Annotated in this window: 39 protein-coding genes and 1 pseudogene; 25 read left to right on the top strand and 15 right to left on the bottom strand. The window is 42.3% G+C overall.

All coding sequences use genetic code 11. The annotated features are described in order from the left end of the window. Positions 1-200: 200 nt before the first annotated feature. Positions 201-452 carry a GDYXXLXY domain-containing protein gene (locus AAEY93_RS17115; protein ID WP_351078557.1) on the bottom strand — a complete coding sequence of 84 codons (252 nt, stop codon included), beginning with the start codon at positions 450-452 and terminating at the stop codon, positions 201-203. Positions 453-851: 399 nt separating this feature from the next. Between AAEY93_RS17115 and AAEY93_RS17110 the strand changes: the two genes are divergently transcribed. Both AAEY93_RS17110 and AAEY93_RS17105 read left to right on the top strand, forming a co-directional pair. Next, positions 852-1,100, top strand: coding sequence for a DUF3297 family protein (locus tag AAEY93_RS17110; protein ID WP_101032751.1), 249 nt, complete (start codon positions 852-854; stop codon positions 1,098-1,100). A gap of 292 nt (positions 1,101-1,392) precedes the next feature. Then, positions 1,393-2,037, top strand: coding sequence for a LysE family translocator (locus tag AAEY93_RS17105; protein ID WP_101032750.1), 645 nt, complete (start codon positions 1,393-1,395; stop codon positions 2,035-2,037). A 466-nt stretch (positions 2,038-2,503) separates the two neighbouring features. Here the strand turns inward: AAEY93_RS17105 and AAEY93_RS17100 are convergent, their stop codons facing one another. The 3 genes from AAEY93_RS17100 to trmH form a co-directional block, all read right to left on the bottom strand. Then, a complete protein-coding gene (locus AAEY93_RS17100; RefSeq protein ID WP_157822211.1) occupies positions 2,504-3,553 on the bottom strand; it encodes a potassium channel family protein in 1,050 nt (349 codons plus the stop codon). Between the two features lie 768 nt (positions 3,554-4,321). Next, positions 4,322-4,930 carry a DsbA family protein gene (locus AAEY93_RS17095; RefSeq protein ID WP_124013809.1) on the bottom strand — a complete coding sequence of 203 codons (609 nt, stop codon included), beginning with the start codon at positions 4,928-4,930 and terminating at the stop codon, positions 4,322-4,324. Positions 4,931-4,992: 62 nt separating this feature from the next. Continuing rightward, entirely contained in the window at positions 4,993-5,739 is a 747-nt protein-coding gene (gene trmH, locus AAEY93_RS17090) for a tRNA (guanosine(18)-2'-O)-methyltransferase TrmH (RefSeq protein WP_351078547.1), read from the bottom strand. A 300-nt stretch (positions 5,740-6,039) separates the two neighbouring features. Here trmH and AAEY93_RS17085 point away from each other — a divergent pair, with 300 nt between their 5' ends. The 8 genes and pseudogenes from AAEY93_RS17085 (at position 6,040) to AAEY93_RS17050 (ending at position 15,609) form a co-directional block, all read left to right on the top strand. Further along, complete coding sequence (locus AAEY93_RS17085; protein WP_124013811.1) at positions 6,040-6,426, top strand: ribosome recycling factor family protein; 387 nt, start codon at positions 6,040-6,042, stop codon at positions 6,424-6,426. A 286-nt stretch (positions 6,427-6,712) separates the two neighbouring features. After that, complete coding sequence (locus AAEY93_RS17080) at positions 6,713-7,807, top strand: zinc-binding metallopeptidase family protein (RefSeq protein WP_351078544.1); 1,095 nt, start codon at positions 6,713-6,715, stop codon at positions 7,805-7,807. A 151-nt stretch (positions 7,808-7,958) separates the two neighbouring features. After that, positions 7,959-9,412 (top strand): annotated as a pseudogene (locus AAEY93_RS17075) (circularly permuted type 2 ATP-grasp protein). Next, positions 9,409-10,335: an alpha-E domain-containing protein gene (locus tag AAEY93_RS17070; RefSeq protein ID WP_233768573.1), complete on the top strand. Its 927-nt coding sequence runs from the start codon at positions 9,409-9,411 to the stop codon at positions 10,333-10,335. Before AAEY93_RS17075 ends, AAEY93_RS17070 begins: the two are co-directional and overlap by 4 nt. Before the next feature lie 590 nt (positions 10,336-10,925). Then, positions 10,926-11,138, top strand: coding sequence for a transcription antiterminator/RNA stability regulator CspE (gene cspE / locus AAEY93_RS17065; protein ID WP_101032744.1), 213 nt, complete (start codon positions 10,926-10,928; stop codon positions 11,136-11,138). A 525-nt stretch (positions 11,139-11,663) separates the two neighbouring features. Then, positions 11,664-11,894, top strand: coding sequence for a hypothetical protein (locus AAEY93_RS17060; protein WP_101032743.1), 231 nt, complete (start codon positions 11,664-11,666; stop codon positions 11,892-11,894). A 331-nt stretch (positions 11,895-12,225) separates the two neighbouring features. Then, positions 12,226-14,412 (top strand): OsmC domain/YcaO domain-containing protein, encoded by a 2,187-nt coding sequence (locus AAEY93_RS17055; RefSeq protein WP_124013814.1) that lies wholly within the window; start codon positions 12,226-12,228, stop codon positions 14,410-14,412. Between the two features lie 288 nt (positions 14,413-14,700). Beyond that, a complete protein-coding gene (locus AAEY93_RS17050; RefSeq protein ID WP_101032741.1) occupies positions 14,701-15,609 on the top strand; it encodes a LysR family transcriptional regulator in 909 nt (302 codons plus the stop codon). Positions 15,610-15,678: 69 nt separating this feature from the next. Here AAEY93_RS17050 and AAEY93_RS17045 read toward each other — a convergent pair whose 3' ends face one another. Continuing rightward, entirely contained in the window at positions 15,679-16,800 is a 1,122-nt protein-coding gene (locus AAEY93_RS17045) for a DcaP family trimeric outer membrane transporter (protein WP_124013815.1), read from the bottom strand. 770 nt (positions 16,801-17,570) lie between these two features. Then, entirely contained in the window at positions 17,571-17,750 is a 180-nt protein-coding gene (locus AAEY93_RS17035) for a hypothetical protein (RefSeq protein WP_101032739.1), read from the bottom strand. A gap of 499 nt (positions 17,751-18,249) precedes the next feature. Here AAEY93_RS17035 and AAEY93_RS17030 point away from each other — a divergent pair, with 499 nt between their 5' ends. Continuing rightward, a complete protein-coding gene (locus AAEY93_RS17030) occupies positions 18,250-18,498 on the top strand; it encodes a hypothetical protein (RefSeq protein WP_335687374.1) in 249 nt (82 codons plus the stop codon). A gap of 80 nt (positions 18,499-18,578) precedes the next feature. Here the strand turns inward: AAEY93_RS17030 and AAEY93_RS17025 are convergent, their stop codons facing one another. After that, positions 18,579-19,781, bottom strand: a complete 1,203-nt coding sequence (locus tag AAEY93_RS17025; RefSeq protein ID WP_101032737.1) for an ammonium transporter — start codon at positions 19,779-19,781, stop codon at positions 18,579-18,581. Positions 19,782-20,185: 404 nt separating this feature from the next. Here AAEY93_RS17025 and AAEY93_RS17020 point away from each other — a divergent pair, with 404 nt between their 5' ends. The 3 genes from AAEY93_RS17020 (at position 20,186) to AAEY93_RS17010 (ending at position 22,067) form a co-directional block, all read left to right on the top strand. After that, entirely contained in the window at positions 20,186-20,323 is a 138-nt protein-coding gene (locus AAEY93_RS17020) for a hypothetical protein (RefSeq protein WP_157822210.1), read from the top strand. A 403-nt stretch (positions 20,324-20,726) separates the two neighbouring features. Then, complete coding sequence (locus tag AAEY93_RS17015) at positions 20,727-21,269, top strand: carboxymuconolactone decarboxylase family protein (protein ID WP_101032736.1); 543 nt, start codon at positions 20,727-20,729, stop codon at positions 21,267-21,269. 150 nt (positions 21,270-21,419) lie between these two features. Continuing rightward, positions 21,420-22,067 carry a DsbA family oxidoreductase gene (locus tag AAEY93_RS17010; protein WP_101032735.1) on the top strand — a complete coding sequence of 216 codons (648 nt, stop codon included), beginning with the start codon at positions 21,420-21,422 and terminating at the stop codon, positions 22,065-22,067. A gap of 57 nt (positions 22,068-22,124) precedes the next feature. On the opposite strand, the gene AAEY93_RS17005 is transcribed toward AAEY93_RS17010, so the two are convergent. Beyond that, positions 22,125-24,482 carry an FdhF/YdeP family oxidoreductase gene (locus AAEY93_RS17005; protein WP_351078537.1) on the bottom strand — a complete coding sequence of 786 codons (2,358 nt, stop codon included), beginning with the start codon at positions 24,480-24,482 and terminating at the stop codon, positions 22,125-22,127. After that, a complete protein-coding gene (gene fdhD / locus AAEY93_RS17000) occupies positions 24,475-25,290 on the bottom strand; it encodes a formate dehydrogenase accessory sulfurtransferase FdhD (protein ID WP_101032733.1) in 816 nt (271 codons plus the stop codon). Before fdhD ends, AAEY93_RS17005 begins: the two co-directional genes overlap by 8 nt. A 133-nt stretch (positions 25,291-25,423) precedes the next feature. On the opposite strand from fdhD, the gene AAEY93_RS16995 reads away from it, so the two are divergent. The 6 genes from AAEY93_RS16995 to AAEY93_RS16970 all read left to right on the top strand — a co-directional run bounded on the left by AAEY93_RS16995 (position 25,424) and on the right by AAEY93_RS16970 (position 31,111). Continuing rightward, positions 25,424-26,320, top strand: a complete 897-nt coding sequence (locus AAEY93_RS16995; RefSeq protein ID WP_101032732.1) for a LysR family transcriptional regulator — start codon at positions 25,424-25,426, stop codon at positions 26,318-26,320. A gap of 302 nt (positions 26,321-26,622) precedes the next feature. Continuing rightward, positions 26,623-26,907 (top strand): cold adaptation protein ActJcold adaptation protein ActJ, encoded by a 285-nt coding sequence (gene atcJ / locus AAEY93_RS16990; protein ID WP_101032731.1) that lies wholly within the window; start codon positions 26,623-26,625, stop codon positions 26,905-26,907. 7 nt (positions 26,908-26,914) lie between these two features. After that, positions 26,915-27,457: a cold adaptation protein AtcA gene (atcA, locus tag AAEY93_RS16985; RefSeq protein ID WP_101032730.1), complete on the top strand. Its 543-nt coding sequence runs from the start codon at positions 26,915-26,917 to the stop codon at positions 27,455-27,457. Further along, positions 27,454-28,209, top strand: a complete 756-nt coding sequence (atcB, locus tag AAEY93_RS16980) for a cold adaptation protein AtcB (RefSeq protein ID WP_101032729.1) — start codon at positions 27,454-27,456, stop codon at positions 28,207-28,209. Before atcA ends, atcB begins: the two co-directional genes overlap by 4 nt. 11 nt (positions 28,210-28,220) lie before the next feature. Beyond that, complete coding sequence (atcC, locus tag AAEY93_RS16975; RefSeq protein ID WP_101032728.1) at positions 28,221-29,114, top strand: cold adaptation protein AtcC; 894 nt, start codon at positions 28,221-28,223, stop codon at positions 29,112-29,114. 767 nt (positions 29,115-29,881) lie between these two features. Beyond that, on the top strand, positions 29,882-31,111 hold the full coding sequence (locus AAEY93_RS16970) for a dicarboxylate/amino acid:cation symporter (RefSeq protein WP_101032727.1): 1,230 nt from the start codon (positions 29,882-29,884) through the stop codon (positions 31,109-31,111). 65 nt (positions 31,112-31,176) lie between these two features. Here AAEY93_RS16970 and AAEY93_RS16965 read toward each other — a convergent pair whose 3' ends face one another. Beyond that, the gene (locus tag AAEY93_RS16965) at positions 31,177-32,364 is read right to left on the bottom strand and encodes a GGDEF domain-containing protein (protein ID WP_351078531.1); all 1,188 of its coding nucleotides are present in this window, start codon (positions 32,362-32,364) and stop codon (positions 31,177-31,179) included. Between the two features lie 413 nt (positions 32,365-32,777). On the opposite strand from AAEY93_RS16965, the gene AAEY93_RS16960 reads away from it, so the two are divergent. Together AAEY93_RS16960 and AAEY93_RS16955 are read left to right on the top strand one after the other, a co-directional pair. Then, positions 32,778-32,906: a hypothetical protein gene (locus tag AAEY93_RS16960; RefSeq protein WP_351078528.1), complete on the top strand. Its 129-nt coding sequence runs from the start codon at positions 32,778-32,780 to the stop codon at positions 32,904-32,906. Between the two features lie 13 nt (positions 32,907-32,919). Beyond that, entirely contained in the window at positions 32,920-33,459 is a 540-nt protein-coding gene (locus tag AAEY93_RS16955) for an NUDIX hydrolase (protein ID WP_101032725.1), read from the top strand. An 87-nt stretch (positions 33,460-33,546) separates the two neighbouring features. Here the strand turns inward: AAEY93_RS16955 and proC are convergent, their stop codons facing one another. The 5 genes from proC to AAEY93_RS16930 form a co-directional block, all read right to left on the bottom strand. Continuing rightward, entirely contained in the window at positions 33,547-34,386 is an 840-nt protein-coding gene (proC, locus tag AAEY93_RS16950; protein ID WP_269801273.1) for a pyrroline-5-carboxylate reductase, read from the bottom strand. Between the two features lie 75 nt (positions 34,387-34,461). Beyond that, positions 34,462-35,709, bottom strand: coding sequence for a glutamate-5-semialdehyde dehydrogenase (locus tag AAEY93_RS16945; RefSeq protein ID WP_351078524.1), 1,248 nt, complete (start codon positions 35,707-35,709; stop codon positions 34,462-34,464). After that, positions 35,706-36,812, bottom strand: coding sequence for a glutamate 5-kinase (proB, locus tag AAEY93_RS16940; protein ID WP_101034738.1), 1,107 nt, complete (start codon positions 36,810-36,812; stop codon positions 35,706-35,708). Before proB ends, AAEY93_RS16945 begins: the two co-directional genes overlap by 4 nt. 20 nt (positions 36,813-36,832) lie before the next feature. After that, positions 36,833-38,329 (bottom strand): sodium/proline symporter PutP, encoded by a 1,497-nt coding sequence (putP, locus tag AAEY93_RS16935; protein ID WP_101032722.1) that lies wholly within the window; start codon positions 38,327-38,329, stop codon positions 36,833-36,835. Between the two features lie 3 nt (positions 38,330-38,332). Continuing rightward, the gene (locus AAEY93_RS16930) at positions 38,333-38,509 is read right to left on the bottom strand and encodes a hypothetical protein (RefSeq protein WP_198554751.1); all 177 of its coding nucleotides are present in this window, start codon (positions 38,507-38,509) and stop codon (positions 38,333-38,335) included. Positions 38,510-39,326: 817 nt separating this feature from the next. Between AAEY93_RS16930 and acuR the strand changes: the two genes are divergently transcribed. The 3 genes from acuR to AAEY93_RS16915 all read left to right on the top strand — a co-directional run bounded on the left by acuR (position 39,327) and on the right by AAEY93_RS16915 (position 42,024). Next, on the top strand, positions 39,327-39,995 hold the full coding sequence (gene acuR / locus AAEY93_RS16925; RefSeq protein ID WP_101032721.1) for an acrylate utilization transcriptional regulator AcuR: 669 nt from the start codon (positions 39,327-39,329) through the stop codon (positions 39,993-39,995). Between the two features lie 92 nt (positions 39,996-40,087). Further along, positions 40,088-41,071, top strand: a complete 984-nt coding sequence (acuI, locus tag AAEY93_RS16920; RefSeq protein ID WP_351078552.1) for an acrylyl-CoA reductase (NADPH) — start codon at positions 40,088-40,090, stop codon at positions 41,069-41,071. Positions 41,072-41,502: 431 nt separating this feature from the next. Then, on the top strand, positions 41,503-42,024 hold the full coding sequence (locus AAEY93_RS16915) for a VF530 family protein (RefSeq protein WP_101032719.1): 522 nt from the start codon (positions 41,503-41,505) through the stop codon (positions 42,022-42,024). Positions 42,025-42,234 lie beyond the last annotated feature (210 nt).

Here is a 42,234-nt window from a genome sequence, read left to right as displayed (position 1 = left end):
TTGAGCTCTCATTGACCGCCCCCTCTATTTAATTATTGGATGATTTTAAGGGGTGACAACAATCCTGACACAGGGGGATACACTCAATTTGTTCATAAAACGTTCGCGATCTCGCCCTGGTTGATTTTAGTCTCATTAGTTCAGTGTTAACTTGTAACGTCTTTCATTATTAAGCTATTTTTTCAATAATTCGCTGTCGCTTAAATCCGCTTAAAATCTTTGTCTATCATGTTACTCAGCAGTATTTGTCCTGCTTGGTTAACTCTAAACTCGCCATATCTAGCCTCTTCAAACTCTTCAGCTCGACCTTCTTGGAAGAAAAAAGCGTTGCTGGCCAGTTTGACCCTGCCGTCACGAACACGGTATTGGATCAGTCGCTGTGCTGGTGTTAACGCTGCGCCGTGGTAGATGCCATCGAACTGAGCGATGCGGTTATTGTCGAGTGTGACAATGATAAATTGGGGTCAGGGTAAGCTTTATGCTATCGGCCTAAACGGCCGGTTCATGCCGTTGGCTGAGCTGTGTTAGTGGAACTGTGTTAGTGGAACTGTGTTGGTGTAAGGCGTGGCGATGCAATGACAGGTAAATTGACAGGTAAATTGAAGATAAATTGGGTCAGGGTAAGCTTTATGCTTAAACGGCCGGATCATCCAGTTGACTGAGCTGTGATGGCGTAAGACGTGGCGATGCAATGGGGTTGCTATCAATGGGGTCGCGATAAAATGTCTCGCTATTGTGTCGCTATTGTCCAAAGAAGTGGGGCTCGTCACTCACATTTATGACTGCCGCTATTGAGCATCAGGCCAGTATTGCCTACAATGGCGCACGCTTTATTCACTGCAGACCAGACCATGAACGACACTACATCGAAACCAGCTTTACCGGATCGCCTTTCTTCAAATCCACGTAGCCCACATCATGTGGCAGCGATTTTTGAGCACGAGATTGGTATTTTGTTCAACGGCAAAGAGCGTGCTGATGTCGAGGAATATTGTATCAGTGAAGGCTGGCTAAAAGTCGCGGCGCATAAAGCGTTGGATCGTCGTGGGCAACCACTTATGACAACGGTTAAAGGCAAGGTTGAAGCATTTTATAAGTAGGAGGAGAGTCACATTCTCTTACCGTTAAAAATGAAAGGCTAGCCGTCAGGGCTGGCCTTTACTCTTTGGGCGCCAAAAATCACTGGGCTCAGAGTCAAGGTCATTCTATTGTTTGCTATTGTTTTAGCTTGTTTTTATACTGCTTTGGTTTATCCCTACTTAATATTCTTCCCGTAAACAAACCCTGCCAACTGTCGTGCTCATTTAAATACAATATGACTTTCATTCATGTTGAATAGCTGTAAGATCCGCGCCTTATTTTCCCGTCTTAATAGTGGTTGTTTGTGTTTTTATGATGATTGATCTGGCTTTGCTTCCTTTATATTTAACCACTGTGGTCGCGTTATTGTTAATTCCTGGACCTGACATGCTGTTGATTGCTAGTTCTAGTTTGAGCTATGGCCGCAAAGTGGGGGTTTATGCCAGCTTTGGTAATGCCACCTCAGGACTTATTTTAACCTTACTTGCTGCAATGGGCGTGTCTGCATTAGTGGCAATGAATCCAATGGCGTTAGAGCTATTACGGGTATTGGGCGGCGCTTATTTACTTAAAATGGGCTGGGATTGCATGCGCAGTAGCGCGAGCGATGCGCCGGAAATTAAGTCGCAGAATAACATCGCTAAATTACTCTATCGCCGCGCGGTGATGAGCAATCTACTAAACCCTAAAGCGTTGATATTTTTTGTGTTATTTTTGCCGCAGTTTGTTTCTACTCAGATCAGTGCCAGTTCAGGTGAACAAATGCTGGCATTAGGCCTGCTGCTTAATGTTATTGGGTTGTCGTTCAATTTGTTGCTGGTGGCTCTAGTGGGAAGTTTGGGTCAACCATTGCTGAAAAACGAAAAATTCCGCACATATCAAAATAAGTTTATGGGGATGATATTTTTTGCTTTGGCGATCTGGTTACTGGCGTCGCAAGTGCAGAGTATCGGTTAACTGTGTTTTCAGATGGTTACGTACCATTTGAAAATAAGTGCGACCAGTCAATAAGTGAGGCTAGAGCACTTTTTTGAGCTCTTATTTAAAAGCTGGATTACGCTGTGGGTGCATTAAGCTGTCGACATACAAATTAGGGATGATGACAGCTTAATAAACCAACCTGCTTATGCCGATCTCAGGTTAATGTGTAAAGTCTTTAAAAATAACTGACATCAGCCACCAACATTACAAACAGCTCCTTTCAACGCGTATATTTCGCTGATTGCATCGATTGATCCCGTTCTTAATCGAACATCATTTTCAGACTTTCTCTTACCAAGCTTTACTCGCCGAGGTGGCCATTTGTTGATGTAAAAAGACAATATCGACTATGGCGATGAGATATTGATCAAAAAGTTAATTTAGCGCCCCAACGTGTCCTAGCAAAATATATTTCACTAGCCAATTGAAGGCGCTTTTTTGCTTAAAATCCGTTTTGGTCGAAGGTTATTCGGTCTAACGCAATATAGTAAAGGAAAGTGCTTTTCCCCACTGGGAGTACTTCATCGTCGTCTGGATTAATCGCCAGCGTTTTGCCAAGCTTATCATTGGCTACCCCAATGAAAATCGCGTTGTGATTACCTTTGATGAAGGCCGCGACATCGGCCACAGTGCGCGGCTTTGACAATACCACTTCTTGTGCATGCATTGTTTGGCCAGAATTGGTTAGCAAGCTTTGGAACGCCAGGTCTGAGCCGCTATCTTGAAGTGACCGCACCAGCTTTTCATTTTTGTTGGAGCTGAGCACCTCGATAGGTTTATTTAGCTGTCGCAGGGCTTGTGCTTGGTCTTCGTTATCGATAAAAGTAGCGATAAAACTGTTTTCACTCACCTTGGTTGAATAGTGAACCGCCAAGCTGAAGTTGCGGTCATCATTCTCTAAGTCGATAGCAATTTTGTCGGCGCTACTAATGCAGACTTTGTTAAGTACGTCTTGATCATGCAAATTGTCGACTGACAAGTATTTGATTTTTTCGTTATCAGGGAACGGGTGAGCAAAGTCGCCATTGGTAAGCAATACAATGGTTCTGTCGGGTCGGTTATGATCATCAAGGATAAGTTGGATGAGCTTTCTCGACTTCTCAGCAGTGCTACAAATCAGAATAATGTGACCTTGCAGTGCGGTGATATTTGATTTTCCCGTCATGTGTAAATTCCAACCGTTAAAGATAAATTTGCCCATTTTGCCGATCAGTATACTGAACAACACAAAATTAACGGGTAAGTAGTAAAATGTTAAAAGCATTTTGCCAGCAAGTGTTTCGGGGTAAATGTCGCCATACCCAAGCGAACTTGCGGTAACTACGCTCCAGTAAATGAAGTTAAGTGGAGATGAGACGATGTTGCTTTCACCCGCAAGTGAGAAGCCGAAATAACCAAGCACTCCGCAAGCCAACAGCAAGATAAATAACGAGCTGTTACGTGTTCGGGTGATCTCAAGTCCAAATCGCCGGATAAAATTAAAGATGAGCATGAACCACTCCCTTATGTGCAGTTTGTCGATGACGCGAGTAAAAAAAGCTGTATCGATACCGTTTTTTTCGGCCCAGACGCTCAGAGATATCGCAATAGTCGGAGTCATTATCCAGACACCAAGAACATGAATATACGGCATTTGGGCTTATGGGGTAACCGCTGACACGAAATACAAGACAGGCATATGAAACAAGTAAAGCCCGAAGGTGTACATTGATATGTTTCTAGTGCATTTTTTAGCACCCAGATTAAACACGTTATGTGTGTTCGCAAGGCTGTGAATGCTAATAATTGGCATAGCCGCGAAAAACATCAACATGTAGTCGCAAAGAATCTGCTTGGTGGGGAATAACTGACAAATGATAAGGTCGTGACCCATTATCTTTGCTGCAGTTAGGTTTATAGTGTCCTGAACGCACAGAATCGTGAAAAACCCAAACCCAAACCCAAACCCAAACCCAAACCCAAACCCAAAAAATGAGCGTGACTAAAGCAGCAAACTTAGCGAGCAAAGAGGGGTGGGATAAAGTAATCAACATTATCCCGTTGTGAACATCATCAAGAGACAAGCCAACGACAAAGCCTATTGAACACTCTGTAGACTTTAGAGGTCGAATTTTATCAACATAGTAGTGGCGCTATCTTTAATAACGCTCTAAAGAGGATAAAAAACCCGAGCTGGATCCGACATTGGCACAAACGGACACTGAGTCATGTCCATATCCTAGTTAATGGCGGTGATAGATAAAGCTAGTTAACTCTTTATTTACTTAATGGCGGCGATCTCTTTTTCAACCGCAGCGACTACGGCTTGAGGGTCGCTAAGATATTGTGAGTGATCGATAAAGATGGCGTTATCATTAACTGTCATTACCATTACGGGGAAGCCCGTGGTGCCGATGATTTGTTGGATTTCTTCTATATCTTCTAGTACGTATTCTGCATCCGTACTGAGCTCATCTTTAAACACTTTATTTGATGGTGACAGTTTAAACTTCTCTACGATGTCAGTGAAGTCGTGTTTATTATCCAGCGGATTGCCTTCAATGAAGTGTGCTCTTTGTATCGCATTGAGCACGGGCAATTGCTTGTCAGCTTGCTTACTCTGCACCCATCCCATCAAGTTTGCGGTCTTGATTGAGTTTTTAGGACTGTTTACATAGCGAAGATGATCTCTACCAAATTTAAGCCCACTAATTTTTGCCGCGGCTTGCATCTGCTCTTCGCCAGCACTGTCTTTGCCGATGTAATGCGCGCTATGTAGCAAGTGTACATTCATGTCTGGATAGGCTTGTTGCAATGCGTTGACCAAAGGTGTGGCTGCGTAGCTCCAAGGGCAATGTGAGTCGTAGATAAAATAAAGCTCAGTAGTCATTAAGTTAATTCTTGTTTGCGATCAGATAAGCTGATCCTAAATAGTTTGTTGGCATTATACAATCATTGAATCTGCGGGGTTTCGTCAGGGGTTGAATCAATCTCGCTCTTGGCTAGCAGCGCTTGCGGATCGGGGGCGCGCATTCGCTGCCACCATGCACTGTCGGCGACAATTTGCCCTTGCTGATCGATAGCGGGGTAGGGGATTTGTTTACGGCGACAGGCATTGGCGTAGATGGGATGACCTTGTTCAAACAGCATAGTTTGGCAGTAAACGTGATCAAGTTTACGAGTGCCGTACATATTGGCCTGTTCGCGTTGGCGCTGGGCTTCATACATTACTAATGCGGCAGCCACTGACACATTGAGTGATTGCACCATGCCTCTCATGGGGATGATGATGTGTTGGTCGGCCGCTTCAATCGCTTCTGCGCTGACGCCATCACGCTCATTACCCATTACGATGACGGTTGGCTGGGTATAATCTATCTCGCGAAAATCCACTGCAGCATCTGAAAAAGTGGTGGTTAACACCTGCATTTTTTGTGCTTTAAATGCGTGATTAGCTTGAGCAAATGTGTCGTGTTTGACTGTGTTAACCCACTGTTGGCTTCCAGAGGCGGTATTACCAGATACCCGCATATCAATATCGGGCCACACGGCATGAATTTCATAAATTCCCACACAGTCAGCAGAGCGAAGAACCGCCGCAATATTATTAGTCATATGCACTTTATCAAGGCAAACCGTTAAGTCGACTTGTCGATTATCAAGCATCTGATTTATTCGGGCAAAACGTTCTGGGCTCATGGGGCAATTCTACTTAATGTTATTCAACACATTTTAACCTTTGCTTTCAACAAAAAAGCGCCCAATACGTCTGAAAATCGATTAATATTGATAGCAAGGTGATCATTCGTGCGCCATTATAACGTTAAAATGCTGACCCTAAAACGCCATTGATCTCAGCAAGCGCATTTTTAGATGATCTGTGTTGCCAGAAATCACAATATCTCTTTTTAAATTGATGCTGATAAGTGATAGAGAATAACTATTTTTTTAGCTAATCAAGCTAGCAAATTCCAACCCAATAGATTTTCACCGTAGGCCATGACCGAAGATATTACTATCCGATTACCTTCTCTGATCCACCGAATAGGCGGCGAGAAAACCAAGCAAGCTAAAACGATAGCGCTGCAATATGACTGCGAGGTTAAGCGTGTGCGTCGATCTCGACATTGGGGGGTATCAGGTGAGGCTATTAAGATTCAGTCGTTTACAGAGCGATTAAAATTAGAAAGTGATGTTAGTTTTGGTTACCTTATCCACAAGATTGAAACCGCATTGCTTGGTCATGCCGACAAGTTAGAACCTTTAGAGGCAAAGCTTATGCGTTTGATTAATGACCAGCCAAATATCACCTTGGGCGAACTGACTCACCTTACTCAATGCACCATGGCAGAAGCCCGGATCGCACGTTTTAATATCGAATTATGAGCTTAAGTTGACTATTTTTATTATAATACACTAATGATTGCCCCTAATATCTATTGGATTATGGATACTCATCAGTTACCCATTCGTTATCAATAATCTTGAGATTATTGTTTAAATAGTTTAATGGTAAGCAAGTTGAAGCGCTTGTTCGATAGGTTTTTTTACTCAAAAAAACAGTCTTTTTTGAGGTTGTAAATGGTGCTGAATGGTCATTGCGCTAACGTTTAAATTAGCCCATGATGCTGAGTTATGTTCAGTTTGAGTTTGTTCATTAAGGAATTCACGTTTGAAGACGTTTTCTTGTCAATGTGGAAGCACTTTACACTTTGCTAATAGCAAGTGCGTATCATGCAGTTTGCTATTGGGGTTTATCCCCGAAGAACAGCAACTCAGTGCATTTACTAAAAACCGTAACGGGCAACTGCAAGCATCCAGTAATGGTTTGTTATATAGGCAGTGTAAAAACTATTCCCAATATGATGTATGTAATTGGATGGTCCCGATTCAAGATAGTCATGAGCTATGTGTGTCTTGTCGTCTGACAGAAACCATACCCAATCTTGCTGATGAAAATAACATCAAGTTGTGGTTTCGTATGGAGCAAGCTAAAAGACGTTTGCTGTATACTTTGCTTAAGCTTAATTTGCCGGTGATTAACCGATTTACTGACCCTATTTCTGGTTTAGGTTTTGCGTTTTTAAAAGATCAGGTCGAGGATGAATTTGGCAATGAATTAACGGTTAAGAACTATGTCTCTACCGGGCATAATTCTGGGTTGATCACCATTAATTTAGATGAGGCTGATTCGGCTTCTCGCATTCAGATGCGGGAAATGATGCAAGAGCGCTATCGCACTTTGGTCGGTCATTTTAGACACGAGTCGGGTCATTATTTTTGGGATCGCTTGATAAAAAACTCTCCTCGCTTGGATGAGTTCAGAGCGTTGTTCGGCGACGAACGCTTAGATTACGCCGATGCCATGCGCCAGTATTATCAAAACGGACCTTCTAATAATTGGCAAAATGTGTGGATAAGTGCTTATGCCAGTATGCACCCATGGGAAGATTGGGCTGAAACGTGGGCGCATTATTTACACATGGTCGATACGCTTGAAACCGCCAATGACTTCCAATTTAGTGTATCGGGCAACCTAGTTGCTAACCCGTTAGTGAATTCGGCTGATTATAGCCAAACCTATACATCGACTAGCTTCACCCATTTGTTTAATGATTGGTGCCGGTTAACCGCAGTGCTAAATGCTTTGAATCGCAGTATGGGGATGGACGACGCCTATCCATTTGTTATTTCAATTACCGCGCTAGATAAACTGCGTTTTGTTCATGAAATTATTACCGGCGATAACGGTGATATCTCAGCTTAAATCAAGCAAATTGTTAACGAGAGAAGGCTATGTTTTTGCCAATAAAGTGTAAAATATATTTTATACTTTGTAAAAAAAAATGAATTAATCCGATAAAAATTCTAAATTATGCCTATAATGGTTGTTTGAAAAGCAACCAATGAGGGTATATATGACTATTGAATGGAATGATTACAATGTCGTCAACTATCACGACGAACTCGTTAATAATCATGGGGTTCCAAGACCCTACGCTATTGATTTGTGTCATTACTTAAGCTCTCTTTCTGACTCCGAAATCATTGAATATAAAGCGGCTGCAGATTCAGCTATTCACGTCATGGGTATTACTTTTCGGGTATACAATGATGAAGAAGGTTCAATCGATCGCGCATGGCCGTTTGATATTATCCCGAGATTAATCGATAAAAAAGAATGGCAACAAATTGAGATAGGACTGAAGCAGCGAGTGAAAGCGCTGAATATGTTTATCAATGACTTATACAATGAGCAAAATATTATTAAAGATGGGGTTTTCCCCGCTGATTTGCTGAATAAATCCAAGAACTTCTTACCGCAATGTAAAGGATTCACCCCGCCACTTGGCATTTGGGCACACATTTGCGGCTCTGATTTGGTCAGGGATAATGAAGGTACCGTGTATGTGCTGGAAGATAACTTAAGAGTGCCTTCTGGTGTGTCTTACATGTTGGAAAATCGTTTAGTGATGAAGCGAGTTTTTCCAGAAATGTTCGAAAATACAGCATTTTACCCATTGATGATTATCCATCTCAGCTTTACGACATGTTAGCCGAAATGTCCCCCAGAGAAATTGAAGAACCTGAAATAGTGGTTCTTACCCCAGGTATTTATAACTCAGCCTATTTTGAACACGCCTACCTTGCCCAGCAAATGGGAGCCGAACTCGTTGAAGGCAGTGATTTGGTGGTTGAGGACGATAATGTTGTCTATATGCGTACTATTGAAGGCTTATCTCGAGTGGATGTTATTTATCGTCGAATTGATGATGAGTTTCTTGATCCTGAAGTCTTTAACCCTGAGTCTACCTTAGGCGTGCCGGGTCTTATGCGTGCTTGGAAAGCTGGCAATGTTGCATTAGCCAATGCGCCGGGGTCTGGCGTAGCCGATGATAAAGTCGTGTACGCCTATGTGCCTGAAATTATTAAATACTACTTAAATGAAGATGCACTGATAGCCAACGTGCCCACATACAAGTGTTTTAATGATGAAGAGCGTGAATACGTGCTCAACAACATTGACAAAATGGTGGTTAAACCTGCCAATGAATCCGGTGGCTATGGCATGTTAATTGGACCTCATGCTTCAGTAGCAGAACATGAAGAATTTAGAGCGTTAATTACTGAAGACCCCAGGAATTATGTCGCTCAACCTATGCTGATTTTATCTACTGCTCCAACGTTGTTTGATACTAAAGTAGAGCCTCGTCATCTGGATTTGCGCCCCTTCATTCTTAGTGGCAAGAATGTCACGGTCACCGCAGGTGGTTTGACGCGAGTCGCAATGCGCAAGGGGTCTACCGTGGTGAACTCGTCACAAGGTGGTGGCAGTAAAGATACTTGGATTGTCGATATGGAGTCATTATGAGCATGCTTTCAAGGGTTGCCAGTACCCTATACTGGCAGGCACGTTATTTAGAGCGAGCCGAAAACACCGCGCGCTTAATCAATGTTAACTCTCATATGCTATTGGATTTGCCCAAAAGTGTGGTGTTAGGTTGGGAGCCGATTGTCGATATTTTGTCTGATCGTGAGTTGTTTTATTCCTTACATGATGACGCAACCGAGCATGCGGTTATTAGCTTTATGGTTACTGACAAAGCAAACCCAAGCTCTATTATTAGCTCTATTAGCGCCGCGCGTGAAAATGCTCGTACTATTAGAGAGATTATTCCACGGGAAGCTTGGGAACAAATTAATGCGTTATACCTATATGCTATGGAAAGTCAGCATGAAGTGTTCTCTCGACACAAACGTTATAACTATTTAAGCAAAATTATTTTAGGTAACCAAACTATCACCGGTATGTTGTCTGGAACCATGACACATGATGATTGTTATGAGTTTCTTTGCATCGGTAGCAACATTGAACGTGCAGACATGACTACTCGGATCATCGATGTGCGCTCCGCTTCTTTGTTGCCTGATATCGAGCATGAGCAATCGGCTTTTGACAATATTCAGTGGATGAGTGTCTTAAAATCGTTAACGGGCTATCAAATGTATCGCCGAGAAGTGCGTTTACGTATTAATCGAGCCGATGTGTTGAAGTTTTTGCTGCAAGAAGAACACTTCCCTCGTTCATTAAGGCATGCATTACAACAGATTGAAGCCAGATTAGAACGCTTACCTCGTAATCATGATATTACTAAGGCGTTGCAAGGCGCGAATCAACAGTTGATGTCTGCCAAGCCGGAAAAGCTTAAACAGGACAAGCTTCATGATTTTATCGATCTAATGCAGATTGAGTTAGATAATTTGCATGACAGCATCAATCAAACCTATTTTTAGTCACATAGAGATAGTCTGCAGTATCGTTTCATAGGAAACGGGTAAATTTATCCTAGTCGTCTTATCCCACCTTTTTTGGCTTTATAATTAAAATGTGGGGTAAGGCTGATATTTTTATTCAGAACAAAAACATTAGCAAAGTGATTTTTTGTGACCGTTAATCAAATGCGTTTATAAATAAACCTAACTATCCGCCTCTAAGTTACTGTAATAAATAAGTTATTGGTGGTTATTTTGCTTAACTGCTGCTGAGGTACTTGGCCTTTTTGTTGCGTTTTATCGTGGTAAGTTGGGGCTGTTTACTAAAATCAGATGCTCAGAGCATTCATGTTTAAGTCATGTTCACCATCATTTTAACGATTTTACACATTAAGCCTTTACAATATCCAAAACTACTGTAATATATCTCGTGCTCTGACATTCAGAGTTATTAATGAACATCAAGTAAAAGAAAAGCCTTAGAATCTCTTCGTTATCGTTGTTATCCTCTGTGTTTCCCTTAGCTTCATCGTGACATTCAATAATTCAAGCTCGAGCGCATCGCATTTTCGCGACAGATTGATTAAATTTAAATATATAAGGGACACAAAATGTCTGATAAAACAACTGGTTTAGTAAAATGGTTTAACGAAGATAAAGGTTTTGGCTTTATTACTCCTGATAATGGCGGCGCTGATGTGTTTGTTCATTTCCGTTCAATCACTTCAGAAGGTTTCAAAACTTTAGCTGAAGGCCAAAAAGTTTCTTTCGATGTTGAGCAAGGCCAGAAAGGCCCACAAGCTGCTAACGTAGTAGCTGTGTAACTCGACTTTGTAAGATAACGCAAACGGTTTAACGACTGTTTGCGTTTTTTTATGTCTATAATTTAATGATTTATCCTTTTTTCAATATGTATTTTCAATATGCTAAGTATCTTAAACAGCTTAAGTGCCTGCAATGCTTTTAAATATATTCAACATAGTTAAGCATTTATAATAGTTAAGCATTTATAATAGTTAACTACTTCCAATATCTCCTTTTTATCCGTTTTATCCGTTTATCCTTTTCTGCATCGATTGTTAATAAAACGCCTGAATAAAAACACATAAGCCCAACTCCAATTTCGACTATCCTTAAATTAACGGGGATCGCCATTGCTGGGTTAATGCGCTTTAAATTGAATAGCTTGCGCCGCTCTGAAGGGTTCAGATAATAGATCTGATTGGCATTATGCTCACGCTATCGATCCACTCTATAATTCCCCAGTTTCTGTTGATCTGGATCAACGCTTAGGATCGTAAATCAATTCATTATATTAGCTAAGTTGAATGCTGGTGGGTGAAGTCATAATGTCAGATAATAAACTCATTTTAGTCTTAAAATTATGCATCACTATGGGCATTAGCTTAATTTTGTTAGGGATTTATTGCCATAACTTCAGTGAAACGATTGAGATGATGGGCGTCAAAGGGATTATGATTAGTGCTATGTGTGTCGCCATTGGTATGGCGTTGTCATTGCCGACTAAAATGTACCTGACCTTTATATTGGTTAAGCGTGAAACCGAAAAAAGCCAATAATCAATTGTGGTTGTCTAGGAGGGGGCGGACTGCGTCCTGCTAGGGACAGCTTCGCGCTAAAACTTATAGCATCTAGCAGCGAAGCGACCTAGAACCTAGGAATAGTGATACCTTGGCGTTTGAATAGAAAACAGTGAAATCCTCAAGGTATTCTGTCTTAATAAGGATCTCCACGACTCGCTTTGCAACTCACTAACATCGTTTATTCCGCGAAATCGCTTTGTTGTGATCATTTATTAATTAACTCAAGACTCTTGGGTCAAAAACACCGATAATTGCCCCTAATTATACAAGCAGGCCGATTGGCTGCGCACGACTGTGGATATATTCAATGGAAATCAAAGTAAATTTTCTCGACAACCTGAGACTCGAAGCTAAATTTGACGACTTTACCGTTACGACCGATCAACCTATTCGCTACAAAGGTGATGGTTCAGCTCCCAGTCCTTTTGATTATTTCTTGGCTTCGTCAGCCCTTTGTGCAGCCTACTTTCTCAAGGTGTATTGTAAAGCTCGTGATATTTCGACTGAGAATATCAAACTATCGCAAAACAACATTGTTGACCCTGAGAATCGCTACAACCAAATTTTTCAAATTCAGGTTGAATTACCGGATGATATTTCCGATAAAGATCGCGAAGGTATTTTACGTTCTATCGACCGCTGTACGGTTAAAAAAGTGGTACAAACGGGTCCTGAATTCAAAATCGAAACGGTTAAAAAACTAGACGCAGACGCCAATGCCATGCTGATGGGCCAACCCGACGGCGATGCGAGCACGTTTATTTTAGGCAAAGATTTACCGCTTGAACAAACCATTAAAAACATGACCGGCTTGTTAGCCGACCTGGGTATGAAAATCGAAATATCGTCATGGCGCAACATTGTGCCTAATGTTTGGTCTTTACATATCCGTGATGCAGCGTCACCAATGTGTTTCACCAACGGCAAAGGTGCGACCAAAGAAAGCGCGCTATGCTCGGCTTTAGGTGAGTTTATTGAGCGTCTTAATAATAACTTTTTCTATAACGATCAATTCTTTGGTGAAGAGATCGCTAATAGCGAGTTTGTCCATTATCCCAATGAAAAATGGTTCCAACTGGAAGAAGATGACGTGCTTCCTGCTGGCATGTTAGATGAATACTGTTTAGACATCTATAATCCAGACGATGAGCTATGTGGCTCACACTTGATTGATACTAACTCAGGCAATATTGATCGCGGTATTTGTGCGATTCCGTATACTCGCCAATCAGATGGCGAAACCGTGTTTTTCCCGTCTAACTTAATTGAAAATCTATTTTTAAGTAACGGCATGAGTGCGGGTAACAACCTGCAAGAAGCGCATGTTCAGTGCTTATCTGAAATTTTCGAGCGTGCGGTAAAACGTCAAATTATTGAGCAAGAAATTATTCTGCCAGACGTGCCAATGGCTGTGTTAGAAAAGTATCCAAGTATTTTAGCGGGCATTAAAGGGCTTGAAGCTCAGGGCTTTCCTATAGTGGTGAAAGATGCTTCTTTAGGCGGCCAGTTCCCAGTGATGTGCGTGACATTGATGAACCCAAGAACCGGTGGTGTATTTGCTTCATTTGGTGGCCACCCGAGTTTTGAAGTGGCGTTAGAGCGGAGCCTTACCGAGCTGTTGCAAGGCCGCAGTTTTGAAGGCTTAAACGATGTGCCAAAACCGACCTTTAATAGCATGGCGGTCACTGAGCCAGAAAACTTTGTTGAGCACTTTATCGATTCAACAGGGGTGATTTCTTGGCGCTTCTTTAGCAGTAAGTTTGACTATGAGTTCTGTGAATGGGACTTTACCGGCACTAGCGAAGAAGAAGCCAAAGGCTTATTTGGTATTTTAGAAGCCATGGGTAAAGAAGTGTATATTGCCGAGTTCACTGATTTAGACGCTTCTGCTTGTCGTATTTTAGTGCCTGATTATTCGGAAGTTTATCCTGTAGACGACTTGATTTGGGATAATACGAATAAAGCACTAGATTACCGCAAAGATATCTTAAACCTGCATTCATTAAGCACTAAAGCGTTAGCTAAGTTAGTTAATCGTTTAGAAGAGAGCCAGTTAGATAACCATACCGATATTCGAACCTTAATTGGCATTGTGTTCGACGAAAATACGGCTTGGGGCCAGTTAACCATTATTGAATTGAAGATCCTGATTTATCTCGCGTTAGGTTCCCACGACGACGCCATTGAGTTAGTCGGCGAGTTCTTACAGTTTAACGACAACACTGTTCAGCGTGGGTTGTTCTATCAAGCAGTAAACGCTGTGCTTGAAGTGACCTTGGATGAAGACTTAGAGCTTGAGCACTTTATCGGTAACTTTAACCGCATGTTTGGTCAAGAAGTCATGGACAATGTGGTGGGGTCAGTTAATGGCACGGTACGCTTTTATGGCCTCACAAAAACCAGCATGCAGCTAGAAGGCATTGAGCCCCATTTACGCTTGATTGAAAGTTACAAAAAACTGCATCAAGCCCGTAAAGCGAAAGCTGGGATATAAATACTCATTGAGTTGAGCGCCAAGCGTAAGTTCATTGTGATAAAAAGAGTAATAGCGAACCAAACGGTTCGCTTTATTTTTTGTTGAAGCTAATAATCCTAAAAACCATCCATTCATGTTCATCTCCAAGCACTAATATTACTTTATGGTGAGCCTCCCCATAGGCAATGAAAATAAATATTGTTCACAAAGTTGTAACCATACAATCTACATTATTTTTTACTTCTGGTATTATGTCGCAAATGAAATTTATTTTTTCTTTTTGTGACATAATCGAAGGCTAATAGCATGGTGGCAAAAGCGGATGACATAATTTTATTTGTCATGGTTGTAGAAGCAGGATCGTTTACAAAAGTGGCTGAAAAGCTCAGTTTGACTAACTCAGTGGTGAGCAAACATATTGCAAGGCTTGAGCAAGATGTGAATACACAACTGCTCTATCGCACCACAAGGAAATTAGCCTTAACGGATGCAGGAGCAACATTTTATGGTAAAGCGCGATTAGCCAAAATAGCATTTCAAGAGGCGGCCGATGCGATATCTGGCTACAGTGATGATGTGCGAGGCACGATCAAACTGACCATTCCAGTAGTGCCAGCAAGGTTAGTATTAAATAATGCATTAGCTGATTTTTGTCGTGATTATCCTAACGTCGATGTTGATTTGACCATAGCTGACCAATTCGTTGATATTCTTGATCAAGGTTATGATTTAGCGATAAGAACGGCTCATCTTGTTGATTCGTCTTTAATTGCAAGGCGCTTAATTGATTCCGATTGGTTGGTGTGTGCCACACCTGAATATTTAAAACAAAACGGTACTCCACTGGCCCCGCAAGATCTGGCTAAACATAGCTGCTTACTTTATCACTATGAAAGTAGTGGCGTGGATCAATGGGTATTTAAAAATGCTGAGGGTAATTACACGGTAAATGTGCAGGGTCGATTCCGATCAAATAACCTTGAGTCGTTAAGGCAAGCAGCGTTAGCGCATTTTGGTATTGCTTATCTTCCCCAAGCGCATATTTATGAAGATTTACAGGCAAATAACTTAGTCGCTTTACTGACTGAGCATAGTGGCAAAGATTTAGGCATTTATGCGGTATACCCGAGCACAAGACTGCCTGACAAAAAAATTAAATTATTGATTGAATACTTTCGCAAAGCTTTTCACTCAAAAAAGGATTATTTTTACTAATTAGCAGTATAAATAAAAACTCGATAGATACTGCCCGTAAATGAGCAATACCTATCGTAGTCTGGGAACTTAGAAAGCGTATTTAGCAGATAATTGTAGATAGTCTGAATCTATGTCAGTCATGCCTTCATCTTCAATGGCATAATTACCTAGCTCGACACCCACACTTAACTCAGGGGTAACGTTAGTGATTAAGTTAACGCCCCAATGTGCGCGACTTTTGTTTGTCTCATCAGTTTCTGCTGTGCCATAAAATGCGGTAGAACGCAAAGTATCAGTCCAGAAATGACGATAAGCGACAGTAAATGCAGTTGTTGACTCTACTACTGTTTCTCCTTGGTCATCAGTAACAATATCTGGTGTCATACCAGCAGCAACATATCGGCCAGAGTCACCTACGGTAACTTGGAAACGTAAATCGTCTTTACCAACCGTTTTAATCACGCCGCCTACATTGGCTGCCACGGCAACCTCATCAATTCCGCCTTGGTCCACTTTTCTAACAAGCGCCCCTACAGATAATTGACCCCAGTCCGCTTTATGATCGTAACGGCCGACAAAATCTGGGATAGACTCATCTTTGTCGGCTTGATCGCCAGTTACACCGACACCACTTGATGATGCACCAATACTTCCGTTGCCATTGGTTTCTGGATTTTCAATAGAAAATTGCCAAGCGCCATAGGTGTAGCGTAATTGTGTTTGTCTAATAAACACTTCGCCAACATGTGGTCCACCAAAATCTAGCGCTTCTGGTAATGCATGTAATGGCATAAATGTGGTCCAAGTTTGACCGGCCAACCAGTTTTTATAACTAATAAAAAAATGTCTTAAACGTGGGTTTGAAGAGTTACTCACTACTTCGTTACCGCCACCACCGTACATATCTACTTCAACAAATCCAGATATATCACCGTGTTGAACTTTTAAATTTACGCGTGATTCTTTGACATTAAAACCCGTATGAGATGTATCGACAGGTACACCTGATGGGAAGTTAGCAATCCAATAATCTTGATAAGCAATATCGCCATTCACATGACGGACATCCACTTTTGCATAGCCACCCAAGGTCACTTTAGTATCTTGTCCTGCAACAGTATCAGTCATTAACTCTATGCCAGCATTAGCTTGCATGCTTGCAGCTAGTGCTGTGAGTAAAAATAGGTTTTTGTATTTTTTATGTGTCATTTGTTATCCCTCTGTTTCCCCGAAAGCGAAGTGCTAATGTAAAGGGATTTGTTAAAAGGGTAAACTATGTTAATGGACAATGACTTGTTCCAAAAACGCTATAAATAGAAAATCTGCTTATTAATTTACGATAATCGATTAAATAGGAATGAGTAAAATAGGCTCAACAATACGTGGTTACAGCAAGATGGCTGCCAGAGGTGAATTCAACTATATTTCTTTTTTTAGGTTTAAGCTATTGATTAATATTGACTATACACTACAGGTGTTTATGTAAGATGACGTAAGCCTCCACTTTTGGTGTTGTTTTTTTGTGTACATAAAGGCGCCATTGGGCTGGTGGGCGAGCGCTACAATAGGGTACAAGGAGGCTTATTTTATCAAGGCGTCAGCGCAGTGTTAGAAGTGACCTTAGATCAAAATTGAGACCTTGAGCACTTATTGGTAATGCCAATAGCATGTTCGGCAAGGGGAAATCGGCTATGTTGTCGGTTCAGTTACTGGCAAGGTGCATTTTTACGGCCTAACTAAAACCAGCATGCAACTTGAAGGTATTGCGCTACATTGATGTGTGATTGAAAGCGATAAGACTTGACTCTATGCCGGTAAAGAGAAGCCGGGGTGTAATATCGAGTCATCCATCCATGGGTCATACGTTCAAAAAGTGAGCCTGCGAGATTTGATTTTGTTGGGGATTAACAACGTCGACTCTGACTCACGTTAATAATTCACATTATTACTCGTCTCAATAGTTGTCTACAGTAGTGCCTCTATCTTCTGCGTGCTTTATCTTCTGCGTGATCAATGAGCATATCAATTACACAATAAACATCACTGCTATTCTTTAATAAGCTGTAACCCGAAATGTCTGTGATTGCATAGGGCGAAACTAATGCAGAGTCAGTATTATAATTTGCCAGCATTTGGTTGGTTTCAAATTCATCACTCATCGCTTCAAGACTTCAAGTCAATACTGTTATAGCGGACAGAGTGCTTCTGGCAATGGTGTAAGGACATTGGCTTAATATCGTTACCAGTATGTTAGGCCGTAAAAGTACAACATTGGTGTATAAAGCATGGAAGAGAAGAGTCGCTTTATAAGCGTGAGATCTTGCTCAACCTTGGGTTGCTTAACACATCTTGGCGGCTGACAAAGATTGTCGAGAATTATTGCTGCATCAGTTCGTTGCAATCCAGCGTAAAGCTCAATGAGCTAGTGCTGATGTCATTGTTAAGTGTTCTTACGTGGCTAATGTCTGGAAGAAGGTCCCATTGAGCAGACCATATTGATTGGGTGAAACCGGATTGAAATTCTTTTAGTGTTCAGAGTAATGTGCAGATGCATTACTGCACTTAGGTACCTTATTAATCCGCAATGCGATAAAATATAAGCCAATAATGAGTTATGTCATATCGCTAACTTGGCACTGAAATTGGTAAGGAAAATGAATGAATATTGAAAACGATGTGATAGATAATTTAGCAGAATTAGAGCGTTTTTTACTTTCGGTAGAAAAGGGCGGTTTAGGTTTAGAAGGGGTTGTAGGCGTTGGTATGGCAACCAATAATGCTGATGGTCGTCATTTTGTTGCCGTATTTGGTGACAATCATAAACTGTTATTAACTCGCTGGATAACGGCTGAAATATTTGAAACCGGCAAAGAGATGGTGCAACACGGAGTAAAACCAAAGCACTGATAAAGCATACTTACTGATAAATTATCAAGGACAGAAACAAGATTTCTGTCCTTGATATTAGGCTAGTGAGTCAATTTAGCTTACTTATCTGAATTAGTTGAGCCAATTTTGTGTATGGCGAGATCCGCGCCAATAAACTCATCTTCTTGGCTTAAGCGTAAGCTCGATATTTTGTTCACTAAGCCATAAACAATGATACCGCCAACGAGTGCCACTACTACACCTGCAGTACTACCAATAAGTTGCGACATAAAGCTGACCCCACCCAGACCACCGAAGGCTTGTTGACCAAAAATACCTGCCGCGATACCGCCCCATACACCGCATAAACCGTGTAATGGCCACACGCCGAGTACGTCATCGATTTTGTTACTGCGTTGTAATCTTGTGTACACCAAGACAAATAACCCACCAGCCACACCGCCAACCACAAATGCGCCGACAGGATGCATTAAGTCAGACCCCGCGCACACCGCCACTAAGCCTGCAAGGGGGCCATTATGAATAAAACCAGGGTCATTTTTACCGACAATCAGCGCCACTACAGTGCCACCGACCATGGCCATTAAACTGTTAACCGCCACTAAGCCGCTGATCCCGTCAAGGGTTTGCGCAGACATGACGTTAAAGCCAAACCAGCCGACAATAAGCACCCATGAACCTAAGGCAAGAAAAGGGATATTTGATGGTGCAAAGGCTATTCCTGGTTTGCGCCCACGTCGAACACCTAATATATAAATGGCCACTAATGCGAGCCAACCGCCCATAGCATGAACGACCACAGAGCCAGCAAAGTCATGAAACTGTGCGCCAAATTGGCTTTCTAACCATGCCTGAAAACCAAAGTTACCATTCCACATTATCCCTTCAAACAGCGGATAAACAAAGGCAACAATCAATGCTGAAGCGAGTAAGAAAGGCCTAAAACGGCCGCGTTCAGCAATACCACCAGATACAATCGCTGGAATGGCTGCTGCAAAGGTCAGTAAAAAGAAAAATTTAACCAGCTGATAGCCATTATCGGTAGTTAAACTTTCAGCGCTGACAAAGAAGTGGCTACCGTAAGCAATTTGATAACCAATGACAAAGTAAGCCATGGCTGAAAAAGCAAAGTCAGTCAGAATCTTTACCAAGGCGTTGACCTGGTTTTTGTGCCTCACGGTGCCCATTTCTAAAAATGCAAAGCCAGCGTGCATGGCTAAAACCATAATTGCACCAAGTAAGATAAACAAGGTGTCTGCACTTTGTGCAATAAGGCCAATAGCATCACTAATATTATTCATTTCAGTTTCCACAAAATGATTCTCTTTTGAAATTCATGCTTTTATAAAGCAAAAGCCATTCCTAAATCACAGCCAAGTCATTATATTATTGACCTTGTATGGTGCAAATATATGAAAATATTGCTTAAGTTATCTGTGGAATGTTCAATATCAGTGCATTATTTGGCGTTTGTCATGCCAAATAATGCGCGTAATGACGGATGCTCATGGCGCGAATGTTTCAATTTGGTGCGTTTCTGCTTGTATTTGGTGCATTGTTCAGTGGCTAAATTAACCTTATGTTAACCATTATTATTAAGATAGTTCGTCCATCAAGTCGGTTGATAAATGGATGATCTGACAATCCCAATTCCCAATCCCCAGTAACTAATAACGAATCACTAGAACAGAATAATGGGAGTCATATGACAACAGCAAGAGTCGTAGAGGTCGGGATGCTCCCTTTTTGCAAACTGGGTAATCATCAACCCTATCGAGTCATGGCGGCTAAAGCGATTAAAGTGATAATAGTGATTAAAGCGATCACCGCTATCGCGGCATAAGAGATAGTTTTTTCACTGTGATGTCTCCAACTCTGGGACAATTAATGATCAAAAATTGTATAAGAAACGAATTTTTCTATCACTTATCAATATATTAGTCTGGATTTCACCCTAGAAAAAGCCAGTCAATGCGCTTGGTTAGTTGATCTTGTACTGGTTATCTATGCGGTTAATGCCACGTACATTAACCGCATAGATGTTATTGGCCAGCATCCTAATTAACGGACATTTTAAAAATATATCTTTCTGATAAAAATGAATATTTTAACGCTATGAATAAACATTAATACGAATTATGAACGATCGTTCCAAATCAACTTGAGCGCTTGCTCAAATTGATTTATAGTGGTCTCAATTCGAAACGCAACGCGCCTAAATTTATTTAGTTAGAAGAGAGAATATTATGACTGCATTTACAATTCACACTGTAGACACCGCACCAGAAGACAGCAAAGCAATGCTAGATGACACTAAAAAGCAAACGGGTATGATACCTAATTTATTTGGCGTGTTAGCCGAATCACCAAGCACGCTTAAGGCTTACCAACAGTTACATCAGGCTTTTTTAGACACATCATTTAACCCTGAAGAGCTAACGGTAGTATGGCAAACCATTAACGTTGAAAACGAATGTACTTACTGTGTGCCTGCACACACAGGTATTGCACATTCAATGAAAGTAGACCCAGCGTTAACTGAAGCACTACGTAATAAAGCGGCGATGCCAAACGCTAAATTACAAGCGTTACAAGATGCGACATTAAGTATCGTACGTAACCGCGGTAATATTTCTGAAGCAGAACTAGCAGCATTCTATGCCGCAGGTTATGGCCAGCAACAAGTGCTAGAAATCATCTTAGGCTTGTCACAAAAAGTGATCAGTAACTACACCAACCACGTGGCAAAAACACCGGTTGATGAGGTATTCAAAAAGTTTGCTTGGTAATTGTTGAGCGACATTTTTAGCGAAAATTATTATTCATGTAGATGAATGCATGACTCCCTAATACCAATGCCTGCGTTATCGCAAATGGTATTGGTATTTTTTTATCACGTTAGAGCGAAAAAGCGTACTTGAAGAGATGAGGACAGCCAAATGACAGCAAAGATTAAGCTCGATATTATTTCAGATGTAGTGTGCCCTTGGTGCATCGTCGGTTATAAACACTTAGAAGCGGCGATAAATGAACTTGGGCTGCAAGATCAAGTTGAGATTGAGTGGCAACCATTTGAACTTAACCCAAACATGCCTGCTGAAGGTGAAAATCTGCGTGAGCATTCAGCCAGAAAATACGCTACCACACCAGAAGGTAGCGTTCGTGCACGGGCAAATATTGCTCAACAAGGGGCTGAACATGGCTTTATTTTTGACTATTTTGAACAGATGAAAATGGTTAACACTTTAGACGCGCATGTGTTGTTGGAATACGCGAAAGAGGTGGGTAAGCAAACTGAGCTTAAACTGCGTTTATTCAGCGCCTTTTTTAGCGAACATAAAGATATTTCAAACCGTGAAATACTCACAGCAGAGCTCATTGCTGTGGGGATTAATGCCGCAGAAGCTATGAGTTTACTTGATAACGCTGCAGTGGCAGAACAGGTTCGTGCCAAAGAGGCCCATTGGCAACAACTCGGCATTTCGGGCGTACCTACGGTTATTTTTAATCAATCGAGTGCATTAACTGGCGCACATCCAGTTGAAGCGTATAAACAAGTTTTGGCCGATTTAGTTGCCCAGCGCTAACTGCGCGAGGGCTACATCGTTTGAGCATTGTTAATACTTAACCCGAGTTCAGGTTACTTACCCCTTAGCCACATTGATGACCTGTTTGGTTGATGGGGTGATAACCACTGGGATCGATTTTGAGGTCGGGGTGTCAGAGCCTATTCCTACGCTGTTGATCGACACTAGTGGGTTGGTTTCGGGGTAATAGGCAGCAATATTTCCGCGAGGAATATCATAAAAAATCACACTAAATCCTGACACTTTACGAACGATATTGTCATTGGCGATGGATTGAATATCAACCAGTTGGTCTTCAGCCAGGTTGAGTTTTTCCGCATCTTGTTGGTTCATAAACAGTACATTACGTTTACCTTTAACACCGCGGTATCTGTCGTCCATTCCGTAAATGGTGGTGTTGTATTGGTCGTGAGACCGCAGACTTTGTAATAACAAAATGGCTTGTGGAACGCCAGATTGTGACGTTAATGAATGACCTGTTTGTGCGTTGCTTGAGCAATCTGCAATAACTGAATCTGGCAGCATGCTTGCATTGAAGTGGGCTAATTGGTTGTCAGTTTTCCACACTCGCTGCGCCGCGCTATTATCGAGATAAAATCCGCCAGGTTGTTCGACACCTTGATTATAATTGCTAAACCCGGCAATGGTGTTTTCGATAAGATTACGGATAAGTGCGTAGTCGTCGCGCAGTGCTAGCCAGTCTAGTTTACGTGCAGCAGGGTCAGTTGCCGTGGGTTGAATAACGCGAGTATGGTTAAAGGTGGTATGGGCCATTTGGGCGACAATATCAATTTCAGATAAACATTGTTCTGAGGCGGGCTCAGTCATACCTGTTGAGGCATGCACCATACTAAAGGTGTCTTCAACAGTGATTTTTTGAATACCGCTTTGTTGTTTGTCTAATTCAGTTCGACCTAAACAAGGTAAAATTAAGCCGTCGTGGCTAACTTGTAAGTGGCTGCGATTGAGCTTAGTACTGATCTGTACATTCAATTCTGCATTGTTCATCGCTTGATGAGTAAAGTGGCTATCAGGCGCGGCGGCTGCCAGATTACCGCCTAGGCAAATTAACACCTTACTGTGTTTTGTGTGCAAGGCTTTAAGTGCTTCAACCACGTTATGGCCTGCTTGACGAGGTAAGGTGGTTGCAAGGTAATTGTCTAAGCGATCAATAAAATCGGCTGATGGTTTTTCGTTAATGCCCATGGTGCGATTGCCTTGCACATTACTGTGACCACGAACCGGACATAGTCCCGCACCTTTTTTGCCTATTTGCCCACAAAGTAAATGCAGGTTGATGACTTCACCAATGATATCGACTGAATGCTTATGTTGAGTTAAGCCCATGGCCCAGCAACTGATCACCGTCTTGCTGTCACTGAATACGGTAGCGGCTTGAATTATCTCCGCTTTTGTCAGCCCTGATTGTTGTTCAATTTTGTCCCAGCTAGTTTGCTTGACACTTCGTTGATAGTCATCAAAAAACGCGCTGTGCTGCTGGACAAAGTCATGATCAATTTTGTCAGGTCGTTGCTCGATAATAAATTTAGCCATGCCTCTAGCCGCAGCCATGTCGCCGCCTAGGGTAGGCGTTAAATACAAATGGCTAATTTTAGTGGCTGCTGGGGTGAGCAATTCTATCGGGCTTTGTGGGCTGGCAAATTTGTCTAAGGCGACTTCTTTGAGATTATTAAAGGTGACAATTTTACAACCTTGTTTGGCTGCCTTGCGTAGGGTGTTCATCATTCTTGGATGGTTAGTCCCAGGATTTTGGCCAAACACAAAAATTGCTTCTGCCGCATCAAAGTCATCTAGTACCACTGTACCTTTGCCAATCCCGATCGATTTTGTGAGCGCAATCCCGCTGGCTTCATGGCACATATTAGAACAATCTGGAAAATTATTGGTGCCATAAAGTCGGCCAAACAGTTGGTATAGATAAGAGGCTTCATTACTGGCGCGTCCAGAAGTGTAAAATTCAACTTGATCGGCGCTGCTTAAACTGTTGAGCTTAGTGGCGATAATCGAAAATGCCTCAGACCAAGTTACTGGTTCATAGTGATCGGTTATCGCGTTAAAGCGCATCGGTTCGGTTAAACGGCCTTGATACTCTAGCCAATAGTCGGTTTGTTTTGCCAGTTGGAGCACTGAATGTTGAGCGAAAAACTCACGGCCGACGCCTTTACCTGTCGACTCCCATGCCACGGCTTTTGCGCCGTTTTCACAAAATTGAAACGCACCTTGTTTGTTATCACCCCAGGCGCAACCTGGGCAATCAAAGCCATCGGTCTGATTGACGCGAAGCAAGTTTTTGAGATTTTGCTTGGTGCGCTGGCTACGAAGAACGTGGCTGAAGGTGGCTTGCAGTGATGGAAGTCCGCCGGCTTTTGTCGGTTTTTCGCTATGACTAGACATGTATTTCTCCGATAGGGCTCAGCGTCAGACGATTAATATCACAATAAGAATCGTAACTGGAATAACAAATAGGCGCTGAAAACCTGGGTATATGAATAATATTAAGGTTGTATTTTAGGGCGAGTTTGACGGCCAACTGGCTAGGTGAGGCGAGACTGATTAAGTTGTTTGCACCAAACAGAACCGCTTTATGGATCAGCTCACTGCTACAGCGACTGGTGATTAATAGCGTTTTACATAATGATTTTTGGTCTGAGGTGGTTTGCTTTATCAACAGGCCAATAAGTTTATCGAGCGCATTGTGACGCCCAATATCTTCACGACAGGCGATAATGTCGCCCTGTGGTGTTAACCCTAGCGCGGCATGTATAGCACCACTTTGTTGGGCTTTTATTTGGCTATCGGCAATGCGCTGTTTTAAGGTTTCAACGTCAGGTATGTGGATCGGGCGAGTCAGGGGTAATACGGCTAGGTTTGGAAAGGCATGTTCGATGGCTTCGACACCACAGATCCCACATCCAGTCGCCCCAACGAGCCGACGTTTTTTGCTGTTTAAGGTAAATAGGCAACGATTGGCGATGATAACATCGACCACAAATCCCTCGGCAGAAGGCGTGATCTTGATGTCGTGAACATCATGATTATGCTGAATAATGGCTTCTGAGAATAAAAAGCCAATGACAAAGTCTTCAATATCATCAGGGGTGACCATCATCACAGCATAGTTGATGCCATTGACGTTAATTGCCGCGGCGGCCTCCTCTACCAGATGTTCAATCGACGGTGACCATTTGTATGAAGCATTCATGTGTACAGACCCAAAACAAGACGTGGATCACATTTTAGAGGGGGCGAATATACAAAGCCAATCAAACAAATTTATACGGTGATAGTTTTTATCTATTAATATGATGTAATTGATAGGTAATTTTTGAGCGAATATGAATCTTAGGCAGTTACATTATTTCTACGAATTAGCGAAATTTAAGCATTTTGCCAAAGCGGCTAAGGCTTGTCATATTACCCAACCCACCCTGTCGGCCAGTATCACCGCTTTGGAAAAAAGTTTTGGTACCGAGCTGGTGGTGCGTGGTAGTCAGTTTGTCGCATTAACCGATGCGGGACAGATTGTATTGCATTATGCTGAAAAAATGCTGTTAGATCAGGCGGCGTTAAAGCAAGAACTCAGTGTCTTTAGCGGGCCGTTAATCGGCTCTCTTAGGATTGGTATTGTGCCGCAGTCGAGTGTTGATATCATGCCGATCATTAAACAATTTAATCAGTTGCATCCTAATATCGCGGTTACCTTGTTAGTGACGACCAATGAAAGGTTAATTGAGCAATTAACCTTGCATCAAATCGATATTGGGTTGGGGTTTGATGAAAATGTCACTGAGGCGAATCGACGTACGTTTCATTTTTACCCTCAGATTGATAACGACATGGCCATACTGGCAAGCCAAACATTAGTGTCTCAACTGGATATGAGCTTGCCAAACAAAGCGATAACGCTTAAGGATTTACAGCGTTTGCCACTGGTGTTGTTAAGCCAAAATATGCAGTTTAGGCGATATATTGATAATGCGATGGCACAAACCAGCCTGAGTTTTAATGTGGCGTTAGAAACCGATTCGCTGTTTCATTTAGTCAGCGCAGTAAAGCATAGTATTGGTTATGCGATTGTCAGTAGTGGCATTGCAAAATCTGCTCAGCAAGTATTCAATCTGCATTATCGGCCACTGCAAGGTATTAAATCTGGGCATACCGTGTTTATTACCCGTAAATACAGTGTGTCGCCTGCGATGCGTGAGTTTGTAAGTTTGATTGATATTCGTTAACTTGTGTAAATAGCGGCCCTCGACTTCAGCTTATTGCTGTGCCCCGTTAGCAAACGTAGAGCGGATGACGTTTTTTAGCTCAAACATCATCAAGCTTAGGGGGGGATATCAGCATGGTTGGAGTTAGCACAAGGTAATGGTAAGTCTTTTTGTGATTGTGGGTCGCTCAAATAGTTGAAACTTAACCTTGGTTTATGTTTGCTGCAAGCCTGTGAATGTTGATATAATAGCGGGCTAAAAAATTATTTATTTACAGACTTTTTTATCTCGCAATCACTGCCCCATCGCCTGCAGGAATAACTATGATTAACCACTTTAGTGTGCTGGGAGTCAGACCCAATGCCAAAGAAGATGACATAAAAAAAGCCTATAAACGTTTATCGAACAAGTATCATCCTGACAAATTACTTGGGGCGTCTGACGATGAAAAACAGCAAGCATCAATTCAGCTCCAACGAGTCAAAAAAGCTTACGAAGTGCTATCAGATAAAAAGCTGAGAAATGCTTTTATCAATGATTTTAACAACGTGATTGTCACTGATCCCACTGCCGCAATGCGGGAGTTGTGGGACGAATATTATTCCTGAGTATCCCATGGCTAAACATCTTAATATCTCACGCATTAATGAGCTAAAAAATAATGCCAATGACAATATAGAATCTTACAACGACCCTGATACGCCAAATGCGCTGGCACGATTTACTAGCCAAATCAGAGAGATATTGTTGGCCGATCCTGGGATGCTAGATTCAGTCCCTGAGTATTTACCCGTTGCGCTTTATGACAGGGTCAAGTTCTCTGCTGAATCAAAGCGCCAATGGGCACACTGGATTAGCTTGAATATTCATCCTAGTTGGGATGAATTTAAAACCACGATCGCGTTTAACAACGCCGATCTGCCTCTGGCGCTCGCGGTACGTAAATACAGCGAAGATCTGTTAATTGAAAGTTGTGCCGTGGTGTATTTGTTAGAGACTCAGGGACAATCTGAGCCGAAGCAAACGGCTGCGGATGATGATTCCAATGAGCATGATGGTGTCCATGAGCACGAGCGTGATGATAACGACGATTACGACACTGATTATGATAGCGATGAAGAAGGTTATTATGACCAATATGATGAGGAAATCGAATGAACAGTCTCATTGAAATAACAGCCGCGGAAATACAAGAACTGGCGAATGTTGAGCCGAAACAGGCAAGCAAGAGATTTGAGTTGATCGCGACGTCAATGTCTGATGATCAGTTGGTCGAAGTGATTGAGCAAATGGATATTGTCACCTTGACACAAATAAACAGTCAGCATGATATTTCGTGTCCATCGATTATGTCTGAGTTAATGACCCCAGAACAGATCCGTGACATCGTCTGCCAGCAGCCGCTTTACTGGGAAGAGAAAATCAAAAGTAATGCCGAAGAGTTAATGCATCATACTTTTGATTTTATGACTTATCTTATCCGAATTCAGGACAGCGAAGAGAAACAAACTGCCATATTAGAGTGTTTAGCGGAAGATCCCGCTGCACTGTTTTATCTCTCTATTCCTTTTATCGAGCTTATCTTAGGCGGAACCAGTGGCGATGACGATGAGAGCAACGACACTTATGATGATGAAGCGGATGAAGAAACGGTGGGTTACTCTGATTGGCAAGCCGATGAAGAGGCTCACAGTCTCAGCATTGATGATCCTCGTAGTCTATTGGCGTTGATCCGCGAAAGGGCGCCTAATGTTGAGAAGTCGATTAAGAATATGCTGCGCAACACCGGCTCTGACTGGCAGTTAATTATCAGTCAGTTTGCTAGCGAATTAGTGATCCAGGCGAAAGAAAAGAACCAAGTCACCGACGAGTATGCTGAAGTTGATGACATGTTTAGCTTTCTTGATTAAGGGTTCTGCAAATGCAATTGGTAATACGTGACGAAAATCAGGGTCCCTATCTGAGTCGGGTGTTGGCTTATGGCCTAACCGAGGGCTTGCTCAGTAATGAGCAGCTGGGACAGATCAAAGCCAAAGCCATTTTGATGAGCCTTAAGTTCGCTGATAAGTTCTATAACAAGTATAAAATGCATTTGCTTGAAGAAGCAGCGCAGGATGTGATTGGTATTGTCAGCATTGGCTTGATGGCGTTATCGGACCAAAATCAGGCTAATGCTATAGCGTTGCTGCTCAATGATGACGGCGTGGTTAAGTCATTCCAGAAGGGTTGGGGCATGCTGACTAAAGTCAGCCAATACCGGCTTCATGGTAAATCGATTTATGGCAACGTGGATAAAATTTTGCTTGATCAAGTATCGAGCCCTCCCGATTGTGATGAATGGCAAGGTTGGGTTTGTTACCAAGAGGCATTAATTGAGCATAATCGTCAGCAATCTATTAATGCCTTGTTGGCGCAGTTTTACATTGCCGGCACCTTCGATCCCATGGATCACCTCAACCTAGAAAGTACCCTAGCAGAAGCGGTGTTGTATCGGATATTTTGCGACGGTAAAAAAGTGCGCCAAGATCTTAAACGACGAGTGGCTCGTATTGAGCTCGAACCTGAATGGTTTAATCTCGACTTTATCGAGCATCAAACCAAAACGGCGCTTGCCGAATTACCTAATGAACTTGCTGATGCTATCCGTCTAGATTTAGGTAAGAATTTTAATCCGGCACTGCTGCGTACGCTGCATTTTTCCCGAAGTTATCAGGCATTAGCGTTGAAAAATGCTTCTCCTGAACGATTGGAGCGCTTGGAATACAAGGAAGGCTTAATTGGTCTACTTGGCTGGCCACTCTATATCGACATGTAGTTTAGGTTTGGGGAGCTTGCCAGTGAGCAAGCTCCCTGAATTGCTGTATATGACGACGGCTATTTTATTCCTCATTGATATACTGCCTAAAAACCGCTGACAACAGTGGTGTTGCACATCACATCGATGATCTACTCTGACTTAACAAAGATCTTATTGCATAACGCATTGATTTTATAGAGCACTTATTTCATAGAGCTCTTATTGCATAAAGCACTGATTTAATAGCTACCTTATTCATATCGCGTTGACTCAACATCGCACCTATTGATACACCACAGTGTGGTGCTTGACTGGCATCTTGCATTCTTACGAGCTATATCTGAGTTTGGATGTGGTGTTAATGATCATCGCAGTCCGTTGGTAAAGCAGATTTTTGTCCGTGCCCTGAAGCGTTAATGATTGCAATTCAAGCGCTGTTAAATAGTTAATCCCCATTCACACTAACAACATTACCCTGAGTAGGTACAACAAAAAAGTGTATGGATAAGCCTTGAATTAACAAGCTTATAAGGTGCTGAGTAGCACACTTATTATTAACCATTGCTAAAATACGGTTGTAGTTGGTATCGTATTGGTTTTGTGCCATATTTTAGCATTAACGTTAATATAGAGATGTTACATTTGTCGGCAATAATACAGGTTAACTGCATGATAAGTTTACTTTACTTTCGACATTACCCTGTGGGTTGTTAATGCCTCAAGCGTTCATTGGGTCAAGTCTGCTGACCATTTGTTGTTTTGTTTAATTGTCCTTAGGATCCATTATGTTCAAAAGCCTACGTGCTTATCGTTCGTCCATTATTTTACTGAGTGCCTTACTGCTGGGCGGATTGTTTGGTGGGTTATTGCCTGAACTGGCCATAAAGCTCAAACCGATTGGGCAAATTTTCCTCAATCTTTTGTTTATGATTATTGTGCCTCTGGTCGCGGTGAGTGTAATGTCGTCAATTGCCCACATGACCGATTTAAAGAAATTAGGCGCCATACTGGTATCGATTATGGCGGTGTCGATTGTGATGGCGATCATCCCCTCTGTCGGTGTGGTGTTGCTGGCGTTAGCTTACGATCCTGCACAAGGGGTGACACTTGATCTGGCTAATACTGTCGATGCAGCATCAGGTAGTATGGATTTTGTCAGCTTATTAACCACCAATGATTTTGTCGGGCTGTTATCTAAATCAAATATTTTAGCGCTGATTATTATGTCGGTTATTGGCGGTGTTGCGATTGGCCAGTCTGGTGAAGATGGCGTGAGAGTCGGGCGCATGCTAGACAGTGTCAATACCGTGATTATGAAAGTCATTTCGATATTAATGCATGCCGCGCCTATTGGTCTTGGGGCATATTTTGCCGCGACGATGGCCAGTCAAGACACTGAACTGATGGGCACATTTGCTCGAGCTGTCGGACTATTTTTTGTGGCAATGGCGATTTACCTTACTCTAGGGTCGACGTTATATGCGTGGATTGGAGGTGGTGTGCAAGGCGTGAGACGATTCTGGCAACATATGCTTGAACCTGCCGTGACCGCATTAGGTACCAGTTCATCGTTAGCAACCTTACCCGTGACCATTCGCAGTGCCGCTAAAATGGGCTTGAACGAGCAAATTGCAGAGATTAGCTTGCCATTATTAGTCAATCTTAATAAGGGCGGCGCAGCTGCGATTACGGCATTAAAAATCGTGTTTATTTATTCTTTATTAGGACTCGATTTTACTACCGATGTGTTTATGCTGACGATTTTAATTTCAGTATTATCGGCGTTTGTTATTGGTGGGGTGCCAGGCGGAGCATTTTTAGGTGAAATATTTATTGTCACGACCTTAGGATTACCCATGGAGGTTATTCCTATTTTAGTGGTGATTGGGGCTATTACAGATGCGGCTTCAACGGTGATTAATGTGGTGCATGACTTAACCGCAACCCAAATTATTGAGCGCATCAATGGTAAGCATTATGCTCGCTTGACACCTGACAACGAACGCCTTGAGTAGGCTTGGCGATAAAGCCTAACAGATGGTATGCCACAGTATGATATTAGATTCTACTGTGGCTTTTTTTAGGCGACTGCAACGCGGTTTCGTCCTTGTGCTTTTGCCAGATATAAGGCTTTGTCTGCACGACCCAACAGGCTGTAGGCACTGTCTTTAATAGTATATTGGGCTACACCTACACTGATAGTAAGCGCCATACCTTGAATGTTCTGTGTAGCAATATAGCGGCGTAACCTTTCGGTTAATTCGATGGCATCGGCCGATGTTGTGTTAGGTAATACCACCACAAACTCTTCACCACCCCAACGGGCTAATAGGTCGTCATTACGCATTTGGCTTTGTAGCAATTGTGCGAGTTCATACAATACGTGGTCACCCACAAGATGACCGTGATTGTCATTAATTCGCTTAAAATGATCTATATCGATAATGGCAACCGAGATAGGGTATTGAAGAGACGATGACGGCTTGAGTAATGGGGGAATGGTATTGCTATCTGTGACGTTATCGATAACGGATGAGTGTGCTACAGGTGACAACGGTGCTTTACCCTCTGCTCTCCGCGGTGGATGTACTGTGTCGGTATTTGCGGCAGGGATGGTAAGCAGTTTATCGAGTACTACATCGAGCTTTTCACGGTTATAAAGTCCGGTGAGTTTATCTGTTTCAGCCATTTTTTGGATTTCTATATTGCGTAGCGCGAGCTTTTTATAGGCTGAAAAACGGGTTTTTTCGTAATATCGCAATAATAAAATTTGCGCAATACACACCTCAATAACGTTAAATAAAGATCCTGTTCCAAAGGTCACTGGCTGAGGGTTTTGAGTTTGCAGGTAAACTAATAAGGCACATACGCTAAATGTGACGCATGAAATAAACGTTCCCCATTTTCGACCAATAAGAAAAAACGAAAAAGGTGGAATGAGCGTTGCCCAAAATAATGAGTGGGAGTGACCCTTAGTCGAGATCACAAACAGCATGATTAAACTGGCTACCATGATGGTGACAGCCCATGATGTTATTTTAACATGTCCCGTTTTGCGAAAGCGGTAGTAAATACCCAATGAGGTTAATAAACCGAAACCATCGAGTAAGGCATATTGATAACCTTCAAAATAGAACAGGTTGATCAGGGTAAGAATGAGAAAGTAACTCGTGGTAATGAGTAACGAATGCTCGATTAAGCGAATGCGCCAGTAATCGGAATGATCAGGCGGATATTGAGGGAATTTTTTGTACCAAAATCTAATCATAAGCAACTTCCATGGAGAATTAAGCGAACACTAATTTTGTAAACTCGATAACAATATCATTCAAGCCATTACTCGTTGATCATTAATAATAGATAAAATATTGAAAATAACCGCCTAAATAAACGATTATTACATGATTATGGCATGACAGAGTGATGATCGTTTCATGGTTTTGTTTGAATGAACATCTGAATGTCAAAACCAGCACCCATAGTATGTTAGTCAGTCATACTGATAGGACTTTTGGGGTCATCTATCTGTTGTTTTTTTTGGGTTAAGAGCCTAAACCAAAACCATATTGATGGTCAACAATATGGCCAACAATGGACATCCATGAGTATTGCCAAATGTTGTCATCCCATTGCTGATATTTAGCGTCACCGATAGCGCGATATCACTCAGCGGCAAAACTCATGGTTTCTACTTCAACCCAGCTCGCCATTGTAGAGACTTATTTATGCCCACAAATTCATATTGATTTAACCGATACGGTAAACTTGAAGCATGTGGTTTGGCAACGTATCATGCGTTTTTTATTGTGATGAGCCCAATATAATGCGCCATTTAACCACTCGTTATCATATCGACACTCCTGAAGACTTTATTACGGCGAATCAACAAACGATGCTGACGCGGCTTGCTACTCGTGCCATTGTGGTGCGTGATAACCAGATACTGATGTTATATACACAACGTTATCATGACTATTCATTGCCTGGTGGTGGGGTTGATGCGGGTGAGGATATAGAGCAAGGGCTTATTCGCGAGTTACAAGAAGAGACGGGCGCCCAAGACATTCGCAATATTAATGCGTTTGGTTTGTATGAAGAATATCGTCCTTGGCTGCGAGATGGCCATACGTCGGTTAATATGCTGTCTTATTGCTTCACTTGTGATATCGACAATCAACTGGCTGAGACCCAATTTGAAGCTCACGAAATTAATAACGGCATGATGCCAGTATGGATTGATATTGATGAAGCGATTGAGCACAACCTTGAGACTATCGCCAACAGTAGCAAAAAAGGCTTATCGATTGAACGAGAAACCTTTCTGCTGAAACTGATTAAACAAGAGTTACTGAGCCAGTATTAAGCCTGTGAGGATGAATGAGTCAAGCGCTATATGCAGACCATTGCTCTGTTAGCAGGGTGTTGTTAACGTCAGTTTCGGGTTTTGAGACTAGCCTATAGACAGTTCTTTAGCTCTTGTTGCCGCGCATGCCATTGCGCTGGCAACGAGTTCATCAAGCTCACCATCTTGAAATGCCAATATGGCTTGTTCTGTTGTCCCTTTAGGAGAGGTCACTTGGTGGCGAAGGTTAGTCAAATTATGCTGACTATTAATCGCCATTGATATCGCTCCCATCGCACTGTGAAGCACTGCTTTAATGGCAGTTTCTTTTGGGAGTCCTTGTTCAATGGCGGCTTTTTCCATCGCTTCTAAAAATAAGAATAAATACGCTGGAGAGCTGCCTGCTGCGGCCACTATGGTAGACATTTGACTTTCATCTTGTAGCCATACGGTTTCACCAACGGCACGCATCAGACTTTCTGCGAGTGCAATGTCATTATCGTGGGTGTTAGGACCTGCGAATAAACCTGTTAATCCTTCACCAATGGCGGCCGGCAAGTTTGGCATGGCACAAATGACTTTGGGTGAATGATTTAGTTTTTGGCAGATCGTGGCATGTTTTATTCCCACCGCAATCGAGATGACTAATTTACGGTTATCGTGTTGCATAACCTCACTCAATTGTTCACACACCACAGGTACCACAAAAGGCTTAACGGCAACAATGATGACATCGGCAAATGCTACTGCGGCAGTATTATCTTGATGCACCCTAACATTGAATTTATCGATTAAGTTGTGTCGGGTGGTTTTGCTTGGGGCGCACACTAAAATATTGGCACTGTTATGACCTTGTTTCAGTAGGCCGCTGATAATGGCTTTTGCCATGTTGCCGCCACCGATAAAGGCGATACAAGTATTGGGATCTAATGGTTGATGTTGAGAGATAATAAACTCCGAAAGTGTCTCTAAAAAGAAAAGGCCATGCTTTCGCTTGGCCTTTTGTCTGTAATACCTATTTGATTATGCGCGGACTTGACCTTCACCGCTGACTAAGTATTTCTCAGTGGTGAGTGACTCAAGACCCATTGGGCCGTAGGCATGCAATTTACTCGTCGCAATACCAATTTCAGCACCTAGACCGAGTTCGCTCCCATCAGAAAAACGTGATGACGCATTGACCATGACGACCGAAGCATCCACAGTGCGTTGAAAACGCGTAGCCGTTGAGTCATTTTGGGTACAAATCACTTCAGTATGATGGCTACCAAAGCGGCGGATATGATTGATAGCATGATCAAAATCAGTCACTTGTCTAATCGCAATTTCTAAATCTAAATATTCTTGGCCAAAATCATCATCACTAATGACGTTGGCATGCTCAAAATATTGTTGGGCATTTTTACTGACATTAATTCGCACCTTATGTGCGGCAAGCTCGGCTGCCACTTTCGGTAAAAAGGCTGCGGCTACGTCTTGATGTACCAATAATCCCTCTAGGGCATTACATACACCCGTGCGTTGAGTTTTGCCGTTAAGCAATAAAGACATCGCAATATCGAGATCGGCATCTTTATCAACATACAGATGACAAACACCTTTAAAGTGCTGAATAACAGGGATTTTGCTGTTATCAGTAACAAAGTTGATTAAGCCTTCTCCACCACGTGGAATAATGACATCAATAAAGTCACGCTGCTGCATTAGTTCCAGCATTAAGGCACGATCCGGATCGGGTATCACGGTAATAAGCGCCGGTGGTAACTGATTTGCTTGCAAGACATTCTGTAAAATCGAAGCAATGATTTTACTTGAATGTAATGCTTCTTTACCGCCACGCAGTATCACGGCATTACCCGATTTAAAACATAACGCGCCTGCATCAGCGGTGACATTTGGGCGTGCTTCATAAATCATGCAAACGACCCCTAAAGGTACGCGCATTTTTTGAATATTAAGCCCATTTGGTCGCTGACATATTTCACGTACTCTGCCAACCGGATCGGGTAACGACGCCACCGTTTCGATGCCTGCAGCCATTGATTCAATGCGCTCTGATGTCAGAGTCAGTCTGTCTATCATTGCCGCGCCTAATTCAGCTTTTTCGGCATGGTCAAGATCCAATAAATTAGCTTTGATGATATCGTCGCTATGAGCTCTAAGTGCTCGGGCCATATCAAGTAAAATGGTATTTTTAACTTGCTCATCTAATAGGGCTAGAGTTTGTGCAGCATTAGCTGCGGCTTGTGATAAGTCTTTAATTAAACTCATATTTGCTCCAATATGGCGATGTTTTTGTCAGAGATCAGTGGGCCTGTCTTTTGCTGGGCATTGTTGGCAAACTCACGATCTTCTTTATCTGCAATAAAATGTAATAAACAACTACTATAGTTTGATTTGGCTTTTGCCAATTTAGTGCCATCGCCTTTGCGCACTAAAACGGTATCGCCGACGGAAAAGTTGCCTCTTACGGCCACTACATCGTCACTGGTCAGTTGGGTATCATGTTTTTGAAGGTCGGCGCTAAAGTCATTTTCGACGATTAATTCACCTAAAATTTGTGATGTATGCGTCATCCAATGTAATAGATCTTTCATTGGTACATCATATGGCTCAAATAAAGTGCCCGGGTTTTGACCTTTAAGAAGCTGATTAAATGTGTCTGCATCAAAGCCATCCACAATCATAGTTTCAATGCCGTGTGAAATGGCTTTCTCTGCAGCCTCAATTTTGGTAAACATACCGCCAGTACCCACACTACTGGTGGCACCGCCTGCCATCGCGTAGATGTCGGCATTGATTTCACTGACTTGCTTAATTAGTGTGGCATCATCATGTAAATTAGGGTTTTTAGTATAAAGCCCTTTTACGTCTGAGCAGATAATTAACGCGTCGGCATCCGCTGCGGCTGCGACCATGGCGGATAAATTGTCATTGTCTCCAACGCGTAACTTAGCTGTGGTAGCAGCATCATTTTCGTTGATAATGGGTAGTAGCCCATGCTCTAACAGGGTGGCAATGGTATTTTTAATGCTGATATAACGATCACGATCGCGTAAATCACCGTGGGTGAGTAATAGCTGCGCCGAAGGGAAATCGAACAACTTATCCCAAGTTGCCATCATATCGGCCTGGCCTGCTGCTGCCATCGCTTTTTTGAGCGACACCGTTGGTTCTGCAAGGTCAGAGAATAGATGTCTTCCCGCAGCAACGGAGCCTGAAGACACCAACACAACTTGGCATCCTTGAGCACGACAGGTGGCGATAAACTGGGCTATACCTAATAAATAACGACTGCTACAGCCTTGTTGGTTAGGTGCAATTAACGCGCTTCCCACTTTAACGACAATCCGTTTCCAATGGGTAGTTGACATAGTATGAATATCTTCCATCTTTACAGTTCCTCAGCTAAAACACGATTGGCTTTATGAAAAGTCTTAACGGTTTTATGGCAAGGGTCGGCATCCAGTGCACTGGTAATAAAAATCACTACACTGCTGACAATAAAGCCGGGGATCATTTCGTACATCACGCTGGATAACGCTTTTCCATCTGCAAGTACAGGAGCATATATCCAAAATAGGACGGTGATAGCACCTGATAAAATACCCGCGACAGCCGCTTTATGGGTCAGGTTCTTTTTATATAGGCAACACAGTACCAGTGGACCAAAGGCCGCACCAAATCCAGCCCATGCATTGCTGACTATCGATAAGATACTGTTTGAGCGATCGAGCGCCAGTAAGCTGGCGACAATACCGACACCTGCTACACCATAACGTCCCATTTTGACCATTTCTTTCTCAGTTGACTCTTTTTTCGAAATAACTCGATAAATGTCTTCGGTCAGAGAACTTGACGACACTAATAACTGTGAAGAAATCGTGCTCATAATGGCAGCTAAAATGGCTGCTAAAAGGAAGCCACTGATTAGTGGGTGAAACAATAATTCAGAAAAGACAATAAAGATGGTTTCAGGATCGCCTATTTTCATGTCGAATTTATTGGCGTAGGCAATACCCACTAGACCTGTTGCCAGCGCACCAATAATGGTGACTGTCATCCAACTCATGCCAATTCGTCGTGCTGCTTTGATATCAGACACTGAACGGATAGCCATAAAGCGCACGATAATGTGTGGCTGACCAAAATAACCTAGGCCCCAAGACAGACTGGAAATTAACCCGAGCATTGTGACATTTTGCATCGCATCAGAAAAATGCGGGATCGACTCATAAGCAAAGCCCATCATTTTATCAGCACTGCTAAACTCTTGATATGCCACAACGGGTACCAGAATCAAGGCAACAAACATGATACAGCCTTGAACAAAGTCAGTCATGCTGACGGCTAAAAAACCACCGAGTAAGGTATAAGATACAACCACACCTAGGGTAATCACCAGTCCGAGTTCATAATTTAAATCAAATGCAGAGACAAATAATTTTCCCCCAGCGACGAGTCCTGCCGAGGTATATAAGGTAAAGAAGATAACAATGATAATCGCCGCGATAATCCGCACATGACTGTTTGGTGCGTGGAAGCGTTTAGCAAAAAATTCAGGGATCGTTAGGGAGTCACCCGCAACTTCGGTATAAACCCGTAATTTAGGTGCCACGATCAAATAATTAATCAATGCCCCCGCTAATAGGCCTATCGCAATGTAGATGGTTTCGAAGCCGACTAAGAACATGGCACCTGGCAAGCCCATTAGCATCCAGCCACTCATATCGGATGCACCTGCTGACAGTGCGGTAACTTGTGGGCTGACTTTACGGCCACCCAAAATATAACCCGATACATCGCTGGTTGATTTTTTATATGCAAACAATCCAATGCTTAGCATTACGAGAAAATAGATTGCTAATGAGACATAGGTTAGGTAATGCATATATTATTTGCCTCCTAACGCTTTATCATGTTGAATCCCATTAGGTTTCAACATGACAAAGAGATAGGTGCTTAAAATGGCGCATAAACACAATAACTGCGAAGCTTCTTTCAGCTTTAATGTTGTGGTGTTCCAAATGGTTGTAATGAGATTTTCTTCGCTTGACGTGTCCGTTGACATATTGAGCTCCTGGGTTCTGGTTAATCGGTTTATTGCTAAATAATTTATATTCAGCAATAAAAAACCACCAAATTAGTTAGTGGTCTAATCATATTAACATCATTTGGGGTAAAATTTCCAATCTAATCTCAGACAGAAAGATAATGGAAGCGTACTTTTGGCGTCGCTCCAGCTTATTTATTTATTGGAAACATTTACTGTACGGCTGGTGATCACGGCTCATTACTCGATGCAACTGCTTAAGGATTGTTTGATTATAGGTGTGTGTTTTTTCTGAATAAAATTAAATTATATTTATAAGTTATTGTATTGATATTAATTGTGTTTTAATTCTTTAGTGAGTAAATTTTAGGTTTAAATGTTGTTACGTTTAAAGTCGTTGATCTAGCTTGTCTATCGAACAACCTCTTTCGGACTAACGTGACACGATATTACTAGGCGATGATAATGCATAAGTAAAACGGGTATAGATGATTATAGAACGAATGATTCGAGCTCAAGCAATCTAATTAAGATAGTTTGAATTCAAATTTATTGGATTTACACCTTTCAGGTTGATTTGATCTATCGACCATGTCTCGCCCCCTCAAAGCCTTTATAACGTCAATGGTTTTAAATCGCTTGTGCATAGCATTAACCTTATAGAATCAGGATTGCGGTTTCAGTAGATAGTCGCTGACTCAGTGAGGTCGCGCGTTAGTTAATGGTGCATGTTAATCCCGTAATAGTGCAAATTTGTGTGACTAAATAAGCGTCATGTTGCGATTTTTCATATTACTACTGTATTTAAATAGACGTTCGGTCTAATATAGGTGTTATGAATAATTTAAGCTTAGATTCAATGTCGAGTCCACACACAAGTGCAACCGAGAAACCGCGTCGTGGCCGGCCACCTAAAATATCGCGTGATAATCCTGATACGCGGGCAGAGCTTATCCGAAGTGGCCTTGAGCAACTAACAGAGCAAGGTTTTGCTTCATCGGGTATTGAACCTATTTTGAAAAAGGTGGGCGTACCAAAAGGCTCTTTCTATCATTACTTTGCCAGTAAAGAGGCTTTTGGACAGGTGGTATTGCAAAATTATGCCGACTATTTTTTACGTAAACTTGAAATTCACCTTTTAGATGAATCTTATTTACCCCTAACACGGATCCGTCATTTTGTAGCAGATGCTAAAGCAGGAATGATCCGTTATGAATTTAAGCGTGGTTGTTTGGTGGGGAACTTAGGTCAAGAAGTGGGTGTATTACCCGACAGTTTTAGACCGCAAATTATTGAGATATTCGTTAGCTGGCAAGACTGTCTAGCCCGTTGTCTTAAGGATGCACAACTACATGGCGAGCTTGCAGAAAGTGCAAATTGCCAGCTTTTAGCCGAAAACTTTTGGGTAGGTTGGGAGGGCGCAGTAAGTCGAGCAAAGTTGGTGCAGCAGGCCACACCGCTAGATAATTACTGCGACCTTTTCATGGCCGCATTACCTAAATAACCTTAGCTTACTGACCCCTTCTCTTAAGTCGAGTTGAGGTTAATAAAATTTTTAATTATTAATAGACGACCAGTCTAAATTAGGAGCACATGATGTTTAATGGCATGTTAATTGAGAAAGATGATCAAGGTTACCGCACCACAGTGAAAAGTATTGATGAAAGTGTGCTATCTGAAGGTGATGTTACGGTAAAAGTGCTTTATAGCACGCTTAATTACAAAGACGCCCTCGCCATTACCGGTAAAGCGCCCGTGGTGAGAACCTTTCCTATGGTGCCCGGCATAGATTTAGTGGGCATAGTAGAACACAGCGATAGCGCTAAGTTTGCCACTGGCGATACGGTATTATTGAATGGTTTTGGCGTAGGTGAAAATCATTGCGGGGGCTTGGCAACTAAAGCGCGTTTAAAAAGTGAATGGCTTATTCCATTGCCAAGTGCGTTTTCACCGCAACAAGCTATGGCGATTGGCACCGCAGGCTATACTGCGATGTTATGTGTAATGGCACTTGAGAAAAATGGCCTAACCCCAGATAAAGGTGAAGTGCTAGTAACAGGCGCTAATGGCGGTGTTGGCAGTTTTGCTATCGCTATTTTAGCTAAGCTCGGATATCACGTAGTGGCTTCTACTGGCCGTGTTGATGAAAGCGACTACTTGAAAAAGCTAGGGGCTAAAGACATTATTGATCGCGCGACCTTATCTGAAGCGGGTCGTCCATTGGCCAAAGAGCGTTGGGCAGGTGCGGTTGATTCTGTTGGCAGTCATACATTAGCCAATGTGTGTGCCAGTATGAAATATGGCGGGACGGTTGCAGCATGTGGTTTGGCACAGGGTATGGATTTTCCTGCTAGCGTAGCCCCTTTTATTTTACGTTGCGTGACGTTAGCGGGTGTCGACAGTGTAATGCGACCTTTAGCCGATCGTATTGAGGCATGGCAACGTCTGGGCGAGATCATTGACCCTGCCGTTTTCGATGACATTGTTCACGAAATCAGCTTGACTGAAGCGATTGATGTGGCAAGTGACTTATTGGCAGGTAAGGTTCGCGGTCGTGTGGTTGTTGATGTAAATCGTTAATCTAATGAGCGTCAACATCGCTAGTATAAGCTAACATGGTTGTCAGTCAGAGTTTATTTGGCTGACAACATTCAACGCCGTTACAATAACTGACGTTCGCAACCGGCTATGGTTTGATTAATCGCTATTTGGTTTAAAACGTTATTTGATCCAATAGGCAGATTACTTTACCTTGTGTTAACGAACCATAACGTATTTTTCCTCGATATCTTTCAGCCTTGTTGTCATATCAGTCTGGTAGCAATAGTAGTAGCAGTCATATCAGTCTGGTAGTAATAAATCAGAAGGCGATTGTTAACTGCCGCGTGAAAAATAATGGGTTTTATTTAACTCAGCGTTAGGGCATGTGCAAGATGCATAAAGACGATGGCGCATTTTAACGGTAAACTAGACATATTTATAGAGATAGCTTTTTGAGGTCATGAGATAGCATGATAGAACTACAGCAAAATAATCCACTCCACGGTTTAAAATCAGAAACGATGATCTCTGAATTAGTGGCATTTTATGATTGGAAAATTTTATACGCCGCGATGCATTTAGAATGTTTTAATACCAATCCGAACACGGCCGCGTGTGTTTCGTTTCTTAAGAAGACTGAGTGGGCGAGGGAGCGTGTTGAAAACTTTTATCTATACCGTTTCAAGCGTATGCCAAAAGGCAACTCAGCCCAGTTTGAGTTAAAACCCCGTGAACGCGGTTTTGCTGACGGTATAAAACCGCGTAAACCTCAGCCGTTAACGGTTGAGTTAGTCGCCGAGATGAAAGCCAAAGCCACCGCTGATTATGACCAGATGAAACATAATCAAAGTCGTTCATATGCTTCTTCGTCATCTTCTTCAAATTCATATTCTTCGTCGAGTCGCTCAAATGACAGTGATGCAGTGACACAGCGCAGTAATAACAAAAAGCCGCAGCCTACATTTGATCCCCATAATCCGTGGAATAAATAACCACTAGACTGATCTCATGTCAAAGGACGCTATAAAAGGGAAAAGCCTAGATGCTAGGACGCTACGCTGCTAGATGCTATACAGGCGAAAAGCCTAGATGCTAGGACGCTACGCTGCTAGACGCTATACAGGCGAAAAGCCTAGATGCTAGGACGCTACGCTGCTAGATGCTATACAGGCGAAAAGCCTAGATGCTAGGACGCTACGCTG

Source organism: Shewanella sp. CAL98-MNA-CIBAN-0140 (assembly GCF_040309905.1).
GTDB lineage: Bacteria > Pseudomonadota > Gammaproteobacteria > Enterobacterales > Shewanellaceae > Shewanella > Shewanella psychromarinicola.
This window is presented reverse-complemented; position numbering and strand designations above follow the sequence as displayed.

Coding starts and splice junctions, on each gene's coding strand:
- AAEY93_RS17110 (WP_101032751.1), top strand. CDS start 852: ATGAACGACACTACATCGAAACCAGCTTTACCGGATCGCCTTTCTTCA.
- AAEY93_RS17105 (WP_101032750.1), top strand. CDS start 1,393: ATGATGATTGATCTGGCTTTGCTTCCTTTATATTTAACCACTGTGGTC.
- AAEY93_RS17100 (WP_157822211.1), bottom strand. CDS start 3,553: ATGCTCATCTTTAATTTTATCCGGCGATTTGGACTTGAGATCACCCGA.
- AAEY93_RS17095 (WP_124013809.1), bottom strand. CDS start 4,930: ATGACTACTGAGCTTTATTTTATCTACGACTCACATTGCCCTTGGAGC.
- trmH (WP_351078547.1), bottom strand. CDS start 5,739: ATGAGCCCAGAACGTTTTGCCCGAATAAATCAGATGCTTGATAATCGA.
- AAEY93_RS17085 (WP_124013811.1), top strand. CDS start 6,040: ATGACCGAAGATATTACTATCCGATTACCTTCTCTGATCCACCGAATA.
- AAEY93_RS17070 (WP_233768573.1), top strand. CDS start 9,409: ATGAGCATGCTTTCAAGGGTTGCCAGTACCCTATACTGGCAGGCACGT.
- cspE (WP_101032744.1), top strand. CDS start 10,926: ATGTCTGATAAAACAACTGGTTTAGTAAAATGGTTTAACGAAGATAAA.
- AAEY93_RS17060 (WP_101032743.1), top strand. CDS start 11,664: ATGTCAGATAATAAACTCATTTTAGTCTTAAAATTATGCATCACTATG.
- AAEY93_RS17055 (WP_124013814.1), top strand. CDS start 12,226: ATGGAAATCAAAGTAAATTTTCTCGACAACCTGAGACTCGAAGCTAAA.
- AAEY93_RS17050 (WP_101032741.1), top strand. CDS start 14,701: ATGGTGGCAAAAGCGGATGACATAATTTTATTTGTCATGGTTGTAGAA.
- AAEY93_RS17045 (WP_124013815.1), bottom strand. CDS start 16,800: ATGACACATAAAAAATACAAAAACCTATTTTTACTCACAGCACTAGCT.
- AAEY93_RS17035 (WP_101032739.1), bottom strand. CDS start 17,750: ATGAGTGATGAATTTGAAACCAACCAAATGCTGGCAAATTATAATACT.
- AAEY93_RS17030 (WP_335687374.1), top strand. CDS start 18,250: ATGAATATTGAAAACGATGTGATAGATAATTTAGCAGAATTAGAGCGT.
- AAEY93_RS17025 (WP_101032737.1), bottom strand. CDS start 19,781: ATGAATAATATTAGTGATGCTATTGGCCTTATTGCACAAAGTGCAGAC.
- AAEY93_RS17020 (WP_157822210.1), top strand. CDS start 20,186: ATGACAACAGCAAGAGTCGTAGAGGTCGGGATGCTCCCTTTTTGCAAA.
- AAEY93_RS17015 (WP_101032736.1), top strand. CDS start 20,727: ATGACTGCATTTACAATTCACACTGTAGACACCGCACCAGAAGACAGC.
- AAEY93_RS17010 (WP_101032735.1), top strand. CDS start 21,420: ATGACAGCAAAGATTAAGCTCGATATTATTTCAGATGTAGTGTGCCCT.
- AAEY93_RS17005 (WP_351078537.1), bottom strand. CDS start 24,482: ATGTCTAGTCATAGCGAAAAACCGACAAAAGCCGGCGGACTTCCATCA.
- fdhD (WP_101032733.1), bottom strand. CDS start 25,290: ATGAATGCTTCATACAAATGGTCACCGTCGATTGAACATCTGGTAGAG.
- AAEY93_RS16995 (WP_101032732.1), top strand. CDS start 25,424: ATGAATCTTAGGCAGTTACATTATTTCTACGAATTAGCGAAATTTAAG.
- atcJ (WP_101032731.1), top strand. CDS start 26,623: ATGATTAACCACTTTAGTGTGCTGGGAGTCAGACCCAATGCCAAAGAA.
- atcA (WP_101032730.1), top strand. CDS start 26,915: ATGGCTAAACATCTTAATATCTCACGCATTAATGAGCTAAAAAATAAT.
- atcB (WP_101032729.1), top strand. CDS start 27,454: ATGAACAGTCTCATTGAAATAACAGCCGCGGAAATACAAGAACTGGCG.
- atcC (WP_101032728.1), top strand. CDS start 28,221: ATGCAATTGGTAATACGTGACGAAAATCAGGGTCCCTATCTGAGTCGG.
- AAEY93_RS16970 (WP_101032727.1), top strand. CDS start 29,882: ATGTTCAAAAGCCTACGTGCTTATCGTTCGTCCATTATTTTACTGAGT.
- AAEY93_RS16965 (WP_351078531.1), bottom strand. CDS start 32,364: ATGATTAGATTTTGGTACAAAAAATTCCCTCAATATCCGCCTGATCAT.
- AAEY93_RS16960 (WP_351078528.1), top strand. CDS start 32,778: ATGGTTTCTACTTCAACCCAGCTCGCCATTGTAGAGACTTATTTATGC.
- AAEY93_RS16955 (WP_101032725.1), top strand. CDS start 32,920: ATGCGCCATTTAACCACTCGTTATCATATCGACACTCCTGAAGACTTT.
- AAEY93_RS16945 (WP_351078524.1), bottom strand. CDS start 35,709: ATGAGTTTAATTAAAGACTTATCACAAGCCGCAGCTAATGCTGCACAA.
- proB (WP_101034738.1), bottom strand. CDS start 36,812: ATGTCAACTACCCATTGGAAACGGATTGTCGTTAAAGTGGGAAGCGCG.
- putP (WP_101032722.1), bottom strand. CDS start 38,329: ATGCATTACCTAACCTATGTCTCATTAGCAATCTATTTTCTCGTAATG.
- AAEY93_RS16930 (WP_198554751.1), bottom strand. CDS start 38,509: ATGTCAACGGACACGTCAAGCGAAGAAAATCTCATTACAACCATTTGG.
- acuR (WP_101032721.1), top strand. CDS start 39,327: ATGAATAATTTAAGCTTAGATTCAATGTCGAGTCCACACACAAGTGCA.
- acuI (WP_351078552.1), top strand. CDS start 40,088: ATGTTTAATGGCATGTTAATTGAGAAAGATGATCAAGGTTACCGCACC.
- AAEY93_RS16915 (WP_101032719.1), top strand. CDS start 41,503: ATGATAGAACTACAGCAAAATAATCCACTCCACGGTTTAAAATCAGAA.